The organism is Enterobacter cloacae complex sp. 372C4, from assembly GCF_050030615.1.
Classification (GTDB): Bacteria; Pseudomonadota; Gammaproteobacteria; order Enterobacterales; family Enterobacteriaceae; genus Enterobacter; species Enterobacter intestinihominis.
The window spans coordinates 4,014,316-4,070,850 of the sequence record NZ_JBLGUQ010000001.1 but is presented as its reverse complement, the minus strand read 5'-3'; the positions used below and the strand labels follow the sequence as shown (position 1 = coordinate 4,070,850).

Below are 56,535 nucleotides of genomic sequence, written 5' to 3'. Positions count from 1 at the left end.
GATTTCTCCACGGATGAAGGTATTCTTGCTTTCGCGGAAAAAGTGAAATCGACCACCCCCGGGCTGCGGGCGGTTATTCACAACGCCAGTACCTGGCTTCCTGAAAAAGCAGGACATTCGCTCAGCGAAACGCTCGCCTGCATGATGCAGATCCACGTTAATGCGCCTTATCTGCTCAACCATGCCCTACAGGATCTGCTACGCGGACACGGCCATGCCGCAGGCGACATTATCCATTTCACCGATTACGTGGTGGAGCGAGGCAGCGATAAACACATCGCCTACGCGGCCAGCAAAGCCGCGCTGGATAATATGACTCGCTCGTTCGCGCGCAAGCTGGCCCCCGAGGTAAAAGTCAACGCGATTGCCCCGGCGATGATTTTATTTAACGAGGGCGATGATGCCGAGTATCGTCAGCATGCGCTTAACAAGTCGTTGATGAAAATTGCGCCCGGCGAGAAAGAGGTGATCGACCTGATCGATTATCTGCTGACCAGCTGTTACGTCACGGGCAGGACGTTTGCCGTGGACGGTGGCCGCCCGCTGCGCTAGTGAAAGCGGCTCCAGAAGAAGATGAGCACCCAGGCGCTGAGGCTCCAGCAGACCACCGCCCCGCCCAGCGCCAGGGGCAGACGCAGAAAACCGGTGAAGTACCACAGCGACAGCAGATAGATGAAATACGGGATGATTGACCACATCCCGAATACAATGGTGGCACGCAGCGCCTCTATACCCCGCTCAGAGGCCACAATATAGTGCGCAATTAACGCAAAGGTGGGAAACAGCGGGATAAGCCCGGCAATGTAGTAGTTCTTCGTTTTAGCCAGCACCCCAATCAACAGCACGACCAGCGCACCCAGCGCGGCTTTGATCAACAGTCCCATTCTTTTCCCTTAACAATCAAATAACATTCCCGTGCAGGATAACGGAACTCCGGCTAATTATGAAAGATTAATGGAAGGTTAAGGTTGTGCGGTGTATGTTGACGTTTTTCGCGATGACAGACGTAGTATGAATAAGATTGTTTATGTTGAAGATGAACCCGAAGTGGGACAATTGATCGCCGCTTATCTGGGTAAACATGATATTGAAGTGGTTGTCGAACCTCGTGGCGATCGCGCTGAAGACGTCGTCACCCGCGAAAATCCGGACCTGGTGTTGCTGGACATTATGCTGCCCGGAAAAGATGGCATGACGCTTTGCCGGGATCTGCGCGCGAAGTGGGACGGCCCGATCGTGCTGCTGACCTCTCTCGACAGCGATATGAATCATATTCTGTCCCTTGAGATGGGCGCGAATGACTACATCCTGAAAACCACGCCGCCGGCGGTCCTGCTTGCCCGTTTGCGCCTTCATCTGCGTCAGCGTGCCAGCGCTGAGCGTGAAGCGCCTGCGCCCTCTTTAACGCCGCATAAGGCGATGCGGTTCGGCACGCTTTCTATCGACCCGGTCAACCGACAGGTTATGCTTTCCGGGGTGCTAATTGCGCTCTCAACCGCAGATTTTGACCTGCTGTGGGAGCTGGCAACTCATGCCGGGCAAATTATGGACCGGGATGCATTGCTGAAAAATCTGCGCGGCGTAAGTTACGACGGAATGGATCGTAGCGTTGATGTGGCGATTTCTCGCCTGCGAAAAAAACTGCAGGACAGCGCCACCGAGCCCTACCGCATTAAAACCGTACGTAATAAGGGCTACCTGTTTGCCCCGCACGCATGGGAAACCTGAAAAAAAGCTACACAGTAAATTTCGAAAAATAACTTGCGATGCATCAGGAATGTTATCGGTATACGTCGTAAGTTTTCGATTATATGCATCGTTAGTCATGAAATATCCTTTGATCACATTCCTCTTACCTGTTCAATTTCGATGTGCATTTATCGCGTAAACAAAAGTAGCTCTAATGTATTTCATTGCTATAGTACAATATATATTCAGCAGTTCAGGAACCATCATCGATCAAAAATCCGTCACTTAAATGCACATTGTGTTAAAAATGAACTTTACAATTGACTAAATTATTATCTTATCCTTATGAAAACAAAGGGGATATAGTTAGCATATAAATAATATCGATCTTTTTCAATAGCTTACGCGTTTGCAGAAATCTAATTCTCATGCTAAACCTTATACTCTCTCAATTATTTAATGAACGAGGTATAGCAATGTCATGGAGAGTCATTAGCTCGGTAATTTGTCCTAACACGGGAATCGTTTATTCAAGCATCTTGGGACTCAAGTTCTTGAAACTCATCATTTGGTATGAAAGCGATGTCTATTTGTACCCCGGCGATAGGATATATCCGACAAAGAATGGCGTCTTCATTAATGGCGTTTTCAAGCCAATATCGATATACAACATCTCCCCTTACAACGAGATGTTATGGAGTGAAATTAAAAACAAGATGGCCTGCCCATACAATCGAAACCAGGAAGAGGAGATATGTACCTACGCGGTGCATTGCAACGCGCGTAAGTGTCCGCATGGGTTTATCACGAATCCACTGATTGTCAGCACAGTCAAATCCAGACATTAACGAATGTTGGTAATGTTCAGGTTACAAAGATAAGTCTCTTTGTCGCACCGTTTGCGCCGGATACTTCTCACTGGTAAACGCCATAAATAAAGCCACCCGCAGGTGGCCTTTGTCATTGTTATTCTGATTCACAAATACTCTCAATCGCAAATAAACTCGTATAGCGAAGCGTAAACGGATTACCCGGGCATTGATGGAATAAAGCGATGCCGTGTTTTATTACCTTTCGACGATTACCCCTTTTCAACGCATCATGCCTGACTTGCGCCCATAGCGACCCTGCTGGTAAAAGACGTGTAGTGAAGCCCCTGTTTCGGTGAAATTAATGAAGAAGCTGTTTGTTCAGTTTTATTTACTGCTGTTTGTCTGCTTTCTGGTGATGACCATGCTGGTCGGGCTGGTCTATAAGTTCACCGCAGAGCGTGCGGGCAGACAATCCCTGGACGATCTGATGAAAAGCTCGCTCTACCTGATGCGTAGCGAGCTGCGCGAAATTCCTCCGCATGACTGGGCACGTACGTTAAAAGAGCTGGATCTGAATCTGTCGTTTGATCTGCGTATCGAACCCATGAAGGATTTTGATTTAGCGCCGCCGGCGATGCTGCGTTTGCGCGATGGAGACATCGTCGCCCTGGACGAGAAATATACCTTCATTCAGCGTATTCCGCGCAGCCACTATGTCCTGGCCGTCGGGCCAGTGCCCTATCTCTATTACCTGCACCAGATGCGCCTGCTGGATCTCGCCCTGCTGGGCTTTATTGCCATCTCGCTCGCTTTCCCTGTGTTCATCTGGATGCGACCGCACTGGCAGGACATGCTGAAACTGGAATCCGCCGCACAGCGTTTTGGGGAGGGTCATTTAACTGAACGCATACATTTCGACAGTGGTTCCAGTTTTGACCGTCTCGGTATTGCCTTTAACCAGATGGCCGATAACATCAACGCCCTGATTGCCAGCAAGAAGCAGCTTATCGACGGCATTGCGCATGAACTGCGCACTCCGCTGGTACGCCTGCGTTATCGCCTGGAGATGAGCGAGAACCTCACCGCCGCGGAATCGCAGGCCCTCAATCGGGATATTGGCCAGCTTGAAGCGCTGATTGAAGAGCTGCTGACCTATGCCCGCCTCGATCGGCCTCAGACGGAGTTGCACCTCAGTACGCCGGATCTTCCCGTCTGGCTACAGACGCATATTAACGATGTGCAGAGCGTTAACCCTCAGCGAAAACTGCTGACAGCCATTACCCCCGGCGCGTACGGCGCGCTGGACATGCGCCTGATGGAACGCGTGCTGGATAATCTGATGAACAACGCCATGCGCTACAGCGAAACCACGCTGCGCATAGGTTTAGATTTGCAGAGGAGCCAGGCAATTCTGTGCGTGGAAGACGATGGCCCCGGTATTGAGCCAGCGGAGCGTGAAAAAGTTTTCGAGCCGTTTGTGCGCCTCGACCCCAGCCGCGACCGTGCTACCGGCGGCTGTGGTCTGGGGCTGGCTATTGTCCGTTCTATTGCCCAGGCGATGGGCGGTTCGGTTCGCTGCGAAGCGAGCGAGCTGGGCGGGGCCCGGTTCGTCTTTAGCTGGCCGATCTATCACAACATTCCTCTTCCCGTACCTGCCTGAACTAAACCGCACGCTGGCCTGACCCGGCGTGTTGTGCTATATCAGTAGTATGTTGTAACTAATTAAGGACTATTATGGCGACTTACGATCTCATCGAAAGGCTTAACACCACATTTCGGGAAATAGAGCAGGCGTTACTGACCCTGACGGCGCAACTACAGGGCTGCCGCCTGTTGGCCGCCCGCGTCTTTTCCCTGCCCGAGGTGGCGAAAGGCGCGGAACACGACCCGCTGAACACCATTGAGGTAACGCAGCATATCGGTAAAGTGGCGCTGGAACTGACGTTGCAGCACTATCGCCGCCTTTTCATCCAGCAGCAGTCCGAAAATCGCAGCAGTAAGGCCGCCGTTCGCCTGCCCGGCGTCATCTGTCTGCAAACGGATACCGCAACGCGTGAAGCCATTGAGGCGCAAATTACGCATATTAATACGCTGAAAGCCGCCTTCGAGAAAATCGTGACCGTTGAGTCCGGGCTGGCACCGGCTGCCCGTTTTGAATGGGTGCATCGCCAGCTTCCGGGGCTGATCACCCTGAATGCTTACCGCACGCTGACGGTACTGCGCCACCCCGCCACGCTGCGCTTCGGCTGGGCCAACAAGCACATCATTAAAAACTTCACGCGCGACGAGATCCTGGCTCAGCTGGAGAAAAGTCTGAAATCGCCGCGAACGGTCGCCCCGTGGTCGCGGGAACAGTGGATTGAACGGCTGGAGCAGGAGTACCACAGCATTGCCTCCCTGCCGGCTGATACCCGTCTTAAAATAAAGCGTCCGGTGAAGGTGCAGCCTATCGCTCGTGTCTGGTATGCCGGACAGCAAAAGCAGGTGCAATACGCCTGCCCGACACCGCTGATTGCGCTCTACGATGCCGATCAGGGTGCGGTGGTGCCGGATATCGGAGAACTGCTAAACTACGATGCTGAAAACGTTCAGCATCGCTATAAACCCCAGGCACAGCCGCTACAGCTGATTATCCCGCGGCTGCACCTGTATGTGGCGCAGTGATTACCTGATGCTGCCCACCATCGCTTCCGGGCGGACCCAGGCATCAAACTCGGCGTCCGTCAGGTAGCCCAGCGCCAGCGCAGAGGCTTTCAGGGTAAGCCCCTCTTTGTGCGCTTTTTTAGCGATTTCGGCCGCTTTGTCATAACCAATATGGGTGTTTAGCGCCGTGACCAGCATCAGGGACTCATTCAGCAGCTGGCTGATTCGCTCGCGATTAGGCTCAATGCCCACCACGCAGTGCTCGTTAAAGCTCTCCATGCCATCGGCCAGCAGACGAATCGATTGCAGTACGTTGTGGATCACCATCGGGCGATAGACGTTAAGCTCGAAGTTACCCGACGCGCCGCCCATGTTGACCGCAACGTCATTACCCATCACCTGACAGCACAGCATGGTCATGGCTTCGCACTGCGTCGGGTTTACTTTACCCGGCATAATGGAGCTACCCGGCTCGTTTTCCGGAATGCTGATTTCGCCGATGCCGCAGCGCGGGCCGGAGGCCAGCCAGCGCACGTCGTTGGCGATTTTCATCAGCGAGGCTGCCAGCCCTTTCAGCGCGCCATGGGTATGGACCAGCGCATCACAGGTCGCCAGCGCTTCGAATTTATTCGGGGCGGTAACAAACGGCTGCCCGGTGATCTTCGCCAGCTCTTCGGCCACGCGCACCGCGTACTCGGGATGGGTGTTTAACCCGGTGCCAACCGCCGTTCCGCCGAGCGCCAGCTCCGCCAGATGCGGCAGGCTGTTGTCTATATGCTTAAGATTGTGCTCCAGCATCGCCACCCAGCCGGAGATCTCCTGGCCAAGCGTCAGCGGCGTGGCGTCCTGCAGGTGCGTACGACCAATTTTTACAATGTCTCCGAAAGCCTGCGCTTTCTCGTTAAGCGTAGATTTGAGCACGTTGAGTTGCGGGATAAGCTGCTCGCGGATAGCGATGACGGCCGCCACGTGCATGGCCGTCGGGAACACGTCGTTGGAACTCTGGCTTTTATTCACGTCATCGTTCGGGTGAACCTTCCGCTCCATACCGCGTACGCCGCCAAGCAGCTCGCTTGCGCGGTTCGCCAGCACCTCGTTCATGTTCATGTTGCTCTGGGTGCCTGAGCCGGTCTGCCAGATGGCAAGGGGGAATTCGTCGGGATGTTTGCCCGCCAGCACTTCGTCGGCGGCATTGATGATGGCGGAGGCTTTATCGGCATCCAGCAGGCCCAGATCCTGATTGACTTTGGCGGCAGCGCGTTTGGTCAACGCCAGCGCCTGGATTAGCGAGACGGGCATTTTCTCTGTCGAAATGCGGAAATGCTCCAGCGAACGCTGGGTTTGCGCGCCCCATAGCTTGTCGGCCGGGACGTCGATGGCGCCCATGGAGTCTTTCTCGCGGCGATGCATTGTCATTACTTACTCCTTGATAACAAAGATGGGATTGCTCACATGCTTAAGAGATAAGTATTGATGACTTCTGAGAAACGTTATGGCGCTTTGTGCGCTCTTTTTGATGTCGGGTGGCGGCTGCGCCTTACCCGACCTACGAGGATGTAGGCCGGGTAAGCGTCAGCGCCACCCGGCAATTTACAGAATTACTTCACACACGCCGAACACTGGGAAGACTGGATCTGTTTGAAGAAGTCGTTACCTTTGTCATCCACGAGGATAAACGCCGGGAAGTCTTCCACTTCAATTTTCCAGATCGCTTCCATACCCAGTTCCGGGTACTCCACGCACTCGAGGCTCTTGATACTGCCCTGCGCCAGCACCGCTGCCGGACCGCCTATGCTGCCAAGGTAGAAGCCGCCGTGCTTGTGGCACGCGTCCGTCACCTGCTGGCTGCGGTTGCCTTTCGCCAGCATGATCATGCTGCCACCGTTGGCCTGCAACTGGTCGACGTAGGAGTCCATACGGCCCGCCGTGGTTGGGCCTAACGAGCCGGAAGCATACCCATCAGGCGTTTTTGCCGGGCCTGCGTAGTAGATCGGGTGATCTTTAATGTACTGCGGCAGCCCTTCACCGTTGTCCAGGCGCTCTTTCAGCTTCGCATGGGCGATGTCGCGGCCAACAATAATCGTCCCGTTCAGAGAAAGGCGCGTTGAAACCGGATACTGCGAAAGCTGCGCCAGGATCTCCTTCATCGGACGATTCAGGTCAACGCGTACCGCTTCGCCCTCACCCGCTTTACGCAGTTCTTCAGGGATGTATTTGCCCGGGTTGTTCTCCAGCTTTTCGATCCAGATGCCGTCGCGGTTGATCTTCGCTTTGATGTTACGATCCGCAGAGCACGACACGCCCATCCCCACTGGACAGGATGCACCGTGGCGCGGGAGGCGGATCACGCGAATGTCATGCGCGAAGTATTTGCCGCCAAACTGCGCGCCCAGCCCCAGATTCTGCGCTTCGGCCAGCAGTTCCTGCTCAAGCTGCACGTCGCGGAACGCCTGACCATGTTCGTTACCTTCCGTTGGCAGGCCATCGTAGTATTTGGTTGAGGCCAGCTTAACGGTTTTCAGGGTGCTTTCAGCAGACGTACCGCCAATCACAAACGCGATATGGTACGGCGGGCAGGCCGCAGTGCCAAGGGTGCGCATCTTCTCAACCAGATAGTTCTTCAGCTTGCCCGGGGTAAGCAGCGCTTTGGTTTCCTGGTAAAGATAGGTTTTGTTGGCTGAACCGCCGCCTTTGGCAATGCAGAGGAATTTGTACTCGTCACCGTCGACACTGTAGAGGTCAATCTGCGCAGGCAGGTTGGTGCCGGTGTTCACCTCTTTGTACATATCCAGCGCCGCGTTTTGCGAATAGCGCAGGTTATCTTCGGTGTAGGTATTGTAAACGCCGCGCGCCAGCGCCGCTTCGTCACCGCCGCCGGTCCAGACGCGCTGGCCTTTTTTACCGGTGATAATCGCCGTGCCGGTGTCCTGGCAGGTCGGCAGAATGCCTTTCGCCGCGATATCAGAGTTACGCAGGAATTGCAGGGCAACGTACTTGTCGTTCTCGCTGGCTTCCGGATCGCTCAAAATATCGGCAACCTGCTGCTGATGCGCCGGACGGAGCATAAAGGAAGCATCGTGGAAGGCTTGCTGCGCCAGCAGCGTCAGCGCCTGCGGGTCAACTTTGAGGATCTCCTGCCCTTCAAACTCAGAGACAGAAACGTAATCGCGGGTTAACAGGTAATACTCGGTCCGATCCTGACTGAGGGGGAAAGGATCCTGATAATGGAAGGGTTTATTCGACATTGTTCTCTCACTTACTGCTTCGGTCTGTTTATTCAGGGCAGATGTTCCGCTGCCCGGCTTAAAAGCGAGTCAGCTTATCCTACACAATTTTTTAACAAAAACTGAGACTAGTACGACTTTTTACATCCGCAGGTTACTTCCATTCGGTTTATTGCTTTAATACGCGAAGTTAATTCCACATATGAATCAGGGCTTGATAATGCAAAAACTCATCAACTCAGTGCAAAACTACGCCTGGGGAAGTAAAACTGCGTTAACGGATCTCTACGGTATCGCCAACCCGGACAACCTGCCGATGGCAGAGCTGTGGATGGGCGCGCACCCGAAGAGCAGCTCAAAAATTGAAGATGCCAGCGGCCAGGTGCGCAGCCTGCGTGATGTCATCGATGCCGACAAAGCCGCGCTGCTCGGCGATAAAGTGGCGAATCGTTTTGGTGAGCTGCCTTTTCTGTTCAAGGTATTGTGCGCCGACCAGCCGCTCTCCATTCAGGTTCACCCGAACAAAAAAGCCTCTGAGCTGGGCTTTGCCAAAGAAAATGCCGCCGGTATTCCGTTAGACGCCGCAGAGCGTAACTACAAAGATCCTAACCACAAGCCGGAACTGGTTTTCGCCCTTACCCCTTTCCTGGCGATGAATGCCTTCCGCGAGTTTTCCGAGATCATCTCCCTGCTGCAACCGGTCGCTGGGGCTCACAACGCGATCGCCCACTTCCTGGAAAACCCGAACGCAGAAGCCCTGAGCGCGCTGTTTGCCAGCCTGTTGAATATGCAGGGCGAGGAAAAATCCCACGCGCTGGCGGTGCTGAAAGCCGCGCTGAACGGCCAGCAGGGTGAGCCATGGGACACCATTCGCATAATTTCCGCGTTTTATCCGGACGACAGCGGCCTCTTCTCTCCGCTGCTGCTGAACGTGGTGAAGCTCAACCCGGGCGAAGCAATGTTCCTGTTCGCTGAAACCCCGCACGCCTACCTGAATGGCGTGGCACTGGAGGTGATGGCTAACTCCGATAACGTACTGCGCGCGGGCCTGACGCCAAAATACATCGACATCCCTGAGCTGGTTGCCAACGTGAAGTTCGTGGCGAAACCTGCTGCGGAGCTGCTTACTCAGCCGGTGAAAAACGGCGCAGAGCTGGACTTCCCGATTCCGGTTGACGATTTTGCCTTCTCCCTGCATGACCTCAGCGCAGACGAAACCGCCATTGCACAGGAGAGCGCCGCGATCCTGTTCTGTGTGGAAGGCGAAGCGACGTTGCATAACGGTAGCGAGCGTCTGCTGCTTAAACCGGGGGAGTCCGCTTTTGTCCCGGCAAACGAGTCGCCTGTCTTCGTGAGCGGCACTGGTCGCCTGGCGCGCGTTTTTAATAAGCTTTAGGGACTTACTGAATTTTTTAACAACTCTTGCTAAGCTAGTAACAGGCGTTGTAACACCAGGCGGTTTTAACCGCCTGGTTTCATTTTAGGGATAATCGCAATGAAAAAATCGGTCGTAGCGGTAGGAGTGATTGTTGCTTTAGGCGTGATCTGGATGGGTGCTTCCTGGTATACCGGGAAACAGCTGGAAAGCCGTCTGGCAGAGATGATGGCGCAGGCAAACAGCGAGATTAAGCGCAGCGCGCCTGAAGCAGGTCTGGAGCTGAGCTACCAGAACTACCAGCGTGGCGTCTTTACCAGCCATATGCAGGTGGTGGTGAAGCCGGTAGCGGGCAATCAGAACGCCTGGCTGAAACCGGGCCAGAGCGTTGTACTGGATGAAGTGGTCAGCCACGGTCCGTTCCCGCTGGCACAGTTGAAAAAGTTTAACCTGATCCCCTCTATGGCATCCGCCAGAACCGTACTGGTAAATAACGAGGTGACGAAGCCAATTTTCGATATGGCGAAAAATGAGTCGCCGTTCGAGATCAATACCCGCATCAGCTATGCCGGTGATACGCGTTCCGACATCGACCTGAAAGCGCTGAATTACGAACAAGGCACCGATAAAGTCGCCTTCAGCGGCGGTAATTTCCAGCTTGATGCCGATCGCGACGGCAAGAATGTCTCTCTGACCGGCGATGCCGCCAGCGGCCTGGTGAATTCAGTCAATGAATATAACCAGAAGGTCCAGCTTACCTTCAACAACCTGAAAGCCAGCGGCAATAGCCGTATGACCGATTTTGACGAGCGTATTGGCGATCAGAAGCTGAGCCTCGATAAGATCGCCATTGCGATTGAAGGTAAAGAGATGGCAGTGCTGGAAGGCATGGATCTGGACGGCAAGTCTGACGTTTCCAAAGACGGTAAAAGCATCAACACCCAGCTGGATTACAGCCTGAAAAGCCTGAAAGTACAGAATCAGGACCTGGGTACCGGCAAGCTGTCACTGAAAATTGGCAACATTGACGGCCAGGCATGGCACGAATTTAGCCAGAAATACAGCAAAGAGAGTCAGGCTCTGCTGACCGATGCCGCCCTGCAACAGAACCCGCAGGCGTACCAGCAGCAGGCGATGGCCGTGCTGTTTAATAACCTGCCGATCCTGCTGAAAGGCGAGCCGGTAATTACCGTTGCGCCACTGAGCTGGAAAAACGACAAAGGCGAAACCAACTTCAACCTGTCGCTGTTCCTGAAGGATCCGGCGGCCGCGACCGGCGAGCCGCAGACCCTGGCGCAGGAAGTTGACCGCAGCGTGAAATCGCTCGACAGCAAGCTGACCATCCCGATGGATATGGCAACCGAGTTCATGACGCAGATTGCGAAACTCGAAGGGTATGGTGAAGAAGATGCAGGTAAACTGGCAAACCAACAGGTGAAAGGCCTGGCGGCGATGGGCCAGATGTTCCGCATCACGAAGGTGGAAGACAACACCATTTCCACCAGCCTGCAATATGCTAATGGCCAGGTAACGCTCAACGGCGATAAAATGCCGCTGGAAGATTTTGTCGGCATGTTTGGTATGCCGACGCTGGGCATTCCGGCACCGGCTGAACCGGCAGCGCCGCCAGCAGTACCGCAGCAGTAAACGAAAAACCCCTCGCATGAGGGGTTTTTTTATTGCCAGGCGATGTGCAGCGGAGATTACTTCACCGTCACTAACCGCGCCGCCACAATCTGATGCCCGGCCTGCACGTCCGTATTTTCAATACGCTGCATAATTCGGTCTGCCAGGGTGTATCCCATTTCACGAGCCGGCGTCGTCGCCCAGACGATGGGGAGATCGTCTAGCGCATTTTCACCGACATCCGCAAATGCCCCCAGCGCCACCTGATGGCCGAAGAACGTTTCTACCCCGCCCTCACCGCTCTGGCGTCCGGCGCGGATCAAGCCGAACCACGCCCCCATCGCAATCACATCGTTATAGCAAATCACCGCGCTGATCGTCGGGCTGTTGCGAAGCAACGTGCCGATGGCTTCGGCGGCTTTTTTCTGGCTGGACTCACACTCCACCACCCATTCGCTGTGAAACGGCAGGCCGTATTTGATGAGCGTGGAGCAGTAACCGCCCACCCGCTCCGCACGCGTCAGGGACGAGCTTTTACCGCCGAGCCAGGCGATGCGCTGATGGCCGCGATGAATAAGATGCTCGGTCAGCATTTGCGCGGCCTGCATGTTATCCGGCCGAAGGGTATCGGCTTCGTCGAGATAGCTGGCGCGCGACGCAAACACCAGCGGTACGCCTTTCTGCGCCGCGCGCTCACACAATTCACTGCCCACACCGGACGCGCCGGCCACGATCACCCCATCCACCCCTTGCGTCAGCAGCATATCCAGCCTGGAGAGCAGTTGCTCCGGTTCGCGCCCACCGTGGAGCAGGAAAACCATTCGTCCCTGCGCTTCAAGCGCCTCGGTAAGCCCGGCGGTCAGTTCTGCATAAAACGGCGACGCGAGGTCGCGAACAATCAGCCCTATCACCCCGCTTTGCCCACCGCGCAGCGCCGACGCCTGGCGATTACGCACAAAGCCCAGTTGCTCAACGGCCTCGTTGACGCGCTGACCCGTAGCAGGAGAGATGCGCCCCTTCCCGCTCAATACCAGCGAAACGGTGCTAACGGAAACCCCCGCCGCCAGCGCGACATCGTTGATGGTGATCTTTTTCGCTACAGCCATGTGGTGGCGTGACTCCTTGATAATGAGATCGCTAAAACGTTTTATCAATACGTTATCTTTATACTACCAGTAAAAGCCTGAGAATGTGATTTAGCGCGCACTAAAGTTTGATAAAACGTTTTATCTTCTCGCCCCATCGCGGTCGTTAAATCTCTTTCTACCATTTAAGGAGTCGTTTTATGACGACGAAAGCAGCACAAAAAATATCGCTGTGGGAGTTTTTCCAGCAACTGGGTAAAACCTTTATGCTGCCCGTGGCGCTTCTCTCATTCTGCGGGATTATGCTGGGGATCGGCAGCTCGTTAAGCAGCCACGACGTCATTACCCTGATCCCTTTCCTCGGAAATCCGGTACTTCAGGCGATCTTCATCTGGATGAGCAAGGTCGGCTCTTTTGCCTTTAGCTTCCTGCCGGTAATGTTCTGTATCGCCATTCCTCTGGGTCTGGCGCGCGAAAACAAAGGCGTGGCGGCGTTTGCGGGCTTCGTTGGCTATGCGGTCATGAACCTTGCGGTTAACTTCTGGCTGACCGCCAAAGGGATCCTGCCCACGACCGACGCGGCGGTACTGAAAGCCAATAACATTCAGAGCGTGATTGGAATTCAGTCCATCGATACCGGGATCCTTGGAGCCGTGATCGCGGGAGTGATCATCTGGATGCTGCACGAGCGCTTTCATAACATCCGCCTGCCCGATGCGCTGGCCTTCTTCGGCGGCACCCGCTTTGTGCCAATCATTACGCTGGTTGTGATGGGTCTGTTTGGTCTGATCATCCCTCTGATATGGCCGGTTTTTGCCATGGGGATCACCGGTATTGGCCGCATTATCAACGGCGCGGGTGATTTCGGCCCGATGATTTTCGGTACGGGTGAACGTCTGCTGCTGCCATTTGGTTTACAGCACATCCTGGTTGCCCTGATCCGTTTTACTGAAGCAGGCGGCACTATGGACGTTTGCGGTCATTCCGTTAGCGGCGCGCTGACCATCTTCCAGGCCCAGCTGAGCTGCCCGACCACGCACGGCTTCTCTGAAAGTGCGACGCGTTTCCTCTCTCAGGGTAAAATGCCTGCCTTCCTCGGCGGCCTGCCGGGCGCTGCGCTGGCGATGTACCACTGCGCCCGCCCGGAAAATCGTCATAAAATTAAAGGCCTGCTGATCTCCGGCGTTATTGCCTGCGTGGTGGGCGGTACGACAGAACCTATCGAGTTCCTGTTCCTGTTCGTGGCACCGGTGTTATACCTCATCCACGCCGTACTGACAGGCCTGGGCTTCACCGTGATGGCTGTGCTCGGTGTAACCATCGGTAACACTGACGGTAACGTGATTGACTTCGTGGTATTCGGTATCCTGCACGGCCTGTCCACCAAGTGGTATCTGGTGCCGGTTGTGGCCGCCATCTGGTTCGCGGTTTACTACGGGATCTTCCGCTTCGCCATCACCCGCTTTAACCTGAAAACGCCTGGCCGCGATACCGATACGGCCACCAGCGTTGAACAGGCAGTGGCCGGTACCGTTGGGAAATCCGGATATAACACGCCGGCTATTCTGGCGGCGCTGGGCGGTGCGGATAACATTACCTCTCTGGATAACTGCATCACCCGCCTGCGTTTGTCGGTGGCGGACATGTCCAAAGTGGATACCAATGCACTTAAAGCTAACCGGGCTATCGGCGTGGTACAGTTAAATCAACACAATTTGCAGGTCGTCATTGGCCCGCAGGTACAGTCAGTGAAGGATGAGCTGGCAACCCTGATGCGAACCGTCGAAGCCTGATGCCTCGCCCCCCTCGTCATGAGGGGGTTTTACTTTACGGAGCACCGTCATGTTTGATTTTTCTACCGTCGTGGATCGACACGGCACCTGGTGTACCCAGTGGGATTATGTCGCTGACCGTTTTGGGGCTGCCGACCTGCTGCCCTTCACCATCTCTGATATGGATTTCGCCACCGCTCCCTGTATTACCGATGCGCTGCACCAGCGCATCAACCACGGCGTGTTTGGCTACAGCCGCTGGAAAAATGACGAATTTCTGGCTGCCGTGGCGCACTGGTTCCGGCAACGCTTTAACAGTCAGATTGATACCGAAACCGTAGTGTATGGGCCGTCGGTCATTTATATGGTCTCGGAGCTGATCCGCATATGGTCCGCGCCTGGCGACGGTGTGGTGGTTCATACCCCGGCTTACGATGCCTTTTATAAAGCCATTGAAGGCAACCAGCGTACCGTTGTTTCCGTGCCGATGCAGAAAACGGCGCGTGGCTGGGACGGCAATATGGCCGCGCTGGAAGCGGCGCTGGCAAAACCGGAAAACACGGTTCTGCTGCTGTGTAGCCCGCAAAATCCAACCGGCAAAGTCTGGACGCGGGAAGAGCTGGCCACAATTGCAACGCTTTGCAGCCGTCATGATGTGGCGGTAATCAGCGACGAAATTCATATGGACATGGTATGGGGCACGCATCGCCATACCCCGTGGAATGAGGTTGCGGACGGTAAATGGGCGCTGCTGACCTCGGGTTCTAAAAGCTTCAATATTCCGGCACTGACGGGCGCCTGGGGGCTTATCGCCGATGACGACAGCCGTAACGCCTATCTGAATGCATTAAAAGGGCGGGACGGACTCTCTTCCCCTTCCGTGCTGGCGCTGACCGCGCACATTGCTGCTTACCGGCAGGGCGAACCCTGGCTGGACGCGCTGCGGGCCTATCTCGAAGAAAACCTGCGCTACATTGCTGACGAACTGAATGCTGCATTTCCAACACTCAACTGGCAACCGCCAGAGGCCACCTATCTGGCCTGGATTGATCTCAGCCCACTCGGTATTGATGACAATACGCTGCAAAACGTGCTGATTGAACAGCAAAAAGTGGCCATCATGCCGGGATATACTTATGGGGATGAAGGTAAAGGCTATGTTCGACTGAACGCTGGCTGTCCTCGCAGTAAGCTCGAACAGGGCGTTAAGCGCCTTATTGCGGGTATCAACACTCTGCTGTAAATTATTTGCGCAACGGAATATTCCCTTGCGCAAATAGCTTTTTCCCCCGTTTTGTTTTTATAATATGGCGCACTTTAACCAGCAAAGAGTGCGACCATGATTGATACACGCCTGCCTTTAACTGATATTCACCGCCACCTCGACGGGAACATTCGTGCCCAAACTATTCTCGATCTTGGTCGCCAGTTCAATTTAACGCTTCCTGCCGAAACGCTTGAAACCCTGATCCCCCATGTCCAGGTGACGTCGAACGAGCCGGATCTGGTAAGTTTTCTGAGCAAGCTTGACTGGGGCGTGAAGATGCTGGCCTCGCTCGATGCCTGTCGCCGTGTCGCCTTTGAAAACATCGAAGATGCCGCTCGCAACGGCCTGCACTATGTCGAACTGCGTTTCTCTCCGGGCTATATGGCGATGACCCACAGTCTCCCCGTAGCGGGCGTGGTTGAAGCGGTCATTGAGGGCGTGCGTGAAGGTTGCAAAACCTTTGACGTTCAGGCGCGTTTGATCGGCATTATGAGCCGTACCTTCGGTGAAGCGGCCTGTCTTCAGGAGCTGGAAGCGTTACTGGCGCATCGCGACCAGATCACCGCCATCGACCTGGCCGGTGATGAGTTGGGCTTCCCGGGCAGCCTGTTCCTGTCTCATTTCAACCGCGCACGTGATGCAGGATGGCATATTACCGTTCATGCTGGCGAAGCCGCGGGGCCGGAAAGCATCTGGCAGGCCATTCGTGAACTGGGTGCGGAACGTATTGGTCACGGTGTGAAAGCCATTGAAGATCGCGCGCTGATGGATTTCCTCGCCGAACAACGTATTGGAATCGAATCCTGCCTGACCTCCAATATTCAGACCAGTACAGTGGCGTCGCTGGCGCAACACCCGCTGAAAACCTTCCTTGAACACGGGGTGCTGGCTTCACTGAACACGGACGATCCGGCGGTTCAGGGCGTGGATATTATTCACGAATACAACATCGCCGCGCCGCAGGCCGGGCTGAGCCGCGAGCAGATCCGTCAGGCGCAAATCAACGGGCTGGAGATCGCCTTCCTGACGCCTGAAGAGAAACAGGCGCTGCGCGATAAAGTTGCTCAGTAGTCCTCTTTACTGCCGGGTGGCGCTGCGCTTACCCGGCCTACGAAAGCGTTTGGCACTTATGCCAGACAGAGCGTTGCGCGATGTTTGGCGGATTCGATCCCCAGCTCGATGAGCTCCATAATCTGGATTGCCTGGCTCGCCGGAACCGGATTTTCACCTGAACCGTTCAGCGCGTCACGAATTGCGGCGTAATACGCTGGATAGTTCCCAGGCTGGGTCAACACCGTCTCTTCAACCAGTACCTCACCCTCCGCACGCGTCACCACCCCGTCCCGCATGTCGTAGCCCCAGTCCTCCTGCGGTAAGCGTTCGCCATTTTTGAGGCGCTCTTCCTGCGGATCCAGGCCGAACTTCACATAGCTGCCGCGCGCCCCGTGAAGGATATAGCGGGCCGATTCCGCCGCCGCAAGCATTGTCCCGTGCAGCACAATGCGCCGCTGCGGATAACTCAAAACGGCGTGGAAATAGTCGGTGGTCTGCGCCCCCGGCCTGAGCTGAGCTAAATCGACCGTCATGCTTACGGGCAGACCAAACAGATGAACGGCCTGATCGAGAAGATGCGGCGCTAAGTCATACCAGATGCCGCTGCCCGGTCCCGCCTGCTCGCGCCAGCGATCTCGCACCTGCGGACGATAACGATCGAAGTGAGACTCAAAAAAAGCAATTTCGCCGAGCGTGCCTTCGTTTATCAGCGCTTTGATCGTCAGGAAATCACTATCCCAGCGTCGGTTGTGAAAGACCGACAATAACCGACCCAGGCTTCGCGCCATCGCATCCAGCTCGCGCGCCTGTGACAACGTCACGGTAAAAGGCTTATCGACAACGACATGTTTGCCAGCCTCCAGCGCCGCTTTCGCCAGGGGGAAATGGGTGTCGTTAGGGGTGGGAATGACAATAAGGTCAATATTAGGATCGTTAAACAGATGCTTAGGCTCCGTTACCACCGGCACGGCTGGCCAGTCGGCATGGACTTTGGTTTCATCGCTGCTTGTGATAGCCGCCAGTTCCATTCCCGGCGTGCCGGCAACCAGCGGCGCATGAAAGGTTTTGCTTGCGTACCCGTAGCCAATAAGACCGACGCGGATGTTTTCACTCATCGTATGCCCCCTCGCTGTGCGCTTATTTATCACTGGCCTTGTGCTTAACGCACAGGTTAATAATGTGCCCTGTGAGTTAAAATAGCATCTCGCGACAGCTTTTTTTGTTACCTCGCATTAAAGTGTGTATATGGGGCCCGGGAATCGTTCCCAAAGCGCTTGCTCTGTCGAAAAGGCCGCTGTAACATTTGTAATCTGTATTTATGGATAAATTACAAACACAAAATATGTCATCAATAATTAATCGAATCATTGAATTAGCGGGATGGATTGTCCTTGGCGTTTCAGTCGTGTTGCTCGGCATTGCCAGCCATATCGATAACTACCAGCCGCCGGAGCCTGTTACTGTTGCTCAACAAAAGTAAGCCGCATCGTCATAAAGCGTGACACATTACGTCATGGAACGTATTGCCAGCCGTAATGAACGGGGTTACCCTTCTCTTCCAGGCATCTGCTGATGCCTGAATCTTCGCAAAGAAAACTCCTAATTTCGTCGCGTTACCCGAGTGGACAGTTTACGTCTTTATTAATCCGTTTATTATTCGAACGCATTACCTTTATGGGTATTACCCTTTTATATGGAAACTTATTAATATGACAGTTCAGGACTATTTATTAAAATTTCGCAAGATCAATTCCCTCGAAAGCCTGGAAAAACTGTTTGACCATCTGAACTACACGCTGTCGGATAATCAGGACATCATCAATATGTACCGCGCGGCTGACCATCGTCGCGCCGAACTCGTCTCTGGCGGTCGTCTGTTCAACGTGGGGGAAGTACCTAAATCTGTCTGGCGTTACGTTGTATAAGAAAGTAGCCTTCGGCGTGAAATGTTATATACTCTCCGCCCTGCAAATTTCTGTATAACATTTCGCGCAGACTATGGGAGAGCGTATGACCGCATTGCCTGGAGAGAGAATTGGGGGCTGGTTAATCGCCCCGCTGGCATGGCTGCTGGTGGCTTTATTAAGCGCTTCGCTGGCGCTGTTGCTTTACACCACTGCACTGGTTACTCCTCATGCTATCCAGACACTGATGTCTCAGAGCGCGCTCAATATTGCGACGTGGTTTGTGTCGTTCGTTTTCGCAATCGCGATGTGGTACTACACGCTTTGGCTGACCATCGCCTTCTTCAAACGCCGCAAAAGCGTGCCGAAACATTACATTATCTGGCTGCTGATCTCCGTGCTGCTTGCCGTCAAAGCGTTCGCTTTTTCGCCAGTTTCTGACGCACTGGCGGTTCGCCAGCTACTCTTTCCGTTGCTTGCAACGGCGCTTCTGGTGCCCTATTTCAAGCGGTCGACGCGCGTTAAGAAGACCTTCGTTAACCCGTAATAACCTTACAGTTAACCTGTTGTGGCCTGTTGTCGTTTATCCGATAATAGGCGGCTCTTTTATTTCAGGCTAAATAATGACCGATTACTTACTGCTCTTTGTCGGAACTGTGCTGGTTAATAACTTCGTACTGGTGAAGTTCCTTGGCCTGTGCCCGTTTATGGGGGTCTCCAAAAAGCTGGAGACGGCAATGGGCATGGGGCTGGCCACCACCTTCGTGATGACGATGGCCTCCATTTGCGCATGGCTGATTGATACCTGGATCCTGATCCCGCTGGACATGCTCTACCTGCGCACCTTGTCCTTTATTCTGGTCATTGCGGTGGTGGTGCAATTTACCGAAATGGTAGTGCGTAAAACCAGCCCTGCCCTGTATCGCCTGTTGGGTATTTTTCTGCCCCTCATCACCACCAACTGTGCTGTGCTGGGCGTGGCGCTGCTCAACATCAACCTTGGGCATAATTTCATGCAGTCGGCGCTGTACGGTTTTTCCGCGGCGGTCGGTTTCTCTTTTGTTATGGTCCTGTTCGCGTCGATTCGCGAGCGTCTGGCAGCGGCGGATATTCCCGCGCCGTTTCGCGGAAACGCCATCGCTCTGGTGACCGCAGGTTTAATGTCTCTGGCCTTTATGGGCTTTAGTGGTCTGGTGAAGTTGTAATGAGTGCTATCTGGATTGCCATCGCGTCCATCAGCGTACTGGGACTCGTCTTTGGCATCATTCTGGGTTATGCCTCCCGCCGGTTTGCGGTGGAGGACGATCCGGTGGTTGAAAAAATTGATGAGCTTTTGCCGCAGAGCCAGTGTGGGCAGTGCGGCTACCCTGGCTGCCGTCCTTACGCTGAGGCGGTGGGCGTGCAGGGAGAAAAGATCAACCGCTGCGCGCCGGGTGGCGAAGCGGTCATGCTTAAAATAGCTGCCCTGCTGAACGTCGATCCGCAGCCTGTCGACGGCGATGAACAGGCGCAGGAGCCCGTTCGTGCCCTTGCTGTTATCGACGAAGCCAACTGCATCGGCTGCACCAAATGTATTCAGGCGTGCCCTGTCGACGCCATTGTAGGCGCAACCCGCGCCATGCACACCGTTGTGGCGGACCTGTGCACCGGCTGTAACCTCTGCGTGGCCCCCTGCCCGACGCAGTGTATAGAACTCCGCCCGGTTGAAACGACGACCGAAAGCTGGAAATGGGATCTTCAGACCATTCCGGTTCGCAATATTCCTGTGGAACAACATGCTTAAGTTATTTTCTGCTTTCAGAAAAGAGAAGATCTGGGACTTCGACGGCGGTATCCATCCCCCGGAAATGAAAACCCAGTCAAACGGTACGCCGCTGCGTCAAATTCCGCTGGCGACCCGCTACGTGATGCCATTGAAACAGCACATCGGCGCGGAAGGCGAGCTGTGCGTGAAAGAAGGCGATACCGTCCTTCGCGGCCAGCCGCTGACCTTTGGTCGTGGACGTATGTTGCCGATACATGCCCCGACTTCGGGCAAGGTGGTGGCTGTTGCCCCCCATACCGTTGCCCATCCCTCGGCGTTGTCTGAGCTGAGCGTCATCATTGAAGCCGACGGGGAAGATCGCTGGATCGATCGTGACGGCTGGAGCGACTACCGTTCCCGCAGCCGTGAAGCGCTGATTGAACGCATTCATCAGTTTGGCGTAGCAGGTCTTGGAGGCGCTGGCTTCCCGACCGGCGCCAAGCTTCACGGCGGCGGCGATAAAATCGAAACGCTGATTATTAACGCCGCCGAGTGCGAACCGTACATCACCGCCGATGATCGTCTGATGCAGGACTGTGCCGCGCAGGTGGTGGAAGGTATTCGCATTCTTGCGCATATCCTGCAACCCCGCGAAGTGCTGATCGGTATTGAGGACAATAAACCGCAGGCCATTTCGATGCTGCGCGCGGTGCTGGCGGACAGCCATGATATCGCCCTGCGCGTGATCCCAACCAAATACCCGTCCGGCGGGGCGAAGCAGCTGACGCAGATCCTGACCGGAAAACAGGTCCCCCACGGGGGCCGTTCGTCCGATATCGGCGTGCTGATGCAAAACGTGGGTACTGCCTACGCGGTGAAACGTGCGGTGATTGACGGCGAGCCATTGACCGAACGCGTCGTCACGCTGACCGGCGAGTCCGTCTCCCGTCCCGGCAACGTCTGGGCGCGTCTGGGTACGCCGGTGCATCATCTGCTGGAACAGGCTGGCTTCTGCCCGGGGAGCGAGCAGATGGTCATTATGGGCGGCCCGCTGATGGGCTTTACCCTGCCGTGGCTGGATGTGCCAGTGGTGAAGATTACCAACTGCCTGCTCGCCCCTTCCCCAACGGAGATGGGCGAAACGCAGGAAGAGAAAGGTTGTATACGCTGTAGCGCCTGCGCGGATGCGTGTCCGGCAGACTTGCTGCCGCAGCAGTTGTACTGGTACAGCAAAGGCCAGCTGCACGATAAAGCCCAGGCGCATAACCTGGCTGACTGTATTGAATGCGGTGCCTGTGCCTGGGTCTGCCCAAGCAATATTCCGCTGGTGCAGTACTTCCGTCAGGAGAAAGCCGAAATCTACGCTATCTCCATGGAAGAAAAACGTGCCGCTGAGGCGAAGGCCCGCTTTGAAGCGCGCCAGGCGCGACTGGAGCGCGAGAAACAAGCCCGTCAGGAACGCCATAAGCAGGCTGCCGTGCAGCCTGCGACGAAAGATCAGGATGCGATTAACGCTGCCCTCGCCCGTGTGCGGGAGAAGAACGCGACTGCCGCTCAGCCGGTAGCGATCGTGGCTGGCCAAAAGCCGGACAATAGCGAAGCGATTGCCGCCCGCGAAGCGCGTAAAGCCGAAGCGCGCGCACGTCAGGCGGAGAAGGCGCAAAACGCCAAACCGGAAGCCGACACAGACCCGCGTAAAGCGGCGGTGGAAGCGGCTATCGCCAGGGCAAAAGCCCGTAAAGCCGGTCAGCAGACAGTGGTGGTTGAACAGGAAGCGACCGATCCGCGCAAGGCGGCCGTTGAAGCCACTATCGCCCGCGCCAAAGCACGTAAAGCGGCACAGCTTCAGCCTGCCGAAGAGAGTGAAGCGCCTGTCGACCCACGTAAAGCCGCCGTTGAAGCGGCCATCGCCCGTGCCAAAGCACGAAAAGCGGCACAGCAGGACGAACGGCCTGCGGCCGCCAACGACGATCCACGCAAAGCCGCAGTCGCCGCCGCGATTGCGCGTGTTCAGGCAAAGAAAGCCGCGCAGCAAGCCGTTAACGAGGATTAAATGGTTTTCAGAATTGCAAGTTCCCCTTATACCCATAACCAGCGCCAGACATCGCGTATTATGATGCTGGTGTGCCTGGCCGCGTTGCCAGGTATTGCCGTACAGTGTTGGTTTTTCGGCTGGGGTACGCTTTTCCAGTTAGTTCTGGGTTGCGCCAGTGCCGTCGCAGCGGAAGCAGCGATCCTGAAGCTGCGCAAAATGGAGGTGACTCGCATCCTGAGCGATAACTCCGCCCTGTTGACCGGCCTGTTGCTTGCCATCAGCATTCCCCCGTTCGCCCCGTGGTGGATGGTAGTATTGGGAACGGTATTTGCGGTGATCATCGCCAAGCAGCTGTACGGTGGGCTGGGCCATAACCCGTTTAACCCGGCAATGATTGGTTACGTGGTGCTACTGATCTCCTTCCCGGTACAGATGACCAGTTGGCTGCCGCCGCATGAGATCGCCGCCACGGTGCCCGGCTTTATGGATGCCCTGAACGTTATCTTTACTGGCCACACCGCGATGGGCGCGGATATGAACGCGCTTCGCATGGGCGTGGATGGCATCAGCCAGGCCACCCCGCTCGATACCTTCAAAACCTCCCTGCGTGCCGGCCACAGCGTCGAGCAGGTGATGAAATCGTCTATTTACAGCGGCGTACTGGCGGGTGCGGGCTGGCAGTGGGTCAATCTGGCCTACCTGTTGGGCGGTGCCTTCCTGCTGCAACAAAAAGCGATCCGCTGGCATATTCCGGTGAGCTTCCTGGTGACGCTGGCCGTCTGTTCAACGCTCGGCTGGGTCATCTCACCTGAGTCACTGGCCAGCCCACAGCTCCATCTGCTCTCCGGCGCGACCATGCTCGGGGCATTCTTTATTCTGACCGATCCGGTCACCGCCTCTACCACCAACCGAGGTCGTCTGATTTTCGGCGCGCTGGCGGGCTTGCTGGTCTGGCTTATTCGCAGCTTTGGTGGCTATCCGGACGGCGTGGCATTTGCCGTACTGCTGGCTAACATCACCGTTCCGCTCATCGACTACTACACGCGTCCACGCGTGTACGGTCATCGCTAAGGGTTACGCCATGCTAAAGACTATGCAAAAACACGGCGTCACGCTGGCGATCTTCGCCGCCGCCCTCACCGGGCTGACTGCGCTGGTAAATGAACTGACGAAAAGCACCATTGAAGAGCAGGCAATGAAGCAGCAAAAGGCGTTGTTCGATCAGGTGATCCCATCAGACTTCTATGATAATAACCTGCAAAAAAGCTGCTTTGTCGTGCAGGCCCCGCAGCTCGGTAAAGGAAGCCACCGCGTTTATATTGCCCGTAAGGGCGAGAACCCGGTGGGTGCCATCATGGAAGCCACCGCGCCGGACGGTTACTCTGGCGCAATTCAGCTGCTGGTAGGCAGCGATTTTTCCGGCACCGTGCTGGGTACGCGCGTGACGGAACATCACGAAACGCCGGGCCTTGGCGACAAAATTGAAACACGCCTGAGCGACTGGATTTTACACTTTGCCGGTAAGATGATTCATGGCGAGGACGATCCTGCTTTCGCGGTGAAAAAAGATGGCGGTGAGTTTGACCAGTTCACGGGCGCCACGATTACGCCCCGCGCGGTCGTCAACGCCGTCAAACGCGCCGGTCTGTATGCCGAAACGCTGCCCGCGCAGATCAATCATCTTTCCGCCTGTGAGGAGTGACCATGAGCCAGGTTAAAGAGGTTATCGTCCAGGGACTCTGGAAGAACAACTCGGCATTGGTACAGCTGTTGGGATTGTGCCCGCTGCTGGCGGTGACGTCTACCGCCACCAACGCGCTCGGGCTGGGGCTGGCGACCACGCTGGTGCTGACCCTGACCAACTTCTCCATTTCTGTTTTGCGCCGCTGGACGCCATCGGAAATCCGTATTCCGATTTATGTCATGATCATTGCATCGGTGGTCAGCGTCGTGCAAATGCTGATTAACGCCTACGCATTTGGCCTGTACCAGTCGCTCGGGATCTTCATTCCGCTTATCGTGACTAACTGTATTGTCGTGGGACGCGCTGAAGCCTTCGCGGTGAAAAACAACCCGGCAATTTCCGCGCTGGATGGGTTTTCCATCGGCATGGGCGCGACTGCCGCCATGTTCGTCCTCGGCTCTCTGCGTGAAATTCTGGGCAACGGTACGCTCTTCGACGGTGCGGACGCGCTGCTTGGCGGCTGGGCAAAATCGCTGCGTATCGAGGTGTTCCATACGGACACCCCATTCCTGCTGGCCATGCTACCGCCAGGCGCATTCATTGGCCTTGGAATGATGCTGGCGTTAAAATACCTGATTGATGAAAAACGTAAACGCCGCGCCGCTGAACGCAGCGTACAGGAAGGGATCCCCGAGAAAGCAGTATGAATAAAGAGAAACGCATTGCGATCCTGACGCGCCTGCGCGATGAGAATCCTCATCCAACGACAGAGCTGAATTTTAACTCGCCGTTTGAACTGTTGATCGCGGTGCTGCTCTCTGCGCAGGCCACTGACGTGAGCGTCAACAAAGCCACGGCCTTGCTCTACCCTGTCGCCAATACGCCGCAGGCCATGCTGGAGCTGGGGGTTGAAGGTGTAAAATCCTATATCAAGACCATCGGCCTGTTTAACAGTAAGGCCGAAAACGTCATTAAGACCTGCCGGATCCTGCTTGAGCAGCACGGCGGTGAAGTCCCGGAAGATCGCGCAGCGCTGGAAGCGTTGCCAGGCGTCGGGCGTAAAACGGCAAATGTCGTGCTCAACACGGCGTTTGGCTGGCCGACGATCGCCGTGGACACTCACATCTTCCGCGTTTCTAATCGCACCCGGTTCGCGCCGGGTAAAAACGTGGAAGAGGTGGAAGAAAAGCTATTAAAAGTGGTCCCTGCGGAATTTAAGGTGGATTGCCATCACTGGCTAATCCTTCACGGGCGCTATACCTGTATTGCACGTAAGCCACGCTGCGGCTCCTGCATTATCGAAGATCTCTGTGAATACAAAGAAAAAGTCTATCCCTGAAGGTACATACACTTGTTACTGTTCAAGCCCTTAGATTAAAAAAGGGCTCTGATATCTTCTCCCTTGGCCGTAATTTTCCCTCTCACTGTCCATAAAGCGTTGTCGATTCTGCCGATATTTAACACTCAAACAGGTTAATAGTTTTTTCATCACCAAAAATTTCTATACATCTGTGATCGCGATCACTCTGATAACTTGATGTTGGATTTTTGTTGTTAAAACCCTCTCCACGCCTTTGCCAGACAAGATCTCATCCATTACTCACCGCATATAAGACCAGTCATTTTTCAGAATATGGGCTATATCACTGCCTTTCACCCAAAATAGCAGAACATATCGCCATACAGCCATTCATCAGGGTCATTTACAGTGAAAAAAACCACCAATTCTCAACGGATGAAATTTAACGCTGCATAACATTTGCGTGAACCGATGATTATACCGCCACAGTTATATGTAACAGATTATTACAAATGTATTGCCAGATGGGGCTGGATAGTGAACATTACCCGCCGTTTCCCCTCCCAATATAACTATAAAGCGGATGGACTACGGTCATCACGCTATGAACACCCCCGTTAATATGGGATGTAAAAAAAGAGGTATATGTGTCTACTGCAAACAATAAACCAACAGATGAGAGCGTAAGTCTTAACGCTTTCAAACAGCCTAAAGCGTTCTATCTCATTTTCTCTATCGAATTATGGGAGCGTTTTGGCTACTACGGCCTGCAAGGGATTATGGCCGTTTACCTGGTTAAGCAACTGGGTATGTCCGAAGCCGATTCCATCACGCTGTTCTCGTCCTTCAGCGCTCTGGTCTATGGCCTGGTCGCCATCGGCGGCTGGTTAGGCGATAAAGTTCTCGGTACGAAACGTGTCATTATGCTGGGCGCCGTGGTTCTGGCGATTGGCTATGGTCTGGTTGCATGGTCCGGGCACGATGCGGGCGTGGTATACATGGGCATGGCTACCATCGCGGTAGGTAACGGCCTCTTTAAGGCTAACCCGTCCTCCCTGCTTTCTACCTGCTACAACAAAGATGATCCGCGTCTGGACGGTGCATTTACCATGTACTACATGTCCATCAACATCGGTTCATTCTTCTCGATGCTGGCAACCCCATGGCTGGCCGCGAAATTCGGCTGGAGCGTAGCGTTTGCGCTGAGCTTCGTGGGTATGCTGATCACCGTTGTGAACTTCCTGTTCTGTCGCAGCTGGGTTAAAGATTATGGTTCTAAACCAGACTTCGAACCCGTGCATATGGGCAAACTGCTGGCAACCATCGTCGGCATTGTGATCCTGGCCGCTGTCGCTACCTGGCTGCTGCACAACCAGGGTATTGCACGTGCCGTACTGGCCGTGGTTGCGCTGGGTATCGTGATTATCTTCGCTAAAGAAGCCTTCGCGATGCAGGGTGCGGCACGTCGTAAGATGATTGTGGCGTTCATCCTGATGCTGGAAGCGATTATCTTCTTCGTCCTGTACAGCCAGATGCCAACGTCCCTGAACTTCTTCGCAATCCGCAACGTTGAGCACTCCATCCTGGGTATCGCGTTCGAGCCGGAGCAGTACCAGGCACTGAACCCGTTCTGGATCATGATTGGTAGCCCGATTCTGGCCGCTATCTATAACAAGATGGGCGACCGTCTGCCGATGCCGCACAAGTTCGCTATCGGTATGGTGCTGTGCTCTGGCGCATTCCTGGTGCTGCCGCTGGGGACGAAATTCGCGACCGACGCGGGTATCGTGTCTGTTAACTGGCTGATCCTGAGCTATGCGCTGCAATCCATCGGTGAACTGATGATCTCCGGTCTGGGCCTGGCGATGGTTGCACAGCTGGTCCCTCAGCGTCTGATGGGCTTCATCATGGGTAGCTGGTTCCTGACGACCGCTGGCGCAGCCATCATTGCAGGTAAGATTGCGAACCTGATGGCGGTACCGGACAACGTTACCGACCCGCTGGTCTCCCTGAACGTCTACGGCACCGTGTTCATGCAAATTGGTATCGCGACAGCCGTAATTGCCGTGCTGATGCTGCTCACCGCACCAAAACTCAATCGTATGACGCAGGACGACGACAAATCCGCTAAAGCGACCAACACCGCGAACGCGTAATGTCATCGGGAAACGACTGAACAGAAGCCGCTATTTGATTAGCGGCTTTTTTTTTATCTGAACGCGCACTAACATAGCGGGAACCTCAGCAAAAAGGAGTTACCGATGAAACTGTTCTATAAACCGGGCGCCTGCTCTCTTGCTTCGCATATCACCCTTCGCGAGAGCGGTAAGGATTTCACGCTGGACGGCGTTGACCTGATGAAAAAGCGCCTGGAAAACGGGGATGACTTTTTTGCGATTAACCCAAAAGGGCAGGTTCCGGCCCTGCTGCTGGATGATGGTACGCTGCTGACCGAAGGCGTGGCGATAATGCAGTACCTGGCCGACAACGTGCCTGATCGTCAGCTGCTGGCACCAACAGGCAGTATCTCTCGCTATAAAACCCTTGAGTGGCTTAACTACATCGCGACCGAGCTGCACAAAGGCTTTACGCCGCTGTTCCGCCCGGATACTCCGGAAGAGTACAAACCGACCGTACGTGCGTTACTTGAGAAAAAGATGCAGTACATTAATGAATCACTGAAAGACGATCAGTGGATCTGCGGTGCGCGTTTCACCATTGCTGATGCGTATCTGTTTACCGTTCTGCGCTGGGCGCGCGCGGTGAAGCTGAACCTGGAAGGATTAGATCATATTGCGTCGTATATGGAACGCGTAGCGGCACGCCCTGCGGTTGCAGCGGCGCTGAAGGCAGAAGGGTTGAATTAATCCGAGCGCGCTGTATTGCCGGGTGGCGCTGCGCTTACCCGGCCTACACTATCCCTGCTCTTACAATTGGGTTGCGCTGAAATAATGCTCGGGCTTCGCGATGCGATCCTGCGCCGCGACCACCTGGAGCTCATATTCCTGCATCGTCTTCGTCGCAATCATGATTTCATAAACGGCTGCGGTGACGTGCTCCAGCGCATCGCGCAGGCTTGCGCCCTGCAATAGCTTCACCAGCAGCAAACCGCTGGTCACATCCCCGACCCCGACAGGCTGACGTGTACCGAAATCCACCAGCGGTCGACTGATGTGCCAGGCTTCATCCTTCGTCACCAACAGCATTTCAAAACGGTCCTGGCTCAACCCTGCGCGTGCCAGGTGCTTAACCAGTACAATCTCTGGCCCCTGGGCGATGAGCTCGCGAGAGGCGCGTACAGCCTCTTCTACGCTGTTGACTGGATGCTCGCACAGGATCTCAAGTTCAATAAGGTTGGGCGCAATAATATCGCTGGCAGGCAATGCATGACGGACATGAAACTCCGCAACGCCCGGCGCGACGATGCAGCCTTTTTCCGGATGTCCCATCACCGGATCGCAGAAATATTTCGCCGCGGGGTTTGCCGCTTTCACCTGGCGCACAATGCCGAGGATATGTTCCCCCTGCTCCGCCGAACCCAGATAACCGCTCAGTACGGCATCGCAGCGTTTAAGCTGGTCGATATCCGCAATCCCCTGAACGATCTCCGTCAGATGCGACGGCGGCATCACGCAGCCGGTCCATTTACCGTACTGGGTGTGATTCGAGAACTGAACGGTATTGAGGGGCCAGACGTTGGCCCCGAGGCGGCGCATCGGGAATTCCGCAGCGCTGTTGCCAGCATGTCCAAAAACAACGTGGGACTGAATGGCGAGGATGTTCTTCATGTTGTACTTACCAAACCCTGTCAAAACAAAAGGGGCGTGGTTTCCCACGCCCCTGCGTACTTTTAATTACTTCCAGCAGACCAGGCAGTAATTTTTCTTACCGCGACGCAGCAGCGTGTAGCGACCATAGAGACGGTCGTTCTCGGTAAAGGTGTATTCCGGATCGGCCTGTTTTTCGCCATTAATGGTGATCGCGTTAGAGGCGATGGTTTTACGCGCCTGACCGCGAGACGGCTGGAGCTCGGAGTCCACCAGCGCCTGCATCAGATCGGCGCCTTTTTCCATCTCCACCATCGGCACGCCATCCTGAGCAAGCTGTTCGAAGTCCTCTTCGCTTAAATCGCTCAGGGTCCCGTTGAACAGGCTCGCCGTAATGCGTTTCGCCGCTGCCAGACCTTCTTCACCATGAACCAGTTTAGTCACTTCGTCGGCCAGCACATACTGGGCGCGCGGTGCTTTACCGCTGTTCTTGTCTTCTTCTTCCAGCGCATTGATTTCTTCGATATCCATAAAGGTGAAGAATTTCAGGAAGCGATAAACATCGGCATCCGCCGTGTTGATCCAGAACTGGTAGAATTTGTACGGGCTGGTTTTCTTCGGATCCAGCCATACTGCGCCGCCTTCGGTTTTACCAAACTTGGTACCGTCTGCTTTGGTGATCAGCGGCACGGTCAGACCAAACACCTGATTCTGGTGAAGACGACGGGTCAGATCGATACCGGAGGTGATGTTACCCCACTGGTCAGAACCGCCAATTTGCAGCGACACGCCGTGCAGCTTGTTCAGGCAGGCGAAGTCATACCCCTGCAACAGGTTGTAGGAGAACTCGGTGAAAGAGATACCCTGATCGTCACGGTTAAGACGCTGCTTGACCGCTTCTTTGTTAATCATCTGGTTAACAGAGAAGTGTTTGCCGATGTCACGCAGGAACGTCAGCACGTTCATGCCACCAAACCAGTCGTAGTTGTTCGCCGCAATCGCAGCGTTGTCACCACAGTTGAAATCCAGGAACGGTGCAACCTGTTTACGGATCTTATCCACCCACTCCTGCACGGTGTCTTCGGTATTCAGCTTACGCTCAGCGGCTTTGAAACTTGGGTCGCCAATCAGACCAGTCGCACCGCCAACCAGGGCAACAGGCTTATGACCCGCCATCTGGAAGCGTTTCAGGCATAACAATGGAACAAGATGCCCCAAATGCAAGCTGTCAGCGGTGGGATCGAAGCCGCAATAGAGCGCGATCGGGCCTTGCGCCAGTCGCTCTGCTAACGCTTCCTCATCCGTCACCTGGGCCACCAGGCCCCGCTCTTGCAATTGTTTAATCAAGTTACTGCTTGCCATCAAATTCTCCATGTATAAACGACTGCACCTTTGCCGGTACACGACTTTTCGCCTGATGCGAAAGGACCATAGAATAAAGCGCCAGCGCGGTGTGCGCTAGCGCTTAAATCAACAAATTTTGGGGATTACGGTGCCAGTCGGTCTATTTTCCAGCCGCCGTTGTCGCGCTGGTATAAAAAGCGATCGTGCAGGCGGTGCTCACCGCCCTGCCAGAATTCCATCTGCTCAATGGGGATGCGGAACCCGCCCCAGAAACTCGGCAGCGGCACTTCACCCTGCTGAAACTTCTGTTTGAGTTCGAGGAATTTACTTTCAAGTACGCCGCGGGCCGAGATTCGGCTGGACTGTTTAGAAACCCAGGCGCCAATCTGACTGTCGCGCGGTCGGCTGTGGAAATATTTCACCACTTCGAGCGTAGAGAGGCGCTCTGCCTTGCCGGTAACCATCACCTGGCGCTCAAGCATATGCCACGGGAAGAGCAGGCTAATACGCGGATTATTTTCCAGGTGATGCGCTTTACGACTGCCAAGGTTGGTGTAGAACACCAGCCCTTTCTCGTCATAATGCTTAAGAAGAACGATGCGTTGATACGGCTGACCGTTTTCATCAACCGTGGCAACGACCATCGCCGTCGGGTCGGCCAGTTTCGCTTCGCAGGCCTGTTTCAGCCAGCGTTCAAAAAGCACCAGCGGTTCGGCGGGAAGATCCTGGCGGCGCAGACCGCCTTTGGTGTATTCACGGCGCAGATGCGCAATTTGCTGTAGTTCGGCGTTATCTGACATGGCGTTAGCTGAAAGTGAGATTGGGTGGCGCTATTGTGCGCGTCCCCTTCAAAAATCTCAACGCTTCGGATTTTCCAGCTGACAATTGTTCAGCACAATGCGGTCTCGCTTATAGACGGTGGCGCTGTCACCTTTTGACCAGAAGACGTAGATCCCATCCGTGTAACGCGCCCCGGAGGCGGACATCCCCTGCTTCAGCGTCAACAACTTATTGTCATAAACAAAGCTGGCTTCCTGGCGAGTGTTGTTCAGCTTTACCGTCAGCGGTTTTTCATCACAACGATATTCCAGCTTATCGGTTTGCATACGCTCAACGAACTGGTTATAGACGCTGCATCCGGTCATAAGAAAAGGTACAGCAATGAGAAGAAGTTTTTTCATGGGCAGATTCCGAAGACTATCCTGGTCCTGGAGGGCCTAACCGCCCTCCTGTTTTTCCCTATTTTACGGGTTATGCCTCCCGCTGAATTTCAGTTAACTCTGATTATGGCGCGGATTTGCCGGGAAAATAGCACCGAGGACGCTCGCCTCCCGCGCACCGGTTACGGAGGGTAAATTCCCGGGCAGACCGGCAACCGTACGCCAGGCAAGCCAGGCGAAGGCCAGCGCTTCCATGTCGTCTCCGCTGATCCCGGCTTCGTCAGTGGTCGTGACTTCGGTGCCCGGCAGCAGGGCGGCGAGGCGTGCCATCAGGAGGGGGTTGCGGCTTCCGCCTCCGCATACCAGCAGACGCTCGCACCCGCCGCTGAGCAACACCTGTTCAGAAATCGACACGGCGGTAAGCTCAGTCAGCGTAGCCTGCACATCCTGAGGCGCAAGGCCGGGGAAGCGTGCCAGATGACGTTCAAGCCAGCCGTAGTTGAAATACTCTCGCCCCGTGCTTTTCGGCGCGGGCAGGGCAAAGAATGGATCGCTTAACAGGGCTTGCAGCAAGGGAAGGATCACTTTCCCCTGGCTGGCCCACTGCGCGTCTTTGTCGTAGGGTTTACCGTTCTGACGCCAGATCCAGGCATCCATCAGCATATTACCGGGCCCGGTATCGTATCCACGCACGGGCTGCCCGGGAATGAGCATTGACAGGTTGGCAATCCCGCCAATGTTCAGAACCATTCTGCGCTCCACCGGGTGCGCCAGCAGCGCCTGATGAAATGCCGGAACCAGCGGCGCCCCCTGCCCGCCGAGGGCCATATCGCGACGACGGAAATCCCCCACCACCGTCACGCCGGTTTTTGCCACAATCTGGTTATTATCGCCAATTTGCATCGTGTGCGGCGCCTCGCCGACAGGTTCATGCCAGACGGTCTGCCCATGGCAGCCTATTGCCACGACATCCTGCGGATGAAGTCTTTCTTGCTGCATCAGGGCCAGTACCGCATCAGCAAACAGCGCCCCCAGACGCACATCCAGTTGGCCCAGTTGGGAAAGCGTCAGCTGTTGCCCCTGGCAGATGCTCAGGATCTCTTCTTTTAACGAGACCGGAATAGGCCAGGTCAGGCTTGCCTGCTGCGCCACCATGTTTTCATCAATGGCGGCCAGAACGACATCCACACCGTCAAGACTGGTACCAGACATCACACCGATATAGCGACCCGATTTCATGCGCTTTCCTTACGTTACATGGGCTAAGTGCAACCACTCCATCATAAATAACGCTGCTTTGCTATCCGGTGATAATATTTTTTAACAATCTCAGACCTGTAGCACAGACGGTTTTTGTTTATGTCCCGTTAAGCCCCGTTCAGGTAAAATTTATCTATTCGGCATGCAAAGATATGAACTGTGGTCAGGAATGCCATATAATTTAGCCATAACGGATGCCCCAACCGGGCGTTTTTTGGTGAACAGGAGAGTCAAATGATTTTACGTGTACTGGGCGTTTCGCTGATTGGTTTAACACTGGCGGGTTGTGTGAACGACAATTCACTCTCCGGCGACGTATATAGTGCTTCTGAAGCTAAACAGGTACAGAACGTGACCTACGGTACTATCGTTAATGCCCGTCCTGTTCAGATTCAGGGTGGTGATGACACGAACGTCGTGGGCGCAATCGGTGGTGCTGTGCTGGGTGGTTTCCTGGGTAACACCATTGGTGGCGGCACCGGTCGCTCTCTGGCTACCGCAGCAGGCGCAGTTGCAGGCGGCGTAGCGGGTCAGGGCGTTCAGGGTGCGATGAACAAAACTCAGGGCGTTGAGCTGGAAATCCGTAAAGACGATGGCAGCACCATTATGGTTGTGCAGAAACAGGGTAATACTCGCTTCTCTGCAGGCCAGCGTGTTGTACTGGCAAGCAACGGTAGCCAGGTCACCGTCTCCCCGCGTTAATATCCCGACGGATGCGGTCTTTTCGGGCCGCATCCATTTACAAAAACTATCATTTTAAAAAATGTATTTATAAAAATACATTCACACGGCGTATAATTAATTCCCTCTGATATTGTTCCTGCGCAAAGTATTTTTTATTTCCCTCCTTTAGACTCGTCTGATTCTCTTTTTCCTCTTTTTAATTTTTTAACATTCTATGCTTGCGAACTGTCGATTTGTAATGAACCGCTTTGTGGCCTTTGCACTTGGGTGCATTTTTATCATTGCCGTGTTACAAGGTTGTTTTATAAAACTTGTTGAATGGGTTCCTTCATTCTCTCCGCTATTTTTCCCTACGCTCACTATTTTTCTTCTGGTATTCCATCTGTTTATCGCCTGTTTTATGGCAATGAAATACTGGTGTGATAAAAAACGACTATATCTCGTTCCGATTGCGTCAGCCTTTGCCGGTTCAGCACTGCTGATGGTGGGTACGCTATCCAGTTTTCCAGGCTGGCTGGATCTCTATCAGTTCAACGAGGCGAACTATAATGACGCGATGATCTTTTATATGTTCCGACACCTCTTAATGGCGGTGCTCATGATGGCCTCAGCCTTACTTTATACGCTTCGCGTTTCCCCCCTTTCACGAAGCACCCACATCGGTATTGTTGTCGGATCGGCTCTCTTTACGGGCTGCATGCTTTGGCTGGCGTGGTTCTATTCCAGCCATTCCACGACGTTAACCCTGGATCTTGTGGATAATGAAACCCGGCAGTTCATGATTCTCTGGAGCCAGACCATCAACATCATTTTGGTCATTCTTTGGGTTGTCACATTAATCACCCTGATGGTCGTGACCCGGATAAAAAATTTGTTCTGGGCGGGCGGCAATTTTTTATGCGTCTGTTATGTCGTCACGCTGTTAATGCTGTTGTTAGGTGGATACGTAGAAGATGTATCATGGTACCGCGCCCGGTTATTCGAAACTGTCGCGACATTAATGATTATTTTCATTTTGCTTTCCGACGTCTTTAATTTGTATCGTGACTCGCACGTCAAATACCAGCAGTCATATCAAAATTCAATCCGCGACCCGCTTACCCGTCTTTATAATCGCAGCTATTTTTATGATTCATTAAACTATGCCCTCAGCTCTGCAACGGAGGCACACCCGGTATCGGTGGTGGTAAGCGACCTTGACCGTTTCAAACGTATCAACGACTGTTACGGGCATTTGCAGGGCGATAAGGTATTACAGTTCGTCTCTAATCTGCTGACGGATTCCGTGCGCCCCCAGGATATCGCGGCCCGAATCGGTGGTGAAGAGTTTGTGTTGATGCTGACAAATACCCCTTCAGACGCCGCGCGGCAGGTGGCCGAGCGCATTCGCCTCAAGCTGAGCGGGTTTGATAAAGCCAGCAGCGGCGGTCATCTGCCGGAACCTATTACCATCAGCATGGGCGTATTCACCGCAACCTCGCCGGAAACCAGTGCGGAAACCTGCGTGGAGAGCGCGGATAAAGCCATGTATGAGGCCAAAGAGACAGGGCGCAACCGGGTGGTGGTGTTCAGATAATAAGAAAGGCCTTGATTTCGCAAGGCCTTTACGTTCGGTCAGTCGCGAGACTGCAGATCGTGGATGTTCTGCTCAAGACGGGCGATGAGTCCTATCAGCATCTCCAGCTCAGCGGGGGAAATACCTTCCAGGATCTCCCCACGCGTTTTACTGATGACAGCTTCCATCTCAGTAATAATCGGGGCCGCTTTTTCCGTCAATTTGATCCGCTTGGCGCGACGGTCGCTGGCGCAGGTTTGTCGGGAGATAAGTCCCTTCTCTTCCAGTTGGTCAAGAGTGCGCACCAGTGACGGCTGCTCAATGCCAATCGCTTTTGCCAGTTGGATCTGTGACTGGTCGGGCGGGAGCTGATGAATGTTATGCAGCGTAACCCAGTGCGTCTGCGTGAGTTCCAGAGGTTTCAGGCGATGGTCAATCAGAGCACGCCAGATGCGTACCAACCTTGCCAGATCAGAACCTAATGGCGATTCCAATTTCATCTCCTTATAATTAGCTTGCTAAGTGATTATAGTGATTTTAGAATAGTTTGCAGTATTTGTATTGCCAAAACAAATGCAATCACGGTATTCATCATTCCTGAAAGGATGATTTACACTGAACGGTAATGCGCCATCGCATTGAAATATGCCATTGTGGCCCTCACCCCACTGCAAAGGATCACTGCTTGTGACGTTCTTTTCCCTCTCCGCAGGGTTGCCCCTCCAGGATCTGATTGTCGGCGCATCGGTCTACTTTCCGCCACTGTTTAAAGCCGTGATGGTCGGTTTTGTGATCTGGCTCATTGCGCATCGTCTGCTGCGCGACTGGATGTATTCCGGTGAAATCTGGCACCCGATGTTAATGGATCTCTCCCTGTTTACCCTTTCCGTCTGTCTTGGCCTTGCCGTGTTAACCGTGTGGTGAGAATAGCATTGAAAACGTTAAAATATTTTTCCACTCTTTTCGTTTTAGCGCTGGCGCTTATGGCCGGCTGGTGGCTCTGGAATTATTACATGCAGTCGCCCTGGACGCGTGACGGCAAGATCCGCGCAGAACAGGTCAGCATCACGCCACAGGTGTCCGGCAGTATCAGCGCGCTGCTGGTGAAGGACAACCAGTTCGTTCATGCGGGCGATGTGTTATTCCGCATCGATGAGACCCCTTTCCACATTGCGGTGCTCAATGCCCAGGCGCAGCTCGCAAAAGCTCAATCAGATCTGGCAAAAGCCAATAACGAAGCCGAACGTCGCCGACATCTGTCGAGGAATTACATCTCTGCGGAAGATCTCGATACCGCCAATATCAATGTAAAAGCCATGCAGGCCAGCCTGAAGATTGCAGAGGCAACGCTGAAACAGGCCGAGTGGCAACTGACCCAGACCGTGGTCAAAGCTCCGGTGGATGGATGGATCACGAGCCTGTCGACCCGTGTGGGGGATTACGCCACCACAGGCCAGCCGGTCTTTGCCCTGGTAGATAGCCACTCTTTCTATGTTGTAGGTTATTTTGAAGAGACCAAGCTGCGCCATATCCGCGAGGGTGCGCCTGCCCGGATCACGCTTTACAGCGGTGCAGAAACGTTACAGGGTCACGTTAGCAGCATAGGTCGGGCAATTTACGATCAGAGCGTGGAAACCGATTCTGGCCTGGTGCCTGACATCAAACCCAACGTACCGTGGGTGCGTCTGGCTCAGCGGGTGCCTGTTCGCGTCGAGTTAGAGCAACTGCCGAAAGACATTACTCTGGTCTCTGGCACAACCTGCACCGTCGCCATCGGATCGCGATGATGAACCTGGGAGCTTTCTCCTGGCGCAATACGCCGTGGATAAAAGCGACACGGCCGCAGTGGCGTTACGCGCTGCGTAACGGCATCGCCATGAGCCTTGCGCTTACGGTTGCCTATTATCTGAATCTGGATGAGCCTTACTGGGCGATGACCTCTGCGGCGGTCGTCAGCTTCCCTACCGTCGGGGGCGTTATCAGTAAAAGCCTCGGGCGCGTGGCGGGTAGCCTGCTGGGTGCGACCGCTGCACTGCTTCTTGCCGGCCATACCCTGAACGATCCCTGGCTCTTTCTGTTAAGCATGTCGGCATGGCTGGGGCTGTGCACCTGGGCCTGCGCCCATTTTACCAACAACGTTGCGTACGCGTTTCAACTGGCAGGTTACACCGCAGCCATTATCGCCTTTCCGGTCGTCAACGTGCTGGATACCACCGAGCTATGGGACATCGCCCAGGCACGCGTATGTGAAGTGATGGTCGGCATTCTGTGCGGCGGCGTCATGATGATGATCCTGCCCAGCACCTCGGATGGCACTACGCTTATCACCGCCCTTAAAACGATGCACGCGCGTTTGCTGGAACATGCCAGCCTGCTCTGGCAGCCTGATAGCAGCGATAACATCCGTCTAGCACACGAAAAGGTCATCGGCCAGATCCTGACCATGAACCTGTTACGCATCCAGGCATTCTGGAGCCACTACCGTTTTCGTCGCCAGAACACGCTCCTGAACTATTTACTGCACCAGCAATTGCGGATGACGAGTGCGATCTCAAGCCTTCGCCGGATGTTGCTGAACTGGCCTGCGCCGCCAGCCCATACCCGGGAAGTTATCGAGGCGCTGCTCGCCGCCCTTGCGCGTCCGGATGCCGATATCTATACCGTGGCCCGCATTATCGCGCCGCTCGCCCCAACGGATGAATATGATTACCGGCACCGCGCCTTCTGGCAGCGTCTGAACTATTTCTGCCGCCTGTATCTGCGCAGCAGCCGCTGGTTAAAAGCCGTCGAAAATGCCACGCCCGTCACCGAATTTTCCGTTCCCGGTAGCCCAGCTCTGGCGCGCCATACCGACGCAATGGAGGCGCTGTGGAGCGGTTTTCGTACGTTTTGCGCGTTGACGGCCGTGGGCGCATGGGCCATCACCACCCAATGGGATGCGGGCAGTGCAGCCCTGACGCTTGCGGCAATCAGCTGCGTGCTCTATTCCGTCGCCGCTTCCCCGTTTAATTCCCTGACGCTTCTGCTGCGTACGCTGGTACTGCTGTCGCTGTTCAGCTTCGTGGTGAAATTTGGTTTGATGGTGCAGATAACCGACCTCTGGCAATTTCTGCTGTTTCTCTTCCCGCTATTAACCACCATGCAGTTGCTCAAACTGCAAATGCCAAAACTGGCCGGTCTGTGGGGGCAGTTGATTGTTTTTATGGGCTCATTTATCTCTGTAACGAATCCTCCGGTTTACGATTACGCTGATTTTCTCAACGATAACCTGGCGAAGATCCTCGGCGTGGGGCTGGCGTGGCTGGCTTTCGCCGTGCTACGCCCGGGCTCGGATGCGCGTAAAAGCCGCAGGCATATTCGTGAGCTGCGCAGGGGTTTTGTCGATCAACTGAGTCGCAGCCCGCATCTGCGTGAAAGCGAGTATGAATCGCTGGTTTACCATCATGTCAGCCAGCTGAACAACAGCCAGGATTCCCTCTCCCGTCGCTGGCTACTGCGCTGGGGCGTGGTGCTGCTGAACTGTTCGCACGTGGTGTGGCAGCTGCGTGCCTGGGAGACGCGTTCCGACCCGCTTTCGCAGGTCCGCGATAATTGTATTTCCATGCTCCGCGATGTGATGAGCGAGCGCGGAGTTCAGCAACGCCCCCTGAGCGTCACGCTCGCCGAGCTTCAGCGTATTTGCGACGCTCTGGCGCACCACCATCAGCCTGCGGCCCGCGATCTGGCGTCCATTATCTGGCGGCTGCACTGCTCCCTGTCACAGCTTGAACAGGCGCCGCCACCCGGAACAATTGGCGATCAGATCACCCCGCAGGCATAGCGCGCCCCGCCACCGCCAAGCGGTTTAGGTTGATCGGACATGTTATCGCCGCCCACATGGACCATCAGCGCCTTGCCTTTGACCTCGTCAATCTTTTTCAGCCGGGGCGCAACAACCGGATCGGTGGCTTTACCGTCGTTATTCACCACCAGCACCGGCAGATCGCCGAGGTGCCCCATACCTTCCGGGCCTTCATGCTTACCAGAGTTGTGCGGATCCAGATGCCCCCCAGCGGCCTCAGCGGCTGAAGGTTTCCCCTCTTTCATTGCAGGTTGACAGCTGCCTTTGGCATGAACGTGAAAACCATGTTCACCGGGTGGAAGGGCCTTGAGATCGGGAGCAAATTCCAGCCCTTTATCGGTTTCGGTGATTTTCACCGTCCCGATGGACTGGCCTACCCCCTGAGAAGTGACGAGATTCATTTCAACGTCCTCGCTGGCTGCCTGCGCACCTGCGCAAACAACCAGCGTGACCATTGCCAGAGCAAAACGCTTCATACGACCTCCACGGGTTATTTTTTGCACCTTAAGTCTATACCAGAGGCGCAGATTTCACCGGAAAGTCAGACTCCACGCACTCAGGGTACGTCGTAGCCCAGAGCCGCCTTGCGGATGCGGAACCACTGCTGACGCGACATATCCAGCTCTTCAGCCGCCAGCGCAGCGCGTACGCGCTCAATTTTGCCGGAGCCGATAATTGGCAGCGGTTTAGACGGCAGGCGCAGGATCCAGGCGTAAACCACCTGCTCGATGCTTTCCGCATTCAGTTCGCGGGCCACGGTTTCAAGCTCGTTACGCAGCGGCTGGAAGGCCTCATCGTTAAACAGGCGACCGCCGCCGAGACAAGACCAGGCCATCGGACGAATGCGTAACTGTTGCAGCTGATCGAGCGTTCCGTCCAGCAGCAGCGGCTGGTGAACAGGCGAGATCTCCACCTGATTCGTCGCCAGCGTAAACGGCAGGCGAGACTGCAATAGCGCAAACTGTGCCGGGGTGAAGTTAGACACGCCAAAATGACGCACTTTGCCGCTCTGGTGTAGCGTCAGGAACGCTTCCGCAACCTCATCCGCATCCATCAATGGATCGGGACGGTGGATCAGCAGCAGGTCGATACGATCGGTGGCCAGGTTGACCAGTGACTGCTCAGCGCTTTTAACGATATGCGCGCTGTCAGTGATGTAATGCCCAAGTGCATGCTCCGGTTTTGCTGTGGTGGCAATACCGCATTTGGTCACAATCTCCATACGTTCACGCAGCGCTGGCGCACGCTTCAGCGCTTCGCCAAAAGCGGCCTCGCACTGATAGCCACCATAAATATCAGCGTGATCGACGGTGGTGATCCCGAGATCGAGATGCTCTTCTATAAAGTCCGCCAGCTGGACCGGAGACATATTCCACTCCATAAGGCGCCAGTAGCCCATAACGAATCGGGAGAATTCCGGGCCCTGCGGGGCAAGGGTAATACGCTGAACCATAACATTTTCCTCAAGGAAGTCATGTCACCAGTATACGCAATTACCCTGCTAAAACAGTGAAGGTTGCTGAGGTTCTTCGGTTTCAACCGCTTTGTTTGCACGAATTTTGCGCAGCAGACGTTGTCGGCAGAGCCGTAAGACCTCCTGCTTTTGCGCGTCGCTGAAATTTTGCCAGTTAAAACGTTCATCGCGTGTGCGCATGCAGCCACGGCAGTATCCTCGTTCATCAACCTGGCAAATACCCCGGCACGGGCTCTGGACAGGGAAAAATTCCAGTTGCTCTGCCACACCTACCTCCAGAACGTCATTATTCCCTACAGTGAAGACCCTAAATGGCCTGCATGCAAGGAGTGTCCGTCACAAACAGGGCATTAAGGTTTCGCTAATCTTCCCTTCTTATACTCGCCGCATTGATATAACGAATGGTCTGGTCATCATGTGGCTCACTAAAAAGTTACACTGTAACGATACGAAATTTACCCTCGCCTGTGCGCTTTTCTTCACCGTGTTCAATGCGCTGTTTATCCAGCACAGCTGGTCAATCATCGCACCTACCCGTCTGCACGACGTGCTTTTTGCCGCCAGTGTGCCGCTGGTTCTGTTCTGCGGCTGGGTCATTGTTTTTAGCCTGCTGAATATTCCCTTTATTCGCAAGCCGCTCATGATTGCCCTGACCATAGGATGCGCCGCCGCGACCTGGTTTATGTACACCTATGGCGCGGTTATCGATCAAAACATGATTGTGAACGTGTTTGAGACTAACTCCCAGGAAGCGACAGCCCTGTTAACGCCGCAGCTGATCCTGTGGCTGGCCGTCGCGGGTCTGGTCCCTTCCGTCATCTTAGCCCTGACGCGCATTCGAACCGGAAAATGGTGGTATGCCCTGCTAACACGTTTCGTCGCTATACTGGGTGCGCTGCTGGTGATCATTCTCGTCGCGGCAGTGTTCTATAAAGATTATGCTTCGCTGTTCCGCAATAACAAAAGCATCGTCAAAATGGTCACTCCGGCAAACTACGTGAGCGCCGTTCTGAAGTACAGCAAAATGCGCTGGTTTGCTGGCGACCAGACGCTGGTCCGCATTGGCGAGGATGCCCATAAAGGGGCGCTGATTTCCGGCCAACGTAAGAAAACCGTGCTGGTTCTGGTGGTGGGTGAAGCCTCCCGCGCTGCAAACTATTCGTTAAATGGTTACCCACGTGAAACCAACCCCGAGCTGAAAAAGCGGGATGTCATCAACTTCCCACAGGCCTCCTCCTGTGGCACGGAAACCGCCGTTTCCGTCCCCTGTATGTTCTCCGGCATGACGCGAAAAAAATATGACGCGGACCTCGCCCATCATCAGGAAGGACTGCTCGATGTGCTTAACCACGCCGGGTTCAACCTGCTGTGGCGCGACAATGACGGTGGGTGTAAAGGTGCCTGCGACCGCGTGCCGCACACGGATATGACCCAGTGGAAACTGGATCAGTTCTGTAAGGACAAATCCTGTATCGACGACGTCAACCTGTACCGCCTGGACAACGTGCTGGACGGAATAAAGCAGGATACCGTACTGGTGATACACCTGATGGGCAGCCACGGTCCGGCTTATTACAACCGTTACCCGAACCGCTTCCGGAAATTCACCCCAACCTGCGATACCAATGAAATTCAGGATTGCGATCATCAGTCGCTGATCAATACCTATGACAACTCGATTCTGTATACCGATAGCGTGCTCAGCCGAACCATCGACGCGCTAAAAGCCCGGAAGGCCAGTATGAACACAGCGCTCATTTACCTCTCCGATCACGGCGAATCGCTGGGCGAAAGCGGAATTTACCTGCACGGTACGCCGTATATGCTGGCCCCGGAGCAGCAAACGCATATTCCGTTTATGTTCTGGCTCTCCCCGGACTATGCGAAAAACTTCGGCGTAAACACGGATTGCCTGCGTAACCATGCTGCAAAAGAGGCAGTTTCACAGGACAATTTGTTTGCCACGGTTCTGGGCATGATGGACGTGAAATCAGTGGTTTATCAGCCGCAGCTGGATATTTTGTCGCAATGTCGTCGCTAAGCGGGCTTGCATTAGACCGAACGGTCTATTAGAGTAAGGGCATGAGCAGACATACAGAACACGATACACGAGAACATTTGCTGGCTACCGGCGAGCGCCTTTGCATGCATCGCGGGTTTACCGGTATGGGGCTGAGTGAGTTATTAAAAACCGCTGAAGTGCCTAAGGGATCGTTTTATCACTATTTTCGATCCAAAGAGGCGTTTGGCGTAGCCATGCTGGAGCGGCACTACGCCAGCTACCATCAGCGCCTGGCAGCCCACTTCGCCAGCGGCGAAGGTGACTACCGGGATCGTGTTCTGAACTACTATCAGGAAACGCTGACGCAGTTCTGTCAGCAGGGCATCATCAGCGGCTGCCTGACGGTAAAACTGTCTGCCGAAGTGTGCGATCTCTCCGAAGATATGCGCACCGCCATGGATAAAGGGGCCAGCGGCGTAATCGCTCTGCTGGCTCAGGCGCTGGAAAAAGGCCGCGATGAAACAACGCTCTCCTTCTCCGGCGATCCGCTCACGCAGGCACAGGTGCTCTATTCCCTCTGGTTAGGCGCCAACCTGCAGGCAAAAATGTCTCGCAGCGCCGTGCCGCTCGAAAGCGCGCTGGCGCATGTGAAAAACTGTATTACTGCGCCTGGCGTGTAACCGGCGTTTTTATTTACCCTTTTACTAGTCGACTGGTCTACTCAGGAGCCATTATGTCCGCTGAAAAGCTATTTACCCCACTGAAAGTGGGTGCCGTTACTGCCTCAAACCGCGTGTTTATGGCCCCACTTACCCGTCTGCGCAGCATCGAGCCGGGAGATATCCCAACGCCATTGATGGGTGAGTATTACCGTCAGCGCGCCAGCTCGGGCCTGATTATTTCCGAAGCCACGCAGATTTCTGCCCAGGCTAAAGGCTACGCCGGTGCGCCGGGTCTGCACAGCCCGGAACAGATCGCCGCGTGGAAAAAAATCACCGCAGGCGTTCATGCTGAAGATGGCCGTATTGCGGTTCAGCTGTGGCACACCGGTCGTATCTCGCACAGCAGCATCCAGCCTGGCGGTCAGGCGCCCGTTTCTGCCTCTGCCCTGAATGCGAATACCCGCACTTCCCTGCGCGATGAAAACGGTAATGCTATTCGCGTCGACACCACCACGCCACGCGCGCTTGAGCTGGACGAGATCCCGGGTATCGTGAATGATTTCCGTCAGGCCGTCGCCAACGCCCGTGAAGCGGGCTTCGACCTGGTTGAGCTGCACTCTGCGCACGGCTACCTGCTGCACCAGTTCCTGTCACCGTCTTCCAATCAGCGTACCGACCAGTACGGCGGCAGCGTTGAAAACCGCGCGCGTCTGGTGCTTGAAGTGGTAGATGCCGTGTGTAATGAGTGGAGCGCAGATCGCATTGGTATTCGAGTTTCCCCAATTGGTACCTTCCAGAACGTCGACAACGGTCCGAACGAAGAAGCGGATGCGCTGTATCTGATTGAAGAGCTGGCTAAACGCGGTATCGCGTATCTGCACATGTCCGAGCCGGACTGGGCAGGCGGCAAGCCCTACAGCGAAGCCTTCCGCCAGAAAGTTCGCGAGCGCTTCCACGGCGTGATTATCGGGGCGGGCGCTTATACGGCAGAGAAAGCCGAGGATCTGATCGGTAAAGGTCTGATCGACGCCGTGGCCTTTGGCCGTGATTACATTGCTAACCCGGATCTGGTTGCCCGTTTGCAGAAGAAAGCCGAACTGAACCCGCAGCGCCCTGAAAGCTTCTATGGCGGCGGCGCGGAAGGTTATACCGACTACCCTTCACTGTAATCCCGCTTTGTACATTGATAGCGGCGACCTTTCGCCGCTATACTAAAACATCGTTTCTGTTCAAAAAGATAATCCATTCCACTGGTTAATGAGGAAATTATGCGCCTACTTCACACCATGCTGCGCGTTGGCGACCTGCAACGTTCCATCGATTTCTACACTAACGTTCTGGGCATGAAGCTGCTGCGCACCAGCGAAAATCCGGAATATAAATACTCTCTGGCGTTTGTCGGTTACGGCCCGGAATCTGAAGAAGCGGTCATCGAGCTGACCTACAACTGGGGCGTGGACAGCTACGAGCTGGGTACGGCTTACGGCCACATCGCGCTGGAAGTGGATAATGCGGCTGAAGCCTGCGAACGTATCCGCAGCAATGGCGGTAACGTCACCCGTGAAGCCGGTCCGGTTAAAGGCGGCACCACCGTGATTGCGTTTGTTGAAGATCCGGACGGGTATAAAATCGAACTGATCGAAGCTAAAGACGCTGGTCGCGGTCTGGGCAATTGATCCCGCAGGGCGCACTATGCGCCCGTTGTTTTGCTGCATCCCCTCTCAAAATTTGCCATAATGCGCACTGCTTTTTCCCCCTTGTAAGAGACCCTGATGTCCGATAACGCTCAATTTACCGGTCTGTGCGACCGTTTTCGTGGTTTTTATCCCGTTGTCATTGATGTAGAAACAGCCGGATTTAACGCTAAAACCGATGCGCTGCTAGAGATTGCCGCCATCACGCTGAAGATGGATGAACAGGGCTGGCTTGTACCGGACACCACGCTGCATTTCCACGTTGAACCCTTTGAAGGGGCAAACTTACAGCCAGAGGCGCTGGCCTTTAACGGTATCGATCCGACAAACCCGCTGCGCGGGGCGGTAAGCGAATATGAGGCGCTGCACGCCATTTTCAAAATGGTGCGCAAAGGCATGAAAGAGAATGACTGTAGCCGCGCCATCATGGTGGCCCACAACGCTACGTTCGATCACAGCTTCACCATGGCTGCCGCCGAGCGCGCCTCGCTAAAGCGTAATCCATTCCATCCGTTTGTGACCTTCGACACCGCCGCGCTGAGCGGCCTGGCGCTGGGGCAAACCGTGCTCTCTAAAGCCTGCATCACGGCGGGTATTGCGTTTGACGGCACTCAGGCGCATTCCGCGTTATACGATACCGAGCGTACGGCGGAGCTGTTCTGTGAGATCGTCAACCGCTGGAAACGTCTGGGTGGCTGGCCGCTGCCGATGGGCGACGAGGCCGATCTTCAATCGTAGACTGGGTAATCAACAGCCCCACAGGACAAAAAAAAGCGACCAACATAATGTGGTCGCTTTTTTATATCCGCAGAAAACTTATTCTGCGTCCGGCTCTTCGGTTTTATACTTCGCCGCAGTCTCTTTGATCAGCTGTTGCAGTTCGCCGCGCTGATACATTTCAATCAGAATATCACAGCCGCCAACCAGTTCACCGTCAACCCACAGCTGTGGGAAGGTCGGCCAGTTTGCGTATTTTGGCAGCTCAGCGCGGATGTCCGGGTTTTGCAGGATATCAACGTAAGCAAAACGCTCACCACAGGCGGACAGCGCCTGAACCGCTTGCGCGGAGAAGCCGCAGCTTGGCAGCTTCGGAGAACCTTTCATGTACAGGAGAATCGGGTTTTCAGCGATCTGGCGCTGAATTTTTTCAATAGTGGTGCTCATGTCTTGCTTCCTTTAACTTCTGTTACGGCATCAGTCTGACATTGTAGCGGGTCAGGCCGACATCGGAAAATAACATTTTTGTCACGTCTCATTATTTTATCCGCTATCGCGTAAAGTTGCATTGATAATGACGTTTAAGGCTACGCGCCGTGCGGTTTTGCTTAAGGAGCGAACAAGAGTGCGACAGAATGGTGAATTTTTTTGCACTTGCTAACGAAACACATTTTTTGAATGAAAAATGCTATTAACTTATTCCGATTTTATGGATTAGAATCGACTGGTTTTGTAAATCTCATGCGGGTATGTATTTTGGCTCGCACTTATCAGGGGACTGCCCAGTGGCGCGGATAACTAAAATCTCGATGACGCTCTGTGCTTTACTGTTTACCACACTCTCATTTACGCCAGCGGCGAACGCCTCCGAACAGGCGCGGCATTCTGCTGTACAAAAAACGCATCTGGCAAAAACCACAGAACGTAAGAAAAAAACCACCAGCAAAACAGTAAAGAAGAAAACCACCGCTCACACCAAAAAGACCGCCTCCAGTAAAACCAAAACTCTCCGTTCCGGCACGCACAAAACCACTCGCACGACCGCCAGCCTGGTGAATGATAAATGCACCGTGCGCAAAGGCCATAAAACGAAATGCGCAAAAGTGACGAAGCTGGCTGACGTGCATAAAGCGCGTATGCAGAAAGCGCAAAAAACGGCGATGAATAAACTGATGGGGCAAATAGGTAAACCATATCGCTGGGGTGGCACCTCTCCGCGCACCGGTTTTGACTGTAGTGGGCTGGTTTATTATGCCTATAAAGATCTGGTGAAGTTTCGCATTCCACGCACCGCCAATGAGATGTACCATCTGCGCGACGCCGCGCCTGTAAACCGTGGCGAACTGCAAAATGGCGACCTGGTGTTCTTCCGCACCCAGGGACGCGGCACGGCCGATCACGTTGGGGTGTATGTGGGTAACGGTAAATTTATCCAGTCACCGCGCAGCGGTCAGGACATTCAGATCACCTCCCTCAGTGAAGATTACTGGGTGCGCCACTATGTGGGTGCGCGCCGAGTGATGACGCCAAAAACCATTCGCTAGACCCTGCCCTGCCGCCTCCGTGGCGGGTTAAGTTCCTCTTTTGCATACCCTTTCAATTTGCTATTCTGTCCTTGTTGTCTGTAGGGTTATTGGCAACGTATAAAACTATAAGGAGAGTAGCAATGTCGTTCGAATTACCTGCACTACCGTATGCAAAAGACGCCCTGGCTCCGCACATTTCTGCGGAAACCCTGGAGTACCATTACGGCAAGCATCACCAGACCTATGTCACCAACCTGAATAACCTGATCAAGGGCACCGATTTTGAAGGCAAAACGCTGGAAGAGATTGTGCGCAGTTCAGACGGTGGCGTATTCAACAACGCCGCCCAGGTGTGGAACCACACCTTCTACTGGCACTGCCTGGCTCCAAATGCAGGCGGAGAACCTACCGGTGAGCTGGCCGCAGCGATTAACGCCGCGTTCGGCAGTTTCGCGGATTTCAAAGCGAAATTTACTGACGCCGCCGTTAAAAACTTTGGCTCCGGCTGGACCTGGCTGGTAAAAGAGGCTGATGGCAAACTGGCTATCGTTTCCACTTCTAATGCGGGTACCCCTCTGACCACCAGCGCAACGCCGCTGATGACCGTGGACGTATGGGAACACGCCTATTACATTGATTACCGTAATGCGCGCCCGAACTACCTGGAACATTTTTGGGCACTGGTTAACTGGGAATTTGTTGCGAAGAACTTCGCCGCATAAGGGACACGCAGAAGGGGCAACCCTTCTGCGTTTTTATTTATTCCGCCGTACACACCGCTTCTGGCTGTTTACGCCCGGACATCAACACCAGCAGCAAGCCGAGTGCGGCAATGATCGCCCCCATCACCGGCACAAAGCTGTAACCCAAACCACTGGAGATCACCGCCCCGCCCGCTGCGGCCCCCAACGCATTGCCCAGGTTAAACGCACCGATATTCACGGACGAAGAAAGCCCCGGTGCTTCGTGCGCAACGCGCATTACACGCATCTGCAACGGTGGCACCACGGCAAAGGTTGCGGCGCCCCACACCACCATGGCAATCGCGGCGCCCACTTCGTTTCGCGCCAGCCACGGGATCACCACCATGATGACAATCAGCAGCGTTAAAAAACCTTTCAGCGTCCCGCTGACGGAGCGGTCGGCAAATTTCCCGCCGAGATAGTTGCCAATCGAGAACCCGACACCAATCAGCACCAGCATCGCGGTAACAAAGAGTGGCGTTGCGTGGGTTATGTCGTGCAGCACCGGGGAGATATAGGTGTAGAGCGTAAACATCGCCCCTGCCCCCAGCACCGTGGTGAGCAGCGCGGACAACACCTGAGGACGCATCAGCACCGCCAGCTCTTTACGTACTTCCGGACGTTCTCCCGCACTTCCTTTCGGCAGCGAGAAGAACAGCGCGACCATCGCGACCACGCCCAGTCCGGCGGTTGCGAGGAAAGACATACGCCAGCCGATGGCTTCTCCGAGCCAGGTGGCAGCGGGAACGCCGCCGATATTAGCGATGGTGAGGCCCATAAACATAGTGGCTACCGCGCTGGCCTGCTTATGTTTTGGCACTACGCTTGCGGCAACAACCGAGCCCAGCCCGAAGAAAGCGCCGTGGTTCAGGCTGGTCAGAATACGGGAAAGCATCAGCGTGGTGTAATCCGGCGAAATCGCGGAAAGCACATTTCCGAGAATAAAAATTGCCATCAGGAAAATCAGCGCATTGCGTCGCGCGCGGTGCGAAAGCAGCAGCGTCATCAGCGGTGCGCCCACCATCACGCCGATCGCATAGGCGCTAATCAACATACCGGCCGCAGGGATAGAGACGTCCACACCCCGGGCGATAACAGGCAATAACCCCATCGGGGAGAATTCAGTGGTGCCAATCCCAAAGGCGCCAATCGCCAGGGCCAGCAGGGGAAAATTGATTTTCATGAAAAGACTCCGGATACCGTGCCGTTACCCGGCACAGACTAAGAAGGCAAAAGCATGACATTAATCACAAAAAATGAGAAGTTAACATTTTGGCAAAAGATTTTTGCCGGAGAGGTAACAATAGCGGCAAGGGAGGGAGAAGACTCTCCCTCCACCTAAATCAGTGCAGCGCAGCGGTTAAACCACCCGCAACAATCAGGGCAAGAACAACAATGGTGGTAAACAGCGAAAACTTCAGATCGGTACTCATCAATTTTTCTCCTTTTATTCACCCTACGAAAAGTGAGCTTGCTCATTTTTACACAGTTCAGGTCAAAAATCTTCCAGGATTTAAACGGATATCCACTTTACCTCTTCCCCTTTTCATCAAGATAGGACAAAATTCCACGCTAAATTTATTAGCGTACCGGCCACTGACCCCCTCCTGACGTCCTGTGTCGTTTTCCCGGCGTGTCGCAACTCATGTTTGCGTAATAAGGGTGAGAGAAGGCAAACGTTTACCTTCATTTTTTTCAGGAGCTTAGGATATGGTCTGGAGTGACATTTAATGGCAACAATTAAAGACGTAGCAAAACGCGCAAACGTTTCCACTACAACCGTATCACATGTTATTAACAAAACGCGTTTCGTCGCTGAAGAGACGCGTAATGCCGTCTGGGCGGCAATCAAAGAGCTGCACTACTCGCCAAGTGCCGTCGCCCGCAGCCTGAAGGTTAATCACACCAAATCGATTGGCCTGCTGGCCACCAGCAGTGAAGCGGCCTACTTTGCTGAAATCATCGAAGCCGTTGAAAAAAACTGTTTCCATAAAGGCTATACCCTGATTCTGGGCAACGCGTGGAACAACATTGAAAAACAGCGCGCTTACCTGTCAATGATGGCGCAAAAGCGCGTCGACGGCCTGCTGGTAATGTGTTCTGAATACCCCGAGTCGGTCCTTTCCATGCTGGAAGAGTATCGCCACATTCCGATGGTGGTCATGGACTGGGGCGAAGCGCGCGCAGACTTCACCGACTCCGTTATTGATAACGCCTTTGAAGGCGGCTACATGGCGGGGCGTTATCTGGTAGAACGCGGTCATCGTGAAATTGGCGTGATCCCGGGTCCGCTGGAGCGTAACACCGGAGCTGGCCGTCTGGCCGGTTTCATGAAAGCGATGGAAGAGGCGCTGATCACCGTGCCGGAATACTGGATTGTTCAGGGCGACTTCGAGCCGGAGTCGGGCTATCGCGCTATGCAGCAGATCGTCTCCCAGCCGCATCGCCCTACCGCTGTATTCTGCGGCGGCGATATCATGGCAATGGGCGCGCTCTGCGCGGCGGATGAACTCGGCCTGCGCGTTCCGCAGGACATCTCGGTGATCGGCTATGATAACGTTCGCAACGCCCGTTTCTTTACCCCGGCGCTGACCACCATTCACCAGCCGAAAGATTCGCTGGGTGAAACGGCCTTCAATATGCTGATGGACAGGATCGTCAACAAGCGAGAACAGTCCCAGTCCATTGAAGTCCACCCGCGCCTGATTGAACGCCGTTCCGTTGCCGACGGTCCGTTCCGCGACTACCGACGTTAATCTCTTTACGGGGCCAGCTACGCTGGTCCCCGCAACCACTCCCGGTTCAGCGTTTCGCTGTCTCCCAGATAATCCAGCAGCCAGGCCATGGCTGGCGAGACGTCGTTTTGCTGCCACGTCAGACAGCATGCAGCATCCGGGAAAGGATTTTCCAGCGTCAGAGCCACCCACTCTCCCGCGTCGATGCGCGGGCGCGCAAAATGCACCGGCACCATGCCAACGCACAGCCCCGCGCTCAGACAGGTGGCTGACGACTCCCAGTCCGGCGCAACCACGCGGCGCTGATTATCCAGCAGCCAGGTAATGCGCTTGGGCAGCGAGCGGGAGGTATCTTCCAGCACCAGCGAGGGCCAGTTGCGTAAGGTGTCATCACTCAGTGGCCCGTCCAGCGCCGCCAGCGGGTGATCGCGCGCGACCACGCAGGTCCAACTCAGCATGCCCATGTCGCGGAACGCGTAGCGCCCGCCAACCGGGATCGCCTGGGTTGCACCAATCGCCATCTCCGCCCTGCCGTCCGCCAGCGCATCCCATACGCCGTTGAACACTTCCTGCGACACACGCAGTTCGACGTCGGAAAAATGACGATAGAAATCGACGATCATTTGCCGGGTCCGCTCCGGCTTAACGATGTTATCCACCGCGATAGCGAGATGCCCGCGCCAGCCGTTGGCGATCTGCTGGCACTGCTCACGGGTGATCTGCATTTTTTTGATAACAGACCGGCCTTCCTTCAAAAACCACGCGCCGGCAGGCGTGAGCTCCACGTCGCGATGACGCCGCTCGAACAGCGGGACTGCCAGCCACGCTTCCAGCTGGCGCACCGTATAGCTGATAGCCGAGGGAACGCGGTGCAACTCCTGGGCGGCACCAGTAAAGCTGCCGTTACGCGCCACGGCATCAACCACTTCAAGGGAATAATCTGACCACATCTTTAGCCTGCAAATTTTTTGAATGCACCCACCAAATATTAGCGTTTCACAAGCCGCTTTGCACTCCCTACACTCTGCGCCAACGTACACCTGCCTCCTCAGGAGAAAAAAAGTGCAACCCAGGAAAGGATTTTTAGTCTGGCTCGGCGGCTTAAGCGTGCTGGGCTTTTTGGCGACCGACATGTATCTGCCCGCCTTCGCCGCGATGCAGGAAGATTTGCAAACTCCTGCCGCCGCCATCAGCGCCAGTTTGAGTTTGTTCCTCGCCGGCTTTGCTTTTGCGCAACTGCTCTGGGGACCGCTCTCTGATCGTTTTGGCCGTAAGCCCGTCCTGTTGCTGGGACTGGCGATTTTTGCCGTAGGCTGTCTGGGCATGCTGTGGGTCCGCGATGCCGCCTGGTTACTGGTGTTGCGCTTTATTCAGGCGGTCGGCGTCTGTGCCGCAGCGGTCACCTGGCAGGCGCTGGTGACCGATTACTACCCCGCCTCACGCACTAACCGCATTTTCGCCACCATCATGCCGTTGGTCGGCCTGTCTCCGGCACTCGCCCCGTTACTGGGCAGCTGGATCCTGGCGCATTTCGACTGGCAGGCCATTTTCGCCACGCTCTTTGCGATCACGCTGGTCCTGATGCTGCCCGCGTTCGGGCTTAAACCTGCGCATAAAAAAGAGACGCATCCGGACGCGAAGCCCATCACCTTTACCTCTTTACTGCGGTCGAAAGCCTATCGCGGTAACGTGCTGATTTATGCCGCCTGCTCTGCCAGCTTCTTTGCCTGGCTGACCGGTTCGCCGTTCATTTTGCATGACATGGGCTACAGCCCGGCGGCTATCGGCCTGAGCTATGTACCACAGACCATCGCCTTCCTGGTGGGTGGCTATGGCTGTCGCGCCGCGCTGCAAAAATGGGAAGGCCAGCAGATGCTGCCCTGGCTGCTGGTGCTGTATGCGCTAAGCGTGATTGCGACCTGGGCTGTCGGCTTTATTCCCGGCGCCGGGCTTGTAGAAATTTTGATTCCGTTCTGCGTCATGGCGATCGCTAACGGGGCCATCTACCCTATCGTTGTAGCCCAGGCGTTGCGTCCATTCCCGCAGGCGACAGGCCGCGCTGCCGCGCTGCAAAATACCCTGCAACTTGGCCTGTGCTTCCTGGCAAGTCTCGTGGTCTCTGCGTTGATTGCAACCCCGCTGCTCACCACCACCAGCGTGATGCTGTTCACCGTTGTGCTGGCAGGATTGGGTTATCGCATGCAGTCCTCCGCCCATCGCGAGCAGAGTGAAAACGCGCAGACAGAAACGTCGCACGCCTGATTACGTGGGAAACTATGTTAAAAACCAGTGATTAGGTTGCTAACAATTTTCTGTTGAATCACCAAATTTTGCGGCCTATACTGAATTTGGTTCGATTAAATACGATAAATATTAAGTGTTAACGGGAGCCGGAGCGCTCCCGTTTTACCATGGAAGGCATTTCGGCAAGGGTTATCTCCCTTCCTCTGTTCTACGTCGGATATTAGCCTCGCGGGCATTTACCGTGAGATTTCTCACAAACCAAAAAAGCGTCTACGCTGTTTTAAGGTTCTGATCACAGCAAGGTGATGGAGAAGCTATGAGTTCATCGTGTATAGAAGAAGTCAGCGTTCCGGACGATAACTGGTCCCGGATCGTCAGTGAACTGTTGGGACGTGCGGGCATTACGATTAATGGCTCATCCCCCTCCGATCCCCAGATTAAACATCCCGATTTTTTCAAACGCGTGTTACAGGAGGGATCGTTAGGGCTGGGTGAAAGCTATATGGACGGCTGGTGGGAGTGTGAGCGGCTGGATATGTTCTTCTCCAGCGTTTTACGCGCCGGTCTTGAAAATCAGCTCCCTCGTCATTTCAAAGATACGTTACGTATCGCCTCCGCCCGCCTGTTCAATCTGCAAAGTAAAAAGCGCGCGTGGATCGTCGGTAAAGAGCATTATGACCTGGGCAACGATCTTTTCAGCCGTATGCTCGACCCGTTAATGCAGTACTCCTGCGGATACTGGAAAAAAGCGACAACCCTTGAAGAGGCGCAGCAGGATAAGCTACAGCTGATTTGCGATAAGTTGCAGTTACAGCCCGGCATGCGCGTGCTGGACATCGGCTGTGGTTGGGGCGGCCTTGCCTGGTTTATGGCGAAACATTACGGTGTCAGCGTAGTCGGCGTCACGATTTCAGCTGAACAGCAGAAGATGGCACAGGAACGGTGTCTGGGTCTGGATGTCGATATTCGGCTTCAGGATTACCGCGACCTGAATGAGCAGTTCGATCGGATTGTTTCCGTGGGTATGTTCGAGCACGTGGGGCCAAAGAACTACAAGACTTATTTCGACGTCGCCGACCATAACCTGAAGCCTGACGGAATTTTTCTGCTACACACCATCGGCTCTAAACGCACCGATAACAATGTGGATCCCTGGATCAACAAATATATCTTCCCGAATGGTTGTTTACCCTCTGTTCGCCATATTGCGAACGCCAGCGAACCGCATTTTATTGTGGAAGACTGGCATAACTTCGGCGCAGATTACGACACCACGCTGATGGCCTGGCATGAACGTTTCCAGGCTGCATGGCCTGAAATCGCCGACAACTATTCGGAACGATTCAAACGGATGTTCAGCTATTATCTTAATGCCTGCGCGGGTGCGTTCCGCGCGCGGGATATACAGCTGTGGCAGGTGGTGTTTAGTCGTGGGATTGAGCACGGCCTGCGCGTGGCCCGCTGAAAAATAACCCCGGTTACCCGGGGTTATTTTTTATTCTTCTTCCACGGCCTTTATTATCGCCGCCTCTTTCGCCGCCAGCACGCGCTCAACGGTATCCACGACCGCCTGGGTCTGCGGATCAATTTCGATATTTACGCGCTGCCCCAGTTTTTTTGCGCCAAGCGTAGTACGTTGCAGCGTTTCAGGAATTAAATGCACGCAAAAACGCGTTGGCGTCACTTCACCGACGGTCAGACTAATCCCATCGATGCCAATAAATCCTTTATAAAGGATGTATTTCATTAATGACGGATCCTGCACCTTAAACCAGATTTGACGGTTATTTTCCGAGGTCACGATTTTCGCCACTTCTGCGGTGGTCATAATATGGCCCGACATCAGATGCCCGCCAATCTCATCGCTGAATTTCGCCGCACGTTCAACGTTGACGGTATCCCCCACCACCAGCTCACCCAGGTTAGTGATGCGCAGCGTCTCTTTCATTAAATCAAAGCTTATCTGGTTACCGTTAATTTCGGTCACCGTCAGGCAGCAGCCGTTATGCGCTATCGACGCCCCGGTTTCAATGCCGTCGAGCATATATTCAGGCAGCTCAACTACGTGAGTGCGGAAATTCGGTTTTTCATCAATGGACACCACTTTGGCAGTGCCCTGCACAATACCAGTAAACATGCTTACAGCTCCTGTTCATTCCGAACGGCGATGACACCGTATAATCCCACCACAATAACAGTTGAAAAAACAGGTTGCCAGTGATGCGCAATTTCTGGCGATTTTTTCACTAGATAATTAGTTAAACCCCGCTACAATAGCTGGCATCCCTCTGTTTTTTCTTCTTGCTGCCAGTAACGGCGGCCTTTTTAGTCTCTCAAATAACTACAATACAAAGGTGTTCACGTGCAGAAGTATATGATCGAAGCGCGTCAGTTATTGGCACTGGCCATACCGGTGATCGTCGCGCAGGTAGCCCAAACCGCAATGGGATTTGTGGATACGGTAATGGCCGGTGGTTACAGCGCCACCGATATGGCCGCCGTGGCGATCGGAACCTCAATCTGGCTCCCGGCCATTCTGTTTGGTCACGGCCTGCTGCTGGCGCTGACGCCTGTTATCGCGCAGCTTAACGGCTCCGGTCGACGCGACCGCGTAGCCCATCAGGTGCGCCAGGGCTTCTGGCTGGCCGGGGGTGTCTCCGTCCTGATTATGATCGTCCTGTGGAACGCCGGGTATATTATTCGCGCCATGCATAATATCGACCCGGCGCTGGCAGATAAAGCAGTCGGTTATCTGCGCGCCCTGCTCTGGGGCGCGCCCGGTTATCTCTTCTTCCAGGTGGCTCGTAACCAGTGTGAAGGGCTGGCAAAAACCAAGCCGGGCATGGTGATGGGCTTTATCGGCTTGCTGGTGAACATTCCCGTGAACTACATCTTCATCTACGGTCATTTTGGCATGCCGGAACTCGGCGGCGTGGGTTGTGGCGTGGCGACGGCTGCGGTGTACTGGGTGATGTTCGGCTGTATGCTCACCTACGTTAAACATGCGCGATCCATGCGCGACATTCGTAACGACACCGCCTTTAGCACGCCTGACTGGTCGATGATGAGCCGCCTTACCCAACTGGGTCTGCCCATTGCGCTGGCGCTGTTCTTTGAAGTGACGCTGTTTGCCGTTGTCGCCCTGCTGGTCTCGCCGTTAGGGATCATTGACGTGGCAGGCCACCAGATCGCCCTGAACTTCAGCTCTTTGATGTTCGTCCTGCCGATGTCCCTGGCTGCTGCGGTGACGATTCGCGTGGGCTTTCGTCTGGGGCAAGGCTCGACGCTGGATGCGCAAACGGCAGCCCGCACCGGGCTGGGCGTCGGCGTCTGCATGGCAGTCTGTACCGCGCTCTTTACCGTGCTGTTGCGTGAGCAAATTGCCCTGCTCTATAACGACAACCCGGAAGTAGTGACCCTGGCCTCGCATTTGATGCTGCTGGCGGCCATTTACCAGATCTCTGACTCTATCCAGGTAATTGGCAGCGGCGTGCTGCGTGGGTATAAAGATACGCGTTCCATCTTCTTTATCACCTTTATCGCTTACTGGGTTCTGGGCCTGCCGAGTGGGTATATTCTGGCGCTCACGGATCTGGTGGTGGATCGCATGGGGCCAGCCGGATTCTGGATGGGCTTTATCATCGGCTTAACGTCTGCAGCCATTATGATGATGCTGCGCATGCGCTTCCTGCAACGTCAGTCGTCTGCGGTAATTTTGCAACGCGCTGCGCGTTAATGACACAGTAGCCGCCGGCTGGCGGCTACTTTCTCTTCACTTTGCGCGGTAATGAAGCAATCGCGTGAAATCAGAGAGAAAAATGCATTTTCCCTCTTGCCACCTTGGGGCTGTGCCGCTAATATTCGTCCCCGTTGTCACCGACAACACAATGCGTTCATAGCTCAGTTGGTTAGAG

Annotated in this window: 57 protein-coding genes and 1 tRNA gene (2 of these 58 cut by a window edge); 39 read left to right on the top strand and 19 right to left on the bottom strand. The window is 54.7% G+C overall.

Annotation, left to right across the window (positions count from 1 at the left end):
- On the top strand, positions 1–552 hold the 3' portion of the coding sequence (gene folM / locus ACQG11_RS19835) for a dihydromonapterin reductase (protein ID WP_426728692.1). The gene continues 171 nt to the left of window position 1, outside the view; only the last 552 of its 723 coding nucleotides appear in the window; its start codon lies beyond the left edge, outside the window; its stop codon occupies positions 550–552.
- Here the strand turns inward: folM and ACQG11_RS19830 are convergent.
- Entirely contained in the window at positions 549–884 is a 336-nt protein-coding gene (locus tag ACQG11_RS19830; RefSeq protein ID WP_022647934.1) for a GlpM family protein, read from the bottom strand. The two genes, folM and ACQG11_RS19830, sit on opposite strands and share 4 nt — an antisense overlap.
- A gap of 127 nt (positions 885–1,011) precedes the next feature.
- On the opposite strand from ACQG11_RS19830, the gene rstA reads away from it, so the two are divergent.
- The 4 genes from rstA to tus all read left to right on the top strand — a co-directional run bounded on the left by rstA (position 1,012) and on the right by tus (position 5,165).
- Positions 1,012–1,728 (top strand): two-component system response regulator RstA, encoded by a 717-nt coding sequence (gene rstA / locus ACQG11_RS19825; RefSeq protein WP_426728691.1) that lies wholly within the window; start codon positions 1,012–1,014, stop codon positions 1,726–1,728.
- Positions 1,729–2,117: 389 nt separating this feature from the next.
- Positions 2,118–2,537, top strand: a complete 420-nt coding sequence (gene iraM / locus ACQG11_RS19820) for an anti-adapter protein IraM (RefSeq protein ID WP_032671145.1) — start codon at positions 2,118–2,120, stop codon at positions 2,535–2,537.
- A 325-nt stretch (positions 2,538–2,862) separates the two neighbouring features.
- Positions 2,863–4,161 (top strand): two-component system sensor histidine kinase RstB, encoded by a 1,299-nt coding sequence (gene rstB / locus ACQG11_RS19815; protein ID WP_426728690.1) that lies wholly within the window; start codon positions 2,863–2,865, stop codon positions 4,159–4,161.
- 74 nt (positions 4,162–4,235) lie between these two features.
- The gene (gene tus, locus ACQG11_RS19810) at positions 4,236–5,165 is read left to right on the top strand and encodes a DNA replication terminus site-binding protein (RefSeq protein ID WP_022647930.1); all 930 of its coding nucleotides are present in this window, start codon (positions 4,236–4,238) and stop codon (positions 5,163–5,165) included.
- Here tus and fumC read toward each other — a convergent pair whose 3' ends face one another.
- The gene (gene fumC, locus ACQG11_RS19805) at positions 5,166–6,560 is read right to left on the bottom strand and encodes a class II fumarate hydratase (protein WP_426728689.1); all 1,395 of its coding nucleotides are present in this window, start codon (positions 6,558–6,560) and stop codon (positions 5,166–5,168) included.
- Between the two features lie 182 nt (positions 6,561–6,742).
- Entirely contained in the window at positions 6,743–8,389 is a 1,647-nt protein-coding gene (gene fumA / locus ACQG11_RS19800; protein WP_022647928.1) for a class I fumarate hydratase FumA, read from the bottom strand.
- 199 nt (positions 8,390–8,588) lie between these two features.
- Between fumA and manA the strand changes: the two genes are divergently transcribed.
- Together manA and ACQG11_RS19790 are read left to right on the top strand one after the other, a co-directional pair.
- Positions 8,589–9,764 (top strand): mannose-6-phosphate isomerase, encoded by a 1,176-nt coding sequence (gene manA, locus ACQG11_RS19795; RefSeq protein ID WP_048966442.1) that lies wholly within the window; start codon positions 8,589–8,591, stop codon positions 9,762–9,764.
- 99 nt (positions 9,765–9,863) lie between these two features.
- Positions 9,864–11,390, top strand: coding sequence for a YdgA family protein (locus tag ACQG11_RS19790; protein ID WP_426728688.1), 1,527 nt, complete (start codon positions 9,864–9,866; stop codon positions 11,388–11,390).
- Between the two features lie 56 nt (positions 11,391–11,446).
- On the opposite strand, the gene ACQG11_RS19785 is transcribed toward ACQG11_RS19790, so the two are convergent.
- Positions 11,447–12,475: a Mal regulon transcriptional regulator MalI gene (locus ACQG11_RS19785; protein ID WP_022647925.1), complete on the bottom strand. Its 1,029-nt coding sequence runs from the start codon at positions 12,473–12,475 to the stop codon at positions 11,447–11,449.
- Between the two features lie 179 nt (positions 12,476–12,654).
- Between ACQG11_RS19785 and malX the strand changes: the two genes are divergently transcribed.
- The 3 genes from malX (at position 12,655) to add (ending at position 16,564) form a co-directional block, all read left to right on the top strand.
- Positions 12,655–14,247, top strand: a complete 1,593-nt coding sequence (gene malX, locus ACQG11_RS19780) for a maltose/glucose-specific PTS transporter subunit IIBC (protein WP_023299967.1) — start codon at positions 12,655–12,657, stop codon at positions 14,245–14,247.
- Between the two features lie 49 nt (positions 14,248–14,296).
- Positions 14,297–15,469: a MalY/PatB family protein gene (locus tag ACQG11_RS19775; protein ID WP_426728687.1), complete on the top strand. Its 1,173-nt coding sequence runs from the start codon at positions 14,297–14,299 to the stop codon at positions 15,467–15,469.
- A gap of 96 nt (positions 15,470–15,565) precedes the next feature.
- Positions 15,566–16,564, top strand: a complete 999-nt coding sequence (gene add / locus ACQG11_RS19770) for an adenosine deaminase (protein ID WP_022647922.1) — start codon at positions 15,566–15,568, stop codon at positions 16,562–16,564.
- Positions 16,565–16,620: 56 nt separating this feature from the next.
- Here add and ACQG11_RS19765 read toward each other — a convergent pair whose 3' ends face one another.
- Positions 16,621–17,661 (bottom strand): oxidoreductase, encoded by a 1,041-nt coding sequence (locus tag ACQG11_RS19765; protein WP_105322722.1) that lies wholly within the window; start codon positions 17,659–17,661, stop codon positions 16,621–16,623.
- Positions 17,662–17,900: 239 nt separating this feature from the next.
- Between ACQG11_RS19765 and blr the strand changes: the two genes are divergently transcribed.
- The 12 genes from blr to gstA all read left to right on the top strand — a co-directional run bounded on the left by blr (position 17,901) and on the right by gstA (position 28,080).
- On the top strand, positions 17,901–18,026 hold the full coding sequence (gene blr, locus ACQG11_RS19760) for a division septum protein Blr (protein WP_151884424.1): 126 nt from the start codon (positions 17,901–17,903) through the stop codon (positions 18,024–18,026).
- A 229-nt stretch (positions 18,027–18,255) separates the two neighbouring features.
- A complete protein-coding gene (ydgT, locus tag ACQG11_RS19755; RefSeq protein ID WP_000217941.1) occupies positions 18,256–18,471 on the top strand; it encodes a transcription modulator YdgT in 216 nt (71 codons plus the stop codon).
- Between the two features lie 85 nt (positions 18,472–18,556).
- Entirely contained in the window at positions 18,557–18,997 is a 441-nt protein-coding gene (locus ACQG11_RS19750) for a DUF2569 domain-containing protein (protein ID WP_426728686.1), read from the top strand.
- 76 nt (positions 18,998–19,073) lie between these two features.
- Entirely contained in the window at positions 19,074–19,655 is a 582-nt protein-coding gene (gene rsxA / locus ACQG11_RS19745) for an electron transport complex subunit RsxA (RefSeq protein WP_022647920.1), read from the top strand.
- Positions 19,655–20,233, top strand: coding sequence for an electron transport complex subunit RsxB (rsxB, locus tag ACQG11_RS19740; RefSeq protein WP_015570664.1), 579 nt, complete (start codon positions 19,655–19,657; stop codon positions 20,231–20,233). Before rsxA ends, rsxB begins: the two co-directional genes overlap by 1 nt.
- Positions 20,226–22,247 carry an electron transport complex subunit RsxC gene (rsxC, locus tag ACQG11_RS19735; protein WP_426728685.1) on the top strand — a complete coding sequence of 674 codons (2,022 nt, stop codon included), beginning with the start codon at positions 20,226–20,228 and terminating at the stop codon, positions 22,245–22,247. The genes rsxB and rsxC overlap by 8 nt, the downstream gene beginning before the upstream one ends.
- On the top strand, positions 22,248–23,300 hold the full coding sequence (gene rsxD, locus ACQG11_RS19730; protein ID WP_022647918.1) for an electron transport complex subunit RsxD: 1,053 nt from the start codon (positions 22,248–22,250) through the stop codon (positions 23,298–23,300).
- A gap of 10 nt (positions 23,301–23,310) precedes the next feature.
- Positions 23,311–23,931, top strand: a complete 621-nt coding sequence (gene rsxG, locus ACQG11_RS19725; RefSeq protein ID WP_022647917.1) for an electron transport complex subunit RsxG — start codon at positions 23,311–23,313, stop codon at positions 23,929–23,931.
- Positions 23,932–23,933: 2 nt separating this feature from the next.
- Complete coding sequence (locus tag ACQG11_RS19720) at positions 23,934–24,620, top strand: electron transport complex subunit E (protein WP_003857592.1); 687 nt, start codon at positions 23,934–23,936, stop codon at positions 24,618–24,620.
- Positions 24,617–25,252: an endonuclease III gene (gene nth / locus ACQG11_RS19715; RefSeq protein ID WP_015570668.1), complete on the top strand. Its 636-nt coding sequence runs from the start codon at positions 24,617–24,619 to the stop codon at positions 25,250–25,252. The genes ACQG11_RS19720 and nth overlap by 4 nt, the downstream gene beginning before the upstream one ends.
- A gap of 608 nt (positions 25,253–25,860) precedes the next feature.
- A complete protein-coding gene (dtpA, locus tag ACQG11_RS19710; protein WP_023299961.1) occupies positions 25,861–27,369 on the top strand; it encodes a dipeptide/tripeptide permease DtpA in 1,509 nt (502 codons plus the stop codon).
- 105 nt (positions 27,370–27,474) lie between these two features.
- Positions 27,475–28,080 carry a glutathione transferase GstA gene (gstA, locus tag ACQG11_RS19705; protein ID WP_023299960.1) on the top strand — a complete coding sequence of 202 codons (606 nt, stop codon included), beginning with the start codon at positions 27,475–27,477 and terminating at the stop codon, positions 28,078–28,080.
- A 60-nt stretch (positions 28,081–28,140) separates the two neighbouring features.
- Here gstA and pdxY read toward each other — a convergent pair whose 3' ends face one another.
- From pdxY to anmK, 5 genes are all read right to left on the bottom strand, one after another.
- On the bottom strand, positions 28,141–29,001 hold the full coding sequence (gene pdxY, locus ACQG11_RS19700) for a pyridoxal kinase PdxY (protein ID WP_022647914.1): 861 nt from the start codon (positions 28,999–29,001) through the stop codon (positions 28,141–28,143).
- Positions 29,002–29,067: 66 nt separating this feature from the next.
- Positions 29,068–30,342 carry a tyrosine--tRNA ligase gene (gene tyrS, locus ACQG11_RS19695; RefSeq protein WP_038415949.1) on the bottom strand — a complete coding sequence of 425 codons (1,275 nt, stop codon included), beginning with the start codon at positions 30,340–30,342 and terminating at the stop codon, positions 29,068–29,070.
- Positions 30,343–30,467: 125 nt separating this feature from the next.
- Complete coding sequence (pdxH, locus tag ACQG11_RS19690) at positions 30,468–31,124, bottom strand: pyridoxamine 5'-phosphate oxidase (RefSeq protein ID WP_063841782.1); 657 nt, start codon at positions 31,122–31,124, stop codon at positions 30,468–30,470.
- Between the two features lie 57 nt (positions 31,125–31,181).
- The gene (gene mliC, locus ACQG11_RS19685) at positions 31,182–31,511 is read right to left on the bottom strand and encodes a C-type lysozyme inhibitor (protein ID WP_100248986.1); all 330 of its coding nucleotides are present in this window, start codon (positions 31,509–31,511) and stop codon (positions 31,182–31,184) included.
- An 87-nt stretch (positions 31,512–31,598) separates the two neighbouring features.
- A complete protein-coding gene (anmK, locus tag ACQG11_RS19680) occupies positions 31,599–32,723 on the bottom strand; it encodes an anhydro-N-acetylmuramic acid kinase (protein ID WP_032624364.1) in 1,125 nt (374 codons plus the stop codon).
- Positions 32,724–32,978: 255 nt separating this feature from the next.
- On the opposite strand from anmK, the gene slyB reads away from it, so the two are divergent.
- Both slyB and ACQG11_RS19670 read left to right on the top strand, forming a co-directional pair.
- On the top strand, positions 32,979–33,446 hold the full coding sequence (slyB, locus tag ACQG11_RS19675; protein WP_022647910.1) for an outer membrane lipoprotein SlyB: 468 nt from the start codon (positions 32,979–32,981) through the stop codon (positions 33,444–33,446).
- A gap of 196 nt (positions 33,447–33,642) precedes the next feature.
- The gene (locus tag ACQG11_RS19670) at positions 33,643–35,004 is read left to right on the top strand and encodes a sensor domain-containing diguanylate cyclase (protein WP_032671098.1); all 1,362 of its coding nucleotides are present in this window, start codon (positions 33,643–33,645) and stop codon (positions 35,002–35,004) included.
- Between the two features lie 38 nt (positions 35,005–35,042).
- Here the strand turns inward: ACQG11_RS19670 and slyA are convergent, their stop codons facing one another.
- Positions 35,043–35,483 (bottom strand): transcriptional regulator SlyA, encoded by a 441-nt coding sequence (gene slyA, locus ACQG11_RS19665; RefSeq protein WP_032623345.1) that lies wholly within the window; start codon positions 35,481–35,483, stop codon positions 35,043–35,045.
- Positions 35,484–35,670: 187 nt separating this feature from the next.
- Between slyA and ACQG11_RS19660 the strand changes: the two genes are divergently transcribed.
- The 3 genes from ACQG11_RS19660 to ACQG11_RS19650 are packed head-to-tail and all read left to right on the top strand — an operon-like array spanning position 35,671 to position 38,803.
- Positions 35,671–35,907 carry a DUF1656 domain-containing protein gene (locus ACQG11_RS19660; protein ID WP_022647907.1) on the top strand — a complete coding sequence of 79 codons (237 nt, stop codon included), beginning with the start codon at positions 35,671–35,673 and terminating at the stop codon, positions 35,905–35,907.
- 2 nt (positions 35,908–35,909) lie between these two features.
- The gene (locus ACQG11_RS19655; RefSeq protein ID WP_199126195.1) at positions 35,910–36,770 is read left to right on the top strand and encodes an efflux RND transporter periplasmic adaptor subunit; all 861 of its coding nucleotides are present in this window, start codon (positions 35,910–35,912) and stop codon (positions 36,768–36,770) included.
- Positions 36,770–38,803, top strand: coding sequence for an FUSC family protein (locus ACQG11_RS19650; RefSeq protein WP_426728902.1), 2,034 nt, complete (start codon positions 36,770–36,772; stop codon positions 38,801–38,803). Before ACQG11_RS19655 ends, ACQG11_RS19650 begins: the two co-directional genes overlap by 1 nt.
- Here ACQG11_RS19650 and sodC read toward each other — a convergent pair.
- The 3 genes from sodC to ACQG11_RS19635 form a co-directional block, all read right to left on the bottom strand.
- Positions 38,782–39,300 (bottom strand): superoxide dismutase [Cu-Zn] SodC, encoded by a 519-nt coding sequence (sodC, locus tag ACQG11_RS19645; protein ID WP_038415947.1) that lies wholly within the window; start codon positions 39,298–39,300, stop codon positions 38,782–38,784. The two genes, ACQG11_RS19650 and sodC, sit on opposite strands and share 22 nt — an antisense overlap.
- An 80-nt stretch (positions 39,301–39,380) precedes the next feature.
- Positions 39,381–40,277, bottom strand: a complete 897-nt coding sequence (locus ACQG11_RS19640) for an aldo/keto reductase (protein WP_063150607.1) — start codon at positions 40,275–40,277, stop codon at positions 39,381–39,383.
- 48 nt (positions 40,278–40,325) lie between these two features.
- Positions 40,326–40,565: a DUF1289 domain-containing protein gene (locus ACQG11_RS19635; protein ID WP_023299951.1), complete on the bottom strand. Its 240-nt coding sequence runs from the start codon at positions 40,563–40,565 to the stop codon at positions 40,326–40,328.
- 148 nt (positions 40,566–40,713) lie between these two features.
- Between ACQG11_RS19635 and eptA the strand changes: the two genes are divergently transcribed.
- The 5 genes from eptA to rnt all read left to right on the top strand — a co-directional run bounded on the left by eptA (position 40,714) and on the right by rnt (position 45,394).
- On the top strand, positions 40,714–42,339 hold the full coding sequence (gene eptA, locus ACQG11_RS19630; RefSeq protein WP_426728684.1) for a phosphoethanolamine transferase EptA: 1,626 nt from the start codon (positions 40,714–40,716) through the stop codon (positions 42,337–42,339).
- 41 nt (positions 42,340–42,380) lie between these two features.
- Positions 42,381–42,980 carry a TetR/AcrR family transcriptional regulator gene (locus tag ACQG11_RS19625; protein ID WP_022647900.1) on the top strand — a complete coding sequence of 200 codons (600 nt, stop codon included), beginning with the start codon at positions 42,381–42,383 and terminating at the stop codon, positions 42,978–42,980.
- Between the two features lie 53 nt (positions 42,981–43,033).
- Positions 43,034–44,131 carry an alkene reductase gene (locus tag ACQG11_RS19620; RefSeq protein WP_426728683.1) on the top strand — a complete coding sequence of 366 codons (1,098 nt, stop codon included), beginning with the start codon at positions 43,034–43,036 and terminating at the stop codon, positions 44,129–44,131.
- A gap of 99 nt (positions 44,132–44,230) precedes the next feature.
- On the top strand, positions 44,231–44,638 hold the full coding sequence (gene gloA / locus ACQG11_RS19615; protein WP_022647898.1) for a lactoylglutathione lyase: 408 nt from the start codon (positions 44,231–44,233) through the stop codon (positions 44,636–44,638).
- Positions 44,639–44,734: 96 nt separating this feature from the next.
- Positions 44,735–45,394 carry a ribonuclease T gene (rnt, locus tag ACQG11_RS19610; RefSeq protein WP_003857625.1) on the top strand — a complete coding sequence of 220 codons (660 nt, stop codon included), beginning with the start codon at positions 44,735–44,737 and terminating at the stop codon, positions 45,392–45,394.
- Between the two features lie 78 nt (positions 45,395–45,472).
- Here rnt and grxD read toward each other — a convergent pair whose 3' ends face one another.
- A complete protein-coding gene (gene grxD, locus ACQG11_RS19605; RefSeq protein ID WP_003832760.1) occupies positions 45,473–45,820 on the bottom strand; it encodes a monothiol glutaredoxin 4 in 348 nt (115 codons plus the stop codon).
- A 338-nt stretch (positions 45,821–46,158) separates the two neighbouring features.
- On the opposite strand from grxD, the gene ACQG11_RS19600 reads away from it, so the two are divergent.
- Together ACQG11_RS19600 and sodB are read left to right on the top strand one after the other, a co-directional pair.
- Complete coding sequence (locus ACQG11_RS19600; RefSeq protein WP_023299947.1) at positions 46,159–46,917, top strand: C40 family peptidase; 759 nt, start codon at positions 46,159–46,161, stop codon at positions 46,915–46,917.
- Between the two features lie 122 nt (positions 46,918–47,039).
- A complete protein-coding gene (gene sodB, locus ACQG11_RS19595) occupies positions 47,040–47,621 on the top strand; it encodes a superoxide dismutase [Fe] (RefSeq protein WP_017693553.1) in 582 nt (193 codons plus the stop codon).
- Positions 47,622–47,658: 37 nt separating this feature from the next.
- On the opposite strand, the gene ACQG11_RS19590 is transcribed toward sodB, so the two are convergent.
- Both ACQG11_RS19590 and ACQG11_RS19585 read right to left on the bottom strand, forming a co-directional pair.
- On the bottom strand, positions 47,659–48,825 hold the full coding sequence (locus ACQG11_RS19590) for an MFS transporter (protein ID WP_426728682.1): 1,167 nt from the start codon (positions 48,823–48,825) through the stop codon (positions 47,659–47,661).
- 160 nt (positions 48,826–48,985) lie between these two features.
- Positions 48,986–49,075 (bottom strand): YnhF family membrane protein, encoded by a 90-nt coding sequence (locus tag ACQG11_RS19585; RefSeq protein ID WP_003857632.1) that lies wholly within the window; start codon positions 49,073–49,075, stop codon positions 48,986–48,988.
- A gap of 297 nt (positions 49,076–49,372) precedes the next feature.
- On the opposite strand from ACQG11_RS19585, the gene purR reads away from it, so the two are divergent.
- Positions 49,373–50,398 carry an HTH-type transcriptional repressor PurR gene (gene purR / locus ACQG11_RS19580; protein ID WP_426728681.1) on the top strand — a complete coding sequence of 342 codons (1,026 nt, stop codon included), beginning with the start codon at positions 49,373–49,375 and terminating at the stop codon, positions 50,396–50,398.
- 17 nt (positions 50,399–50,415) lie between these two features.
- Here the strand turns inward: purR and punR are convergent, their stop codons facing one another.
- Positions 50,416–51,327: a DNA-binding transcriptional activator PunR gene (punR, locus tag ACQG11_RS19575; RefSeq protein ID WP_022647895.1), complete on the bottom strand. Its 912-nt coding sequence runs from the start codon at positions 51,325–51,327 to the stop codon at positions 50,416–50,418.
- A 112-nt stretch (positions 51,328–51,439) separates the two neighbouring features.
- Between punR and punC the strand changes: the two genes are divergently transcribed.
- Both punC and cfa read left to right on the top strand, forming a co-directional pair.
- Positions 51,440–52,639, top strand: a complete 1,200-nt coding sequence (gene punC, locus ACQG11_RS19570) for a purine nucleoside transporter PunC (RefSeq protein WP_426728680.1) — start codon at positions 51,440–51,442, stop codon at positions 52,637–52,639.
- Positions 52,640–52,937: 298 nt separating this feature from the next.
- Positions 52,938–54,086 (top strand): cyclopropane fatty acyl phospholipid synthase, encoded by a 1,149-nt coding sequence (gene cfa / locus ACQG11_RS19565; RefSeq protein ID WP_155024189.1) that lies wholly within the window; start codon positions 52,938–52,940, stop codon positions 54,084–54,086.
- Between the two features lie 30 nt (positions 54,087–54,116).
- Here the strand turns inward: cfa and ACQG11_RS19560 are convergent, their stop codons facing one another.
- On the bottom strand, positions 54,117–54,758 hold the full coding sequence (locus ACQG11_RS19560) for a riboflavin synthase (protein ID WP_022647892.1): 642 nt from the start codon (positions 54,756–54,758) through the stop codon (positions 54,117–54,119).
- A gap of 225 nt (positions 54,759–54,983) precedes the next feature.
- On the opposite strand from ACQG11_RS19560, the gene mdtK reads away from it, so the two are divergent.
- Positions 54,984–56,357, top strand: a complete 1,374-nt coding sequence (gene mdtK / locus ACQG11_RS19555) for an MdtK family multidrug efflux MATE transporter (RefSeq protein WP_032622176.1) — start codon at positions 54,984–54,986, stop codon at positions 56,355–56,357.
- A gap of 153 nt (positions 56,358–56,510) precedes the next feature.
- Positions 56,511–56,535: transfer RNA gene (locus ACQG11_RS19550), tRNA-Val, on the top strand (it continues 52 nt past the right edge of the window).

What these genes read in the sequence shown, in the direction of transcription:
- ACQG11_RS19830 (WP_022647934.1), bottom strand. Translation starts at nt 884, where the DNA reads ATGGGACTGTTGATCAAAGCCGCGCTGGGTGCGCTGGTCGTGCTGTTG.
- rstA (WP_426728691.1), top strand. Translation starts at nt 1,012, where the DNA reads ATGAATAAGATTGTTTATGTTGAAGATGAACCCGAAGTGGGACAATTG.
- iraM (WP_032671145.1), top strand. Translation starts at nt 2,118, where the DNA reads ATGCTAAACCTTATACTCTCTCAATTATTTAATGAACGAGGTATAGCA.
- rstB (WP_426728690.1), top strand. Translation starts at nt 2,863, where the DNA reads ATGAAGAAGCTGTTTGTTCAGTTTTATTTACTGCTGTTTGTCTGCTTT.
- tus (WP_022647930.1), top strand. Translation starts at nt 4,236, where the DNA reads ATGGCGACTTACGATCTCATCGAAAGGCTTAACACCACATTTCGGGAA.
- fumC (WP_426728689.1), bottom strand. Translation starts at nt 6,560, where the DNA reads ATGACAATGCATCGCCGCGAGAAAGACTCCATGGGCGCCATCGACGTC.
- fumA (WP_022647928.1), bottom strand. Translation starts at nt 8,389, where the DNA reads ATGTCGAATAAACCCTTCCATTATCAGGATCCTTTCCCCCTCAGTCAG.
- manA (WP_048966442.1), top strand. Translation starts at nt 8,589, where the DNA reads ATGCAAAAACTCATCAACTCAGTGCAAAACTACGCCTGGGGAAGTAAA.
- ACQG11_RS19790 (WP_426728688.1), top strand. Translation starts at nt 9,864, where the DNA reads ATGAAAAAATCGGTCGTAGCGGTAGGAGTGATTGTTGCTTTAGGCGTG.
- ACQG11_RS19785 (WP_022647925.1), bottom strand. Translation starts at nt 12,475, where the DNA reads ATGGCTGTAGCGAAAAAGATCACCATCAACGATGTCGCGCTGGCGGCG.
- malX (WP_023299967.1), top strand. Translation starts at nt 12,655, where the DNA reads ATGACGACGAAAGCAGCACAAAAAATATCGCTGTGGGAGTTTTTCCAG.
- ACQG11_RS19775 (WP_426728687.1), top strand. Translation starts at nt 14,297, where the DNA reads ATGTTTGATTTTTCTACCGTCGTGGATCGACACGGCACCTGGTGTACC.
- add (WP_022647922.1), top strand. Translation starts at nt 15,566, where the DNA reads ATGATTGATACACGCCTGCCTTTAACTGATATTCACCGCCACCTCGAC.
- ACQG11_RS19765 (WP_105322722.1), bottom strand. Translation starts at nt 17,661, where the DNA reads ATGAGTGAAAACATCCGCGTCGGTCTTATTGGCTACGGGTACGCAAGC.
- ydgT (WP_000217941.1), top strand. Translation starts at nt 18,256, where the DNA reads ATGACAGTTCAGGACTATTTATTAAAATTTCGCAAGATCAATTCCCTC.
- ACQG11_RS19750 (WP_426728686.1), top strand. Translation starts at nt 18,557, where the DNA reads ATGACCGCATTGCCTGGAGAGAGAATTGGGGGCTGGTTAATCGCCCCG.
- rsxA (WP_022647920.1), top strand. Translation starts at nt 19,074, where the DNA reads ATGACCGATTACTTACTGCTCTTTGTCGGAACTGTGCTGGTTAATAAC.
- rsxB (WP_015570664.1), top strand. Translation starts at nt 19,655, where the DNA reads ATGAGTGCTATCTGGATTGCCATCGCGTCCATCAGCGTACTGGGACTC.
- rsxC (WP_426728685.1), top strand. Translation starts at nt 20,226, where the DNA reads ATGCTTAAGTTATTTTCTGCTTTCAGAAAAGAGAAGATCTGGGACTTC.
- rsxD (WP_022647918.1), top strand. Translation starts at nt 22,248, where the DNA reads ATGGTTTTCAGAATTGCAAGTTCCCCTTATACCCATAACCAGCGCCAG.
- rsxG (WP_022647917.1), top strand. Translation starts at nt 23,311, where the DNA reads ATGCTAAAGACTATGCAAAAACACGGCGTCACGCTGGCGATCTTCGCC.
- ACQG11_RS19720 (WP_003857592.1), top strand. Translation starts at nt 23,934, where the DNA reads ATGAGCCAGGTTAAAGAGGTTATCGTCCAGGGACTCTGGAAGAACAAC.
- nth (WP_015570668.1), top strand. Translation starts at nt 24,617, where the DNA reads ATGAATAAAGAGAAACGCATTGCGATCCTGACGCGCCTGCGCGATGAG.
- gstA (WP_023299960.1), top strand. Translation starts at nt 27,475, where the DNA reads ATGAAACTGTTCTATAAACCGGGCGCCTGCTCTCTTGCTTCGCATATC.
- pdxY (WP_022647914.1), bottom strand. Translation starts at nt 29,001, where the DNA reads ATGAAGAACATCCTCGCCATTCAGTCCCACGTTGTTTTTGGACATGCT.
- tyrS (WP_038415949.1), bottom strand. Translation starts at nt 30,342, where the DNA reads ATGGCAAGCAGTAACTTGATTAAACAATTGCAAGAGCGGGGCCTGGTG.
- pdxH (WP_063841782.1), bottom strand. Translation starts at nt 31,124, where the DNA reads ATGTCAGATAACGCCGAACTACAGCAAATTGCGCATCTGCGCCGTGAA.
- anmK (WP_032624364.1), bottom strand. Translation starts at nt 32,723, where the DNA reads ATGAAATCGGGTCGCTATATCGGTGTGATGTCTGGTACCAGTCTTGAC.
- slyB (WP_022647910.1), top strand. Translation starts at nt 32,979, where the DNA reads ATGATTTTACGTGTACTGGGCGTTTCGCTGATTGGTTTAACACTGGCG.
- ACQG11_RS19670 (WP_032671098.1), top strand. Translation starts at nt 33,643, where the DNA reads ATGCTTGCGAACTGTCGATTTGTAATGAACCGCTTTGTGGCCTTTGCA.
- slyA (WP_032623345.1), bottom strand. Translation starts at nt 35,483, where the DNA reads ATGAAATTGGAATCGCCATTAGGTTCTGATCTGGCAAGGTTGGTACGC.
- ACQG11_RS19650 (WP_426728902.1), top strand. Translation starts at nt 36,770, where the DNA reads ATGAACCTGGGAGCTTTCTCCTGGCGCAATACGCCGTGGATAAAAGCG.
- sodC (WP_038415947.1), bottom strand. Translation starts at nt 39,300, where the DNA reads ATGAAGCGTTTTGCTCTGGCAATGGTCACGCTGGTTGTTTGCGCAGGT.
- ACQG11_RS19640 (WP_063150607.1), bottom strand. Translation starts at nt 40,277, where the DNA reads ATGGTTCAGCGTATTACCCTTGCCCCGCAGGGCCCGGAATTCTCCCGA.
- eptA (WP_426728684.1), top strand. Translation starts at nt 40,714, where the DNA reads ATGTGGCTCACTAAAAAGTTACACTGTAACGATACGAAATTTACCCTC.
- ACQG11_RS19625 (WP_022647900.1), top strand. Translation starts at nt 42,381, where the DNA reads ATGAGCAGACATACAGAACACGATACACGAGAACATTTGCTGGCTACC.
- ACQG11_RS19620 (WP_426728683.1), top strand. Translation starts at nt 43,034, where the DNA reads ATGTCCGCTGAAAAGCTATTTACCCCACTGAAAGTGGGTGCCGTTACT.
- gloA (WP_022647898.1), top strand. Translation starts at nt 44,231, where the DNA reads ATGCGCCTACTTCACACCATGCTGCGCGTTGGCGACCTGCAACGTTCC.
- rnt (WP_003857625.1), top strand. Translation starts at nt 44,735, where the DNA reads ATGTCCGATAACGCTCAATTTACCGGTCTGTGCGACCGTTTTCGTGGT.
- grxD (WP_003832760.1), bottom strand. Translation starts at nt 45,820, where the DNA reads ATGAGCACCACTATTGAAAAAATTCAGCGCCAGATCGCTGAAAACCCG.
- sodB (WP_017693553.1), top strand. Translation starts at nt 47,040, where the DNA reads ATGTCGTTCGAATTACCTGCACTACCGTATGCAAAAGACGCCCTGGCT.
- ACQG11_RS19590 (WP_426728682.1), bottom strand. Translation starts at nt 48,825, where the DNA reads ATGAAAATCAATTTTCCCCTGCTGGCCCTGGCGATTGGCGCCTTTGGG.
- ACQG11_RS19585 (WP_003857632.1), bottom strand. Translation starts at nt 49,075, where the DNA reads ATGAGTACCGATCTGAAGTTTTCGCTGTTTACCACCATTGTTGTTCTT.
- purR (WP_426728681.1), top strand. Translation starts at nt 49,373, where the DNA reads ATGGCAACAATTAAAGACGTAGCAAAACGCGCAAACGTTTCCACTACA.
- punR (WP_022647895.1), bottom strand. Translation starts at nt 51,327, where the DNA reads ATGTGGTCAGATTATTCCCTTGAAGTGGTTGATGCCGTGGCGCGTAAC.
- cfa (WP_155024189.1), top strand. Translation starts at nt 52,938, where the DNA reads ATGAGTTCATCGTGTATAGAAGAAGTCAGCGTTCCGGACGATAACTGG.
- ACQG11_RS19560 (WP_022647892.1), bottom strand. Translation starts at nt 54,758, where the DNA reads ATGTTTACTGGTATTGTGCAGGGCACTGCCAAAGTGGTGTCCATTGAT.